Source organism: Cupriavidus sp. WGlv3 (assembly GCF_023952475.1).
Taxonomy (GTDB): Bacteria; Pseudomonadota; Gammaproteobacteria; order Burkholderiales; family Burkholderiaceae; genus Cupriavidus; species Cupriavidus phytorum.
This window is the reverse complement of sequence record NZ_JALHRX010000024.1, coordinates 1-57,671: the sequence shown is the minus strand read 5'-3', so window position 1 is coordinate 57,671 and position 57,671 is coordinate 1. Positions and strand designations below refer to the sequence as shown.

Annotated in this window: 47 protein-coding genes and 2 riboswitches (1 of these 49 running past the window's edge); of the genes, 10 read left to right on the top strand and 37 right to left on the bottom strand. The window is 67.1% G+C overall.

Annotated features, from left to right (window positions below; all coding sequences use genetic code 11):
- Positions 1-1,679, bottom strand: partial view of a UvrD-helicase domain-containing protein gene (locus tag MKD38_RS26905; protein WP_252681861.1) — the 5' portion only. Its footprint begins 424 nt before the window's first position; the window shows 1,679 of its 2,103 coding nt (coding positions 1-1,679); its start codon is at positions 1,677-1,679; its stop codon lies off the left edge, out of view.
- Between the two features lie 274 nt (positions 1,680-1,953).
- On the opposite strand from MKD38_RS26905, the gene MKD38_RS26900 reads away from it, so the two are divergent.
- The 9 genes from MKD38_RS26900 to MKD38_RS26860 all read left to right on the top strand — a co-directional run bounded on the left by MKD38_RS26900 (position 1,954) and on the right by MKD38_RS26860 (position 11,499).
- Positions 1,954-2,181, top strand: coding sequence for a YMGG-like glycine zipper-containing protein (locus MKD38_RS26900; protein WP_012354259.1), 228 nt, complete (start codon positions 1,954-1,956; stop codon positions 2,179-2,181).
- Positions 2,182-2,255: 74 nt separating this feature from the next.
- A riboswitch (glycine riboswitch) is annotated at positions 2,256-2,343 on the top strand.
- Between the two features lie 21 nt (positions 2,344-2,364).
- Positions 2,365-2,490: riboswitch (glycine riboswitch) on the top strand.
- A 94-nt stretch (positions 2,491-2,584) separates the two neighbouring features.
- A complete protein-coding gene (gcvT, locus tag MKD38_RS26895) occupies positions 2,585-3,712 on the top strand; it encodes a glycine cleavage system aminomethyltransferase GcvT (RefSeq protein WP_252681859.1) in 1,128 nt (375 codons plus the stop codon).
- A 100-nt stretch (positions 3,713-3,812) separates the two neighbouring features.
- Positions 3,813-4,193 carry a glycine cleavage system protein GcvH gene (gene gcvH, locus MKD38_RS26890; RefSeq protein WP_010812169.1) on the top strand — a complete coding sequence of 127 codons (381 nt, stop codon included), beginning with the start codon at positions 3,813-3,815 and terminating at the stop codon, positions 4,191-4,193.
- Positions 4,194-4,291: 98 nt separating this feature from the next.
- Positions 4,292-7,222 carry an aminomethyl-transferring glycine dehydrogenase gene (gene gcvP / locus MKD38_RS26885; RefSeq protein WP_252681857.1) on the top strand — a complete coding sequence of 977 codons (2,931 nt, stop codon included), beginning with the start codon at positions 4,292-4,294 and terminating at the stop codon, positions 7,220-7,222.
- A gap of 93 nt (positions 7,223-7,315) precedes the next feature.
- Positions 7,316-8,692 carry an L-serine ammonia-lyase gene (locus tag MKD38_RS26880; protein WP_252681855.1) on the top strand — a complete coding sequence of 459 codons (1,377 nt, stop codon included), beginning with the start codon at positions 7,316-7,318 and terminating at the stop codon, positions 8,690-8,692.
- A gap of 55 nt (positions 8,693-8,747) precedes the next feature.
- Positions 8,748-9,485 (top strand): MBL fold metallo-hydrolase, encoded by a 738-nt coding sequence (locus tag MKD38_RS26875; RefSeq protein ID WP_252681853.1) that lies wholly within the window; start codon positions 8,748-8,750, stop codon positions 9,483-9,485.
- Positions 9,486-9,514: 29 nt separating this feature from the next.
- A complete protein-coding gene (locus MKD38_RS26870; RefSeq protein WP_252681851.1) occupies positions 9,515-9,988 on the top strand; it encodes an OsmC family protein in 474 nt (157 codons plus the stop codon).
- Between the two features lie 19 nt (positions 9,989-10,007).
- Positions 10,008-10,865, top strand: a complete 858-nt coding sequence (locus MKD38_RS26865) for an alpha/beta hydrolase (protein ID WP_371925752.1) — start codon at positions 10,008-10,010, stop codon at positions 10,863-10,865.
- Positions 10,866-11,007: 142 nt separating this feature from the next.
- Positions 11,008-11,499, top strand: a complete 492-nt coding sequence (locus MKD38_RS26860) for a glycine zipper family protein (RefSeq protein WP_252681849.1) — start codon at positions 11,008-11,010, stop codon at positions 11,497-11,499.
- 36 nt (positions 11,500-11,535) lie between these two features.
- Here the strand turns inward: MKD38_RS26860 and MKD38_RS26855 are convergent, their stop codons facing one another.
- From MKD38_RS26855 to MKD38_RS26740, 24 genes are all read right to left on the bottom strand, one after another.
- Positions 11,536-12,651: a YbdK family carboxylate-amine ligase gene (locus MKD38_RS26855; RefSeq protein WP_252681847.1), complete on the bottom strand. Its 1,116-nt coding sequence runs from the start codon at positions 12,649-12,651 to the stop codon at positions 11,536-11,538.
- Positions 12,651-13,877 carry a cation:proton antiporter gene (locus tag MKD38_RS26850; RefSeq protein WP_252681845.1) on the bottom strand — a complete coding sequence of 409 codons (1,227 nt, stop codon included), beginning with the start codon at positions 13,875-13,877 and terminating at the stop codon, positions 12,651-12,653. The genes MKD38_RS26855 and MKD38_RS26850 overlap by 1 nt, the downstream gene beginning before the upstream one ends.
- Before the next feature lie 166 nt (positions 13,878-14,043).
- Entirely contained in the window at positions 14,044-16,026 is a 1,983-nt protein-coding gene (locus MKD38_RS26845; protein WP_252681842.1) for a tetratricopeptide repeat protein, read from the bottom strand.
- Between the two features lie 145 nt (positions 16,027-16,171).
- Positions 16,172-17,323, bottom strand: coding sequence for a branched-chain amino acid ABC transporter substrate-binding protein (locus tag MKD38_RS26840; protein ID WP_115705390.1), 1,152 nt, complete (start codon positions 17,321-17,323; stop codon positions 16,172-16,174).
- Between the two features lie 169 nt (positions 17,324-17,492).
- Positions 17,493-21,476, bottom strand: coding sequence for a trifunctional transcriptional regulator/proline dehydrogenase/L-glutamate gamma-semialdehyde dehydrogenase (gene putA, locus MKD38_RS26835; RefSeq protein WP_252681840.1), 3,984 nt, complete (start codon positions 21,474-21,476; stop codon positions 17,493-17,495).
- A gap of 194 nt (positions 21,477-21,670) precedes the next feature.
- Positions 21,671-23,986 (bottom strand): primosomal protein N', encoded by a 2,316-nt coding sequence (locus MKD38_RS26830; RefSeq protein WP_371925751.1) that lies wholly within the window; start codon positions 23,984-23,986, stop codon positions 21,671-21,673.
- Between the two features lie 523 nt (positions 23,987-24,509).
- Positions 24,510-25,601 carry a uroporphyrinogen decarboxylase gene (gene hemE, locus MKD38_RS26825; RefSeq protein WP_252681838.1) on the bottom strand — a complete coding sequence of 364 codons (1,092 nt, stop codon included), beginning with the start codon at positions 25,599-25,601 and terminating at the stop codon, positions 24,510-24,512.
- A gap of 52 nt (positions 25,602-25,653) precedes the next feature.
- Positions 25,654-26,604, bottom strand: a complete 951-nt coding sequence (locus MKD38_RS26820; RefSeq protein ID WP_252681836.1) for an alpha/beta hydrolase — start codon at positions 26,602-26,604, stop codon at positions 25,654-25,656.
- A 47-nt stretch (positions 26,605-26,651) separates the two neighbouring features.
- Positions 26,652-27,092, bottom strand: coding sequence for a CoA-binding protein (locus MKD38_RS26815; RefSeq protein WP_252681834.1), 441 nt, complete (start codon positions 27,090-27,092; stop codon positions 26,652-26,654).
- A 714-nt stretch (positions 27,093-27,806) separates the two neighbouring features.
- Positions 27,807-28,223 (bottom strand): F0F1 ATP synthase subunit epsilon, encoded by a 417-nt coding sequence (locus tag MKD38_RS26810; protein ID WP_010811262.1) that lies wholly within the window; start codon positions 28,221-28,223, stop codon positions 27,807-27,809.
- A gap of 96 nt (positions 28,224-28,319) precedes the next feature.
- Complete coding sequence (atpD, locus tag MKD38_RS26805; RefSeq protein WP_252681832.1) at positions 28,320-29,723, bottom strand: F0F1 ATP synthase subunit beta; 1,404 nt, start codon at positions 29,721-29,723, stop codon at positions 28,320-28,322.
- A 33-nt stretch (positions 29,724-29,756) separates the two neighbouring features.
- Complete coding sequence (atpG, locus tag MKD38_RS26800; RefSeq protein ID WP_111521287.1) at positions 29,757-30,632, bottom strand: F0F1 ATP synthase subunit gamma; 876 nt, start codon at positions 30,630-30,632, stop codon at positions 29,757-29,759.
- Positions 30,633-30,706: 74 nt separating this feature from the next.
- A complete protein-coding gene (gene atpA / locus MKD38_RS26795; RefSeq protein WP_018006200.1) occupies positions 30,707-32,248 on the bottom strand; it encodes a F0F1 ATP synthase subunit alpha in 1,542 nt (513 codons plus the stop codon).
- 38 nt (positions 32,249-32,286) lie between these two features.
- Positions 32,287-32,832, bottom strand: a complete 546-nt coding sequence (locus tag MKD38_RS26790) for a F0F1 ATP synthase subunit delta (RefSeq protein WP_252681829.1) — start codon at positions 32,830-32,832, stop codon at positions 32,287-32,289.
- Between the two features lie 2 nt (positions 32,833-32,834).
- The gene (locus tag MKD38_RS26785) at positions 32,835-33,305 is read right to left on the bottom strand and encodes a F0F1 ATP synthase subunit B (RefSeq protein ID WP_062795846.1); all 471 of its coding nucleotides are present in this window, start codon (positions 33,303-33,305) and stop codon (positions 32,835-32,837) included.
- Positions 33,306-33,404: 99 nt separating this feature from the next.
- A complete protein-coding gene (atpE, locus tag MKD38_RS26780) occupies positions 33,405-33,671 on the bottom strand; it encodes a F0F1 ATP synthase subunit C (RefSeq protein WP_011299478.1) in 267 nt (88 codons plus the stop codon).
- A 71-nt stretch (positions 33,672-33,742) separates the two neighbouring features.
- Positions 33,743-34,609 (bottom strand): F0F1 ATP synthase subunit A, encoded by an 867-nt coding sequence (gene atpB / locus MKD38_RS26775; protein WP_035848827.1) that lies wholly within the window; start codon positions 34,607-34,609, stop codon positions 33,743-33,745.
- A 242-nt stretch (positions 34,610-34,851) separates the two neighbouring features.
- The gene (locus tag MKD38_RS26770) at positions 34,852-35,358 is read right to left on the bottom strand and encodes an ATP synthase subunit I (RefSeq protein WP_012354284.1); all 507 of its coding nucleotides are present in this window, start codon (positions 35,356-35,358) and stop codon (positions 34,852-34,854) included.
- 317 nt (positions 35,359-35,675) lie between these two features.
- Positions 35,676-36,578, bottom strand: a complete 903-nt coding sequence (locus MKD38_RS26765; protein WP_252681826.1) for a ParB/RepB/Spo0J family partition protein — start codon at positions 36,576-36,578, stop codon at positions 35,676-35,678.
- A 16-nt stretch (positions 36,579-36,594) separates the two neighbouring features.
- Positions 36,595-37,368 (bottom strand): ParA family protein, encoded by a 774-nt coding sequence (locus MKD38_RS26760; RefSeq protein WP_062795850.1) that lies wholly within the window; start codon positions 37,366-37,368, stop codon positions 36,595-36,597.
- A gap of 85 nt (positions 37,369-37,453) precedes the next feature.
- Positions 37,454-38,155 (bottom strand): 16S rRNA (guanine(527)-N(7))-methyltransferase RsmG, encoded by a 702-nt coding sequence (gene rsmG / locus MKD38_RS26755; RefSeq protein WP_252681823.1) that lies wholly within the window; start codon positions 38,153-38,155, stop codon positions 37,454-37,456.
- 21 nt (positions 38,156-38,176) lie between these two features.
- Complete coding sequence (gene mnmG / locus MKD38_RS26750; RefSeq protein WP_252681820.1) at positions 38,177-40,135, bottom strand: tRNA uridine-5-carboxymethylaminomethyl(34) synthesis enzyme MnmG; 1,959 nt, start codon at positions 40,133-40,135, stop codon at positions 38,177-38,179.
- 211 nt (positions 40,136-40,346) lie between these two features.
- The gene (locus MKD38_RS26745; protein WP_252681818.1) at positions 40,347-41,219 is read right to left on the bottom strand and encodes an N-formylglutamate amidohydrolase; all 873 of its coding nucleotides are present in this window, start codon (positions 41,217-41,219) and stop codon (positions 40,347-40,349) included.
- A gap of 3 nt (positions 41,220-41,222) precedes the next feature.
- The gene (locus tag MKD38_RS26740) at positions 41,223-42,218 is read right to left on the bottom strand and encodes a Bug family tripartite tricarboxylate transporter substrate binding protein (RefSeq protein WP_252681816.1); all 996 of its coding nucleotides are present in this window, start codon (positions 42,216-42,218) and stop codon (positions 41,223-41,225) included.
- Positions 42,219-42,377: 159 nt separating this feature from the next.
- Between MKD38_RS26740 and MKD38_RS26735 the strand changes: the two genes are divergently transcribed.
- Entirely contained in the window at positions 42,378-43,313 is a 936-nt protein-coding gene (locus tag MKD38_RS26735; RefSeq protein WP_252681869.1) for a LysR substrate-binding domain-containing protein, read from the top strand.
- A gap of 260 nt (positions 43,314-43,573) precedes the next feature.
- Here MKD38_RS26735 and MKD38_RS26730 read toward each other — a convergent pair whose 3' ends face one another.
- From MKD38_RS26730 to MKD38_RS26675, 12 genes are all read right to left on the bottom strand, one after another.
- Entirely contained in the window at positions 43,574-44,317 is a 744-nt protein-coding gene (locus MKD38_RS26730; protein WP_252681814.1) for an ABC transporter ATP-binding protein, read from the bottom strand.
- 20 nt (positions 44,318-44,337) lie between these two features.
- Complete coding sequence (locus tag MKD38_RS26725; RefSeq protein WP_252681812.1) at positions 44,338-46,179, bottom strand: branched-chain amino acid ABC transporter ATP-binding protein/permease; 1,842 nt, start codon at positions 46,177-46,179, stop codon at positions 44,338-44,340.
- Positions 46,180-46,182: 3 nt separating this feature from the next.
- On the bottom strand, positions 46,183-47,235 hold the full coding sequence (locus tag MKD38_RS26720; RefSeq protein ID WP_252681810.1) for a branched-chain amino acid ABC transporter permease: 1,053 nt from the start codon (positions 47,233-47,235) through the stop codon (positions 46,183-46,185).
- A gap of 257 nt (positions 47,236-47,492) precedes the next feature.
- Positions 47,493-48,641 carry an ABC transporter substrate-binding protein gene (locus tag MKD38_RS26715; RefSeq protein ID WP_252681808.1) on the bottom strand — a complete coding sequence of 383 codons (1,149 nt, stop codon included), beginning with the start codon at positions 48,639-48,641 and terminating at the stop codon, positions 47,493-47,495.
- Between the two features lie 290 nt (positions 48,642-48,931).
- Complete coding sequence (locus tag MKD38_RS26710; protein ID WP_062795871.1) at positions 48,932-49,693, bottom strand: sulfite exporter TauE/SafE family protein; 762 nt, start codon at positions 49,691-49,693, stop codon at positions 48,932-48,934.
- A gap of 89 nt (positions 49,694-49,782) precedes the next feature.
- Positions 49,783-50,319, bottom strand: coding sequence for a hypothetical protein (locus MKD38_RS26705; RefSeq protein WP_252681807.1), 537 nt, complete (start codon positions 50,317-50,319; stop codon positions 49,783-49,785).
- A 317-nt stretch (positions 50,320-50,636) separates the two neighbouring features.
- On the bottom strand, positions 50,637-51,692 hold the full coding sequence (locus MKD38_RS26700) for a branched-chain amino acid ABC transporter permease (protein ID WP_252681804.1): 1,056 nt from the start codon (positions 51,690-51,692) through the stop codon (positions 50,637-50,639).
- Positions 51,692-52,576, bottom strand: coding sequence for a branched-chain amino acid ABC transporter permease (locus MKD38_RS26695; RefSeq protein WP_252681801.1), 885 nt, complete (start codon positions 52,574-52,576; stop codon positions 51,692-51,694). Before MKD38_RS26695 ends, MKD38_RS26700 begins: the two co-directional genes overlap by 1 nt.
- A gap of 221 nt (positions 52,577-52,797) precedes the next feature.
- Positions 52,798-54,006 carry an ABC transporter substrate-binding protein gene (locus MKD38_RS26690; RefSeq protein ID WP_115663541.1) on the bottom strand — a complete coding sequence of 403 codons (1,209 nt, stop codon included), beginning with the start codon at positions 54,004-54,006 and terminating at the stop codon, positions 52,798-52,800.
- Between the two features lie 79 nt (positions 54,007-54,085).
- Positions 54,086-54,805, bottom strand: a complete 720-nt coding sequence (locus tag MKD38_RS26685; protein ID WP_252681798.1) for an ABC transporter ATP-binding protein — start codon at positions 54,803-54,805, stop codon at positions 54,086-54,088.
- A 16-nt stretch (positions 54,806-54,821) separates the two neighbouring features.
- Entirely contained in the window at positions 54,822-55,598 is a 777-nt protein-coding gene (locus tag MKD38_RS26680) for an ABC transporter ATP-binding protein (protein ID WP_062795877.1), read from the bottom strand.
- A 351-nt stretch (positions 55,599-55,949) separates the two neighbouring features.
- Entirely contained in the window at positions 55,950-57,632 is a 1,683-nt protein-coding gene (locus tag MKD38_RS26675; RefSeq protein ID WP_252681867.1) for a GMC family oxidoreductase, read from the bottom strand.
- Positions 57,633-57,671: the final 39 nt, after the last annotated feature.

Genomic DNA, 57,671 nt, shown 5'->3' with positions numbered 1-57,671 from the left:
GTCTGGGTCAGTTCGAGCAGGTTCTTGCCATCGCCGCCGAAGCCGTCGGCGGTGTCGAAGCCGGTCGCTTCGTCGCCGTCCGCGCCTTCGGGCTTGGTGCCCTTGCGCTTGAGCCAGTCGAGGAATTCCAGGGTATTGGTCCAGCGCGACTGCGCCTGCCGCTCGTCGAAGCTGTCGTACAGGTAGGCCTCGTAGTGGATGCCTGCCATCAGGTCGTCGAGCACCACGGTGGCCGGGTCCTTCGCCGCGCGGTCGGCCAGCCGCACCATCGATTCGCAGAACACCCGCAGCGGCTCCAGCTGGCGCGGCTGCAGCTTGCCCTCGATGCCGCCCATCATCGCCGCCTCGAACAGCGACACCTTGGCCTGGCCGGCGAAGGTGCCCAGCACTTCGAGCGTGGTGTTGCCCACCCCGCGCCGCGGCGTGGTGATGGCGCGGATAAAGGCGGGATCGTCGTCGGGGTTGGCGATCAGGCGCAGGTAGGCGCAGATGTCCTTGATCTCGGCCTTGTCGAAGAAGCTCTGGCCGCCCGACAGCACGTACGGGATGCGCTCGCGCCGCAGGATCTGCTCGAACAGCCGGGCCTGGTGGTTGCCGCGGTACAGGATGGCGTAGTCGCGGAACTGCGCGCGGCGCTCGAACTTGTGCGCCGACAGGCGAAACACCACCGACTCGGCCTCGTGCTCCTCGTCGTTCATCGGGTGGATGGCAATGGGGTCGCCCATGCCGTGCTCGCTCCACAGCTTCTTGTCGAACAGCTTGGGATTGTTGGCGATGACGGCGTTGGCGGCTTCCAGGATGCGCACGGTGGAGCGGTAGTTCTGCTCCAGCTTGATCACCTTCAGGTCGGGGAAATCGGTCTGCAGCCCGCGCAGGTTGTCCAGCGTGGCGCCGCGCCAGCCGTAGATGGCCTGGTCGTCGTCGCCCACCGCGGTGAAGGCCGGCGCGCGCAGGTGCGAGCCACCCGCCAGCAGCTTGAGCAGCTGGTACTGGCAGGCGTTGGTGTCCTGGTATTCGTCGACCAGGAAGTAACGCAGGCGGTTCTGCCACTTCAGCTGCACCGCTTCATTGCGCGCGAACAGTTCCGCCGGCAGGCGGATCAGGTCGTCGAAATCCACCGCCTGGTAGGCGTTCAGCGTGGCAACGTAGTTGCGGTAGACCAGCGCGGCCTGCTGCTCGTCGGCATTGGCGGCCTGCGCGATCGCGGCCTCGGGGTCGACCATGCCGTTCTTCCACAGCGAGATCGTGCCCTGCACGCCGCGGATCAGCTTTTTGTCGGTGGTGCCGAGCTGCTCCTGGATCAGGCCGAAGCAGTCGTCCGAATCCATGATCGAGAACTGCGGCTTCAGGCCGACATGCTCGGCTTCCATGCGCAGGATCTGCACGCCCAGCGAGTGGAAGGTACAGACCGTCAGCTGCTTGAGCGGAATCCGCTTGCCCTCGCGCGTGGTCTTGCCCTCCATCAGCTTGGCGATGCGCTCCTGCATTTCCTTGGCCGCCTTGTTGGTGAAGGTGACGGCGGCGATATGGCGCGGCTCGAAGCCCTTGTCCTCGATCAGATGCGCGATCTTCTGCGTGATCACGCGGGTCTTGCCGGAGCCCGCGCCGGCCAGCACCAGGCAAGGCCCGTCCAGGTAGCGGACGGCTTCGGATTGGGCGGGGTTCAGGCCATGGGTCATGCGGGGGCAGGCGTTGGGGGCAGCGGCGGAATCGAGGGAATACGGCGGGAATTGCCGGCATCCCGTCACCCGGGCCTGCGGCAAAGCTGCCGATGTTAACACGCGCGCCGCGGCGGGTCAGTCAGCGCAAGCCGCGCGCAAGGGCCCGGCTGTGTCACCGGCGTAACACTTCGTAAAGCGCGGAGCCAATGACATAACGCGACACTCTAAACAGTGTGTCCCCCGATCCGCCGGATCGCTTGGGCATGCACAAATCATCACATCGGAGCCAACAATGAAAACCCTGCAAACTTTGACCAAGGTGACCCTGATCGGCATGACGGTCGCGGCCTTTGCCGGTTGCGCGGACATGACCCCGAAACAACGTAATACCGCCATCGGCGCCGGTGCCGGCGCGGTGGGCGGCGCCGTCCTGACCGACGGCAGCGCGCTGGGTACGCTGGGCGGGGCGGCAGTGGGCGGCGTCATCGGTAACGTCGTCACCGACGACAAGAAGAAGTAAGCGCTGCAGTGCAGCGGCGGGTACGGCGGCCTCTGCCTTGGTTTGACAAAGGCGGGGGCCTCCCGTACATTGCGCGCATCCGACCGGGAGAGCGCGCATCGCTTGCGCCGCCGAAGGGGTATCACCCGAAAACTCTCAGGCACCACGGACCGGTCGGATCGGCATGCAACATGCACACGATGCATGCCGCACTCTGGAGAGCGGCACCCGCCATTCGTGGCGAGCGTGCCCACCGAAGGGGCGCGCGAGGATTGGGGTCCATGGGATCCGCCTCGTAATCTCTCAGGTATCGAGGACAGAGGGGTCATCCGCCGCAGCGGATTGCTCGCCATATCGGCGAGCGATGGTTGCGGCGGATGGCCCTTTTTTGTTTTCGCCAACCGAGACTGCCCCCGAGGATTCCATGACGCTCCAGGCCACGCCCCTCAACGCTATCCACCGCGCCCTCGGCGCCCGCATGGTCGACTTCGGCGGCTGGGACATGCCGGTCAACTATGGCTCGCAGATCGAAGAGCACCATGCGGTGCGCAATGATGCGGGCATGTTCGACGTCTCGCACATGTGCGTGGTCGATCTCACCGGCCCGAATACCCGCAGCTTCCTGCGCGGCCTGCTGGCCAACAACGTCGACAAGCTGCAGTCCCCCGGCAAGGCGCTCTACTCCTGCATGCTCGACGAGAACGGCGGCGTCATCGACGACCTGATCGTCTATTTCTTCGCCGAGGACCGTTTCCGCCTGGTGGTCAACGCCGGCACCGCGGTGGGCGATATCGACTGGATCCGCGCCCGCAACGACGCCACCGGCAGCGGCGTGGCCATCACGCCGCGCCGCGAGGATGTTGCGCCCGCGGGCGTGGAGCCGCTGGCGATCGTCGCGGTGCAGGGCCCCAACGCCCGCGCCAAGGTGTGGAGCACCTTCCCGTCGACCCAGCCTTCCGATGCGCTCAAGCCGTTCAACGCCGTGGTGGTGCAGGACCCCGCCCTCGGCGAAGTGATGGTGGCGCGCACTGGCTACACCGGCGAAGACGGCTTCGAGCTGGTGGTGCCGGCCGCCAGCGTCGCCGGCCTGTGGGAAAAACTGAATGCCGCGGGCGCGCGCCCGGCCGGCCTGGGCGCGCGCGACACGCTGCGCCTGGAAGCCGGCATGAACCTGTACGGCCAGGACATGGATATCAAGGTCTCGCCGCTGGACGCGGGCCTGGCGTGGACCGTGGACCTGCAGAGCGAGCGCGATTTCACCGGCAAGTCGGCGCTGACCGCGGCCGGTTCGCGCCAGCAGTTCCTCGGCCTGATCCTGCGGGACAAAGGCGGCGTGCTGCGCGCCCACCAGAAAGTCATCACCCCCGCCGGTGACGGCGAAATCACCAGCGGCACCTTCAGCCCCTCGCTGTCGCAATCGATCGCCTTCGCGCGCCTGCCCCAGGGGGTGAAGGTGGGCGACACCGTGCAGGTGGAGATCCGCGACCGCAAACTCAACGCGACTGTGGTTAAACTGCCGTTTGTGCGTCATGGCAAGGCACTCGTGAGCTAAGGGGAAAGTCCCGCTCACCCAACGGTCGCCCTCGCCTGCCGGCAGCGTTGCCGGGCAGGTATCACCCTACAAGAAACAGATCTGAATCCGGAGAACCTTCATGAATTTCCCCGCTGACCTCAAGTACACCGAGTCGCATGAGTGGGTGCGCGTCGAAGCCGACGGCACGCTCACCATCGGCATTACCGACCACGCACAGGACGCGCTGGGCGACATCGTTTTCCTGGAGCTGCCCGAAGTGGGCAAGTCGGTCGGTGCCGGCGACGCGCTGGCCGTGGTGGAATCGGTGAAGGCCGCTTCCGACATCTACGCACCCGTGGCCGGCGAAGTGATTGCGGTCAACGAGGCCGCCACCGCGGCGCCGGAAAGCGTCAACGCCGACGCCTTCGACGCGTGGCTGTTCAAGCTCAAGCCGGCCAACGGCGACGACGTCAACGGCCTGATGTCGGCCGACGCCTACAAGGCCAGCGTCGGCGCCTGATCGCCCCCGGTCCCGCACCAGGGACCGGCACACCGCATTCGCGGCGCCGCGGCACGGCTGACCACCTGCCGCCGCGCCCCCCACGAGAGTTCTTGCCCATGAACGCCCCGCTGCCCATGAAAGCCGCCCAAGCAACCCGGCCCACGCTGGCCGAACTGGAGGCGCGCGACGCCTTCGCCGCCCGCCATATCGGCCCCGATACCCCCGAGCAGCAGCACATGCTGAAGGCGCTTGGCTATGACAGCCGCGCCGCGCTGATCGACGCCGTCATCCCCGCCGCCATCCGCCGCCGCGACGGCATGCCGATGGGCGAGTTCACCGAGCCGCTGAGCGAAGAGGCCGCGCTGGCAAAGCTGCGCGCGCTGGCCGGCAAGAACAAGGTGCTGAAGAGCTTTATCGGCCAGGGCTACTTCAACACCATCACGCCCGGCGTCATCCTGCGCAATATCTTCGAGAACCCGGCCTGGTACACCGCCTACACGCCCTACCAGCCCGAGATCTCGCAGGGCCGGCTGGAAGCCATGCTGAATTTCCAGCAGATGGTCACCGACCTGACCGGACTCGACATCGCCAATGCCTCGATGCTCGATGAAGGCACCGCCGCGGCCGAGGCGATGACGCTGCTGCAGCGGGTGAACAAGCACGACTCGACTATCTTCTTCGTCGCCGACGACGTACTGCCGCAGACGCTGGAAGTGGTACGCACGCGCGCGCTTCCGCTGGGCATCGAGGTCAAGGTCGGCCCCGCTGCCGAGGCTGCCGCCGCGGGCGCCTTCGGCGTGCTGCTGCAGTACCCGGGCGTCAACGGCGACATCAATGACTACCGCGCCATCGCCGACGCCGTGCACGCCGCCGGCGGCCTGGTGGTGGCCGCCGCCGACCTGCTGGCGCTGACGCTGATCGCCGCGCCGGGCGAATGGGGTGCCGACGTCGCGGTGGGCAACTCGCAGCGCTTCGGCGTGCCGCTGGGCTTTGGCGGCCCGCACGCGGGCTACATGGCGGTGAAGGATGCGTTCAAGCGCTCGATGCCGGGCCGCCTGGTCGGCGTGACCATCGACGCGCAGGGCAACCAGGCCTACCGCCTAGCGCTGCAGACGCGCGAACAGCATATCCGCCGCGAGAAGGCCACCTCCAATATCTGCACCGCGCAGGTGCTGCTGGCGGTGATGGCGTCGATGTACGCGGTCTACCATGGCCCGCAGGGCCTGAAGCGCATCGCGCAGCGGGTGCATCGCCTGACCGCGACACTGGCCGCGGGCCTTCAGGCGCTCGGCTTCGCGCGTACCAACGACAACTTCTTCGACACACTGACGCTGGAAACCGGCTTCAACACCGATGCGATCCACGCCGCCGCCACCGCGCGCGGCATCAACCTGCGCCATGCCGGCGCCACGCGCGTCGGCATCTCGCTGGACGAGACCGCCACCCGCGCCGACGTAATCGCGCTGTGGGAGATCTTTACGCAAGGCAAGCCGCTGCCGGCCGAGGTTGATTTCGACCAGCTCGAGGCCGCCGCGCAGGACGCCTTCCCGCCCGCGCTGGCGCGCACCAGCGACTACCTGACCCACCCGGTGTTCAATACGCACCACGCCGAGCACGAGATGCTGCGCTACCTGCGCATGCTGGCCGACAAGGACCTGGCGCTGGACCGCACCATGATCCCGCTGGGCTCGTGCACGATGAAGCTGAACGCCACCAGCGAAATGATCCCGGTGACCTGGCCCGAGTTCAGCCAGATCCACCCGTTCGCGCCGCTGGACCAGACCGTCGGCTACCGCGAGATGATCGACCAGCTCGAGGCCATGCTGTGCGCCGCCACCGGCTATGCCGCGGTCAGCCTGCAGCCCAACGCCGGCTCGCAGGGCGAGTACGCCGGCCTGCTGATCATCCACGCCTACCACGCCAGCCGCGGTGAAAGCCATCGCGACATCTGCCTGATCCCGTCGTCGGCGCACGGCACCAACCCGGCGTCGGCGCAGATGGCCGGCATGAAGGTGGTGGTGGTGGCCTGCGACGAGAATGGCAACGTCGACCTGGAAGACCTGGCGCAGAAGGCCGAGCAGCACAGCAACAACCTGGCGGCGATCATGATCACCTACCCGTCCACGCACGGCGTGTTCGAGCAGGGTGTGCAGCAGATCTGCGAAATCGTGCACAGGCACGGCGGCCAGGTCTACGTCGACGGCGCCAACATGAACGCGATGGTCGGCACCGCCGCGCCGGGGCAGTTCGGCGGCGACGTGTCGCACCTGAACCTGCACAAGACCTTCTGCATCCCGCACGGCGGCGGCGGCCCGGGCGTGGGCCCGGTTGCGGTCGGTGCACACCTGGCCGACTTCCTGCCCAACCAGGACAGCGTCGGCTATCGCCGCGACGAGCGCGGCATCGGCGGCGTGTCGGCGGCACCGTTCGGTTCCGCCAGCATCCTGCCGATCTCGTGGATGTATATCGCGATGATGGGTTCGGCCGGCCTGACCGCCGCCACCGAGAACGCGATCCTGGCCGCCAACTACGTGGCCAAGCGCCTGGCACCGTATTACCCGGTGCTGTACACCGGCCAGCACGACCTGGTCGCGCACGAATGCATCCTGGACCTGCGCCCGCTGCAGAAGGAAACCGGCATCAGCAACGAAGACGTGGCCAAGCGCCTGATGGACTACGGCTTCCACGCGCCGACCATGAGCTTCCCGGTGCCGGGCACGCTGATGATCGAGCCGACCGAGTCCGAAGCGCTGCATGAGCTGGACCGCTTCGTCGACGCCATGATCGCGATCCGCCAGGAAATCGGCCGCGTTGCCGACGGCACTTTCGACCGCGACGACAACCCGCTCAAGCACGCCCCTCACACCGCCGCGGTGGTCACCGCCAACGAGTGGACCCACCAGTACACGCGCGAGGAAGCCGCGTATCCGGTCGCCTCGCTGCGCACGCAGAAGTACTGGCCGCCGGTCGGCCGCGCCGACAACGTGTACGGTGACCGCAACCTGTTCTGCGCCTGCGTGCCGGTCAGCGACTACGTGGTGGACTGAGCCGGCACCCCGGCCACAAGCTAAGCTGTACTCAAGGGCGCCGCGCAACGCGGCGCCCGCCGGCCTGGTCCGGCGTCAATCTGGAGGCCGTCCGTGGCAGTCAGCGTATTCGATCTGTTCAAGGTGGGCATCGGCCCGTCGAGCTCGCACACCGTGGGGCCGATGCGTGCGGCGCTGATGTTCGCGCAGGCGCTGGAGCGCGACGGGCTGCTGCCGCAAGTCGCCAGCGTGCGGGTGGAGCTGTACGGCTCGCTCGGCGCCACCGGCAAGGGCCACGGCACCGACAAGGGCGTCATCCTGGGCCTGATGGGCGAGGCCCCCGACACCATCGATCCCGATTCCATCGAGACGCGCCTGGCAACCCTGCGCCAGACCCGCGAGCTGTCGCTGCTGGGCCGCCACATGGTGCCCTTCGTCGAGAAGGAGCACATCGCCTTCTACCGCCGCGAGGCCATGGCCGAGCATCCCAACGGCATGAAGTTCCACGCCTTCGATGGCACCGGCGCCACGCTGCGCGAGGCCCGCTACCTGTCGGTCGGCGGCGGCTTCGTGGTCACCGCCGGCGCGCCCAATACGCAGGTGCTCAACGCCGCGCAGCAGCTGCCGCACCCGTTCCGCAGCGGCAAGGAACTGCTCGGGATGGCCAGCGCCAGCGGCAAGAGCATTGCCCGGCTGATGCTCGAAAACGAGCTGACCTGGCGCAGCGAGGCCGACATCGTCAACGGCCTGCTGCATATCTGGGACGTGATGCAGGCCTGCGTGGCGCGCGGTTGCCGCACCGACGGCGAACTGCCGGGTCCGTTCAAGGTGAAGCGCCGCGCGCCCGAGCTGTACCGCAGCCTGACCGAGCGCGCCGAGCGCACGCTGTCCGATCCGCTTTCGGTGATGGACTGGGTCAACCTGTACGCCATTGCCGTCAATGAAGAGAACGCCGCCGGCGGGCGCGTGGTCACGGCGCCGACCAACGGCGCGGCCGGCATCATCCCGGCGGTGCTGCACTACTACGATCGCTTCGTGCCCGGCGCCAACCGCGAGGGCGTGGTCGATTTCCTGTTGACCGCGGGTGCGATCGGGCTGCTGTACAAGCTCAACGCGTCGATCTCCGGCGCCGAGGTCGGCTGCCAGGGCGAAGTCGGCGTGGCCTGCTCGATGGCGGCCGGCGCACTCGCCGCGGTCACCGGCGGCAGCCCGGCGCAGGTGGAGAACGCCGCCGAGATCGGCATGGAGCACAACCTCGGCCTGACCTGCGACCCGGTCGGCGGGCTGGTGCAGATCCCGTGCATCGAGCGCAACGCGATGGCGTCGGTCAAGGCGGTCAACGCGGCGCGCATGGCGCTGCGCGGCGACGGCACGCACTACGTATCGCTCGATTCGGTGATCAAGACCATGCGCGAAACCGGCGCCGACATGAAGACCAAGTACAAGGAAACCGCGCGCGGCGGCCTGGCGGTGAATATCGTGGAGTGCTAGCGCCGGTGCGGCGTATCATGGCGGCGTTCCCCGGCCAAACAACAAGAGGACGGCCATGCAGACCTTCCACCAGCTGTTCGACGAGACCTCGTCCACCTTCACCTACCTGCTGATCGACGCCGCCACCGGGGATGCGCTGCTGATCGATCCGGTCGACCACCAGCTCGAGCGCGACCTGAAGCTGCTGCACGAAACCGGCGCGCGCCTGGCCTGGGTGATCGAGACCCACGCCCATGCCGACCACATCACCTCGGCCGGCCACCTGGCCCTGCAGACCGGCGCGCATACCGCGGCGCCGTCCGGCTGCGACATCAAGCCCGCACAGAAGCAGCTGATCGACGGCGATACCGTCGCCTTCGGCAAGCAGGTGCTGCGGGCCATCCATACGCCCGGGCACACCGCCGGCAGCATGAGCTACCTGTGGGAAGAAGCCAGCACCGACGGCATCGTGCGCCGCGTCTTCACTGGCGATGCGCTGCTGATCGACGGCTGCGGCCGCACCGATTTCCAGTCCGGCGACGCCGGCACGCTGTACGACAGCCTGACCCGCAAGCTGTTCGCGCTGCCCGACGAGACGCTGGTCTATCCGGCCCATGACTACAAGGGCCGCACCGTGTCCACCATTGGCCATGAACGCGCGCACAACAGCCGCGTCGCCGGCCGCACGCGCGAGCAGTTCGTCGAGATGATGCGCAACCTGAATCTTCCGCGCCCCAGGCTGATCGATGTCGCCGTGCCGGCCAACCAGCGCCTGGGCCTGCGCGATGGCGAGAGCGTGCCGCACGGCGCCTGAGTTCTTTCCCCAACCCCAGGAGTCCCTGCATGTCCACCTACACCGCTGAAGTCCTGTGGCAACGCGACGGACAGGATTTCGCCGGCAACCGCTACAGCCGCCGGCATCTGCTGCGCTTCGATGGCGGCGCCGAAGTACCGGGCTCGTCATCACCCCATGTGGTGCCGCTGCCGATGTCCGACGCCAGCGCGGTCGACCCGGAAGAGATGTTCATCGCCTCGCTGTCGAGCTGCCACATGCTGTGGTTCCTGTCGCTCGCGGCCAAGCAGCGCCTGGTGGTCGACCGCTACCTGGACGCGGCCACCGGTGTGATGGAAAAGAACGCCGACGGGCGCATGGCGATGACGGTGGTGACGCTGCGCCCGCAAGTCACGTTCGGCGGCGAGCGCGAGCCGACGCGTGAACAGCTCGGCGCCCTGCACCACGCCGCGCACGAGGCCTGCTTTATCGCCAACTCGGTCAGGACCGAGGTGCGCTGCGAACCGGTGTTTGCCGGCGCGTAGCCGCCCCCGGCACACGGCCATGCCTGCCAGCGTGCTGCCCCGCGCAACGGCACCGTCGGTGCCGCCACGGACGGCGCGGGCGCGCCGGTGGCGCTGGGTGGCCGCAGCCCTGGTGGGGCTTGCCGCCATTGCCATGCTGCAGGACCACTTCCTTTATTTCCCCGAACGCGCGTCGGTCGACGACATGGTCTCGCCCGGGCTGCGCGCGTGGCCGGGTCCGGACGACTTCCGCGGACTGGTGGCCGAGCCGCGCGGGCCGGTGCGCGCCACCGCGATGGTGTTCCACGGCAACGCCGGGCATGCCGGGCATCGCGACTACTACGCCAGTGCGCTGGCGCCGCTGGGCGTGCGCGTGATCCTGGCCGAGTACCCGGGATACGGGCCGCGCCCGGGCACGCTGGGCGAGCGCAGCTTCGTCGCCGACGCGGAACAGTCGATTGCGCTGGCGCGGCGCCAGTTCGACGGCCCGCTGCTGCTGATCGGCGAATCGCTGGGAGCGGGCGTAGCGGCGGCCGCGGCCGCGCGCCAGCGCGACAGCGTTGCCGGCGTGCTGCTGATCACGCCGTGGGACAAGCTGGCGCATCTGGCCTCGCATCACTATCCCTGGCTGCCGGCCGGCTGGGTGCTGCGCGACCGCTACGACAGCGTGGCCAATCTGGCCGGCTTCGGCCGCCCGGTGATGGTGGCGGTGGCCGAACGCGACACCATCGTGCCGGCGCGCTTCGGCAAGGCGCTCTATGCGTCGCTGGGCAAACCGCGACGGCTGGCGGTGATCGACGGCGCCGGCCACAACGACTGGACCGGGCACGTCGACCTGGCCTGGTGGCAGGAGGCCACCGCGTTCCTGCTGGCGCCTCCGCCCACCACAAACAAATAACATCACGCCGCCAAAACACTGATTTGACTTAGCCCTGCCGGCGGCAAATACTGGCCTTCACAGAACACGGAGCGGCTTGCCGCTCGCGCACCGGGCGGCGCGTCCAGCATGGCGTAGCCGACAACTGCGGGGGAACACGATCATGAAGCAACGCCAGCATCGCAAGCCGTATCTCGCCCTCGGCGCGCTGGCCGCGGCCCTCGCGCTGGCGCCGCTCCCGGCCACTGCGCAGAACAAGCCCATCGCCTATCCGGCCAAGGGCCAGAGCCAGCAGCAGCAGGCCAGCGACGACGGCGCGTGCTACAGCTGGGCCAAGCAGCAGACCGGCGTTGATCCGGCCCAGGCCGCCAACGCGCCGCCGCCGGCCCAGGCGCAAAGCGGCCAGCGCGTGCGGGGTGCGGCAGGCGGCGCTGCCGCGGGAGCCGTGGCGGGCGCGATTGCGGGCGACGCCGGCAAGGGCGCGGCAATCGGCGCTGCAACGGGTACGGTCGCCGGCGGCATGGCGCACCGCCAGTCACGCCGCCAGGCGAATGCGGCCAACCAGCAGGCGGCAGCCAACACCAGCCAGGCGATGGGCTCGTACTACCAGGCCTGGGGCGCCTGCATGCAGGGGCGCGGCTACAGCGTCCAGTAAGTCAACGGCGCGTTCAACGCGCGCTCAGGCAGCCCCTCAGGCAGCCCACTGGTCACACGCCTTGCGCACCGTCTCGCGCTGGCTGCGCGCGTCCGCGTCGACCTGGCGCAGCCAATGCGCGTCGCCGTCGCGGCGCTCGGCCAGGGCGCGGATATTGGCCAGCGCCTCGAGCGAGCCGAGCGCCTCGGCATGCGGCACCAGCGCGTCGCAGATCGACAGGATATGGTCCGCGATCGGCATGCGGGTCAGTTCGTTGGGGTGCACGTATTCGCCCTCCAGCCCGAAGCGGCAGGCCTGGAAGCGGTTGAAGGTGTACACCAGGTAGTCGTCTTCCTGCGGCATGAACGGGCGCGACAGCAGCAGGTAGCGCGCCAGCATCTGGATATACGCGGCGATATCGCAGGCGCGCTGCACCGTCAGCGGCGTGTCCATCACGCGGACCTCGATGGTGCCGAACTCCGGCTTGGGGCGGATATCCCAGTAGAAGTCCTTCATGCTTTCGATCACGCCGGTGTTGCGCATCTTCTCGAAGTAGGCGGTGAAGGCATCCCATGTCAGCAGGAACGGCGCGCGCCCGCTCATCGGAAACGCCGCGACCGAATTCAGCCGCGCCGAGGCAAAGCCGGTATCGACGCCCTGCACATAGGGCGAGGACGCCGCCAGCGCGACGAAGTGCGGCACATAGCGGCCGATGGCGTGCAGCAGGAACAGCGATTCGTCGGCGCTGGGGCAGCCGATATGCACGTGCTGGCCGAATACGGTGAACTGCTTGGCCAGGTAGCCGTACAGCTCGGAGATGTACTGGTAGCGCGGCGAATCGGAGATGGTGCGGTCGGACCACTGCTGGAACGGATGCGTGCCGCCGCCGGCAATGCCCAGGTTCAGCGAACGCGAGGCCGCCACCATCAGGTCGCGCATGACCGTCAGCTCCTGCAGCGCCTGCTGGTAGCTGTGGCAGATGCCGGTGCTGATCTCGATCATCGACGGGCTGATCTCGGGCTTGATGTCGCCCGCATGCTCCGCGCCCTTGAGCGCGCGCAGCAGGTCGGGCGCGAACGGCGCCAGGTCATAGTCATGCCGGTTGACCAGCTGCAGTTCCAGCTCGACGCCGAAGGTCAGCGCCTCGGATTGCTTGAACGGTTCGAGCGACATCAGCGCCCTCCTCCATTGGCCCGGATATCGACGCGGACTTCGCCTGCGTAGCGCAGCGCCCAGGCCGCGATCACGGGACCGAAAAGTTGTTCGATGGCCAGCGCGCACAGGATGATGGCAGCCAGCGGCTGCCCGGTGCCCGGGTACAGGCGCGCGACGTCATGCATCAGCAGGTAGGCCAGGCCCGACATCGGCGCCAGCGCCAGCCCCAGCGCCATGCACTGGCGCAGGCTCAGGCCCGAGAACGAACCCAGCGACACCACCCCGGCCAGCTTGGCAACGTGGCGCAGCACCACCAGCGCGATGGCGTAGACGCCGCCCACGGCCCAGTCCTGCGCCGTCAGCGGCAGGCCCAGCGACACCACCATGACGATGATCAGCAGGCTGCCGGCGCTGCCGAAATGCGGCGGCCACACGTGCGGCTGGTTGTCCTGGTGCTTGAACACCACGCCAGCCAGCATCAAGGTCAGCGGCATCGACAATTTTAGTACCCGGGTCAGCGCCAGCGTGAACAGCACCAGGCCCACCAGCACCAGGAAGCTGTAGTGGTCGTCGGCCGACATGCGGTCGTAGATGGCATGGCCGAGCTTGCCCACCACCCAGGCCAGCAGGCACGAGCCCAGCAGCAGGTACAGCGGATGCAGCAGCGCGGCGCCCAGGTTGCCGTATTCCGAATGCAGCCAGCCGGTGGCGACCTGCACGATGGCGGCGGCATAGATGCTGTTGAGCGCGGCCATGGCCAGCAGCCGCTCGGTGACCTGCCCGTCGGCGCGCAGCTCGTTCTTGAGCTGCAGCACGATGGTGGGCGAGGTGCTGACCGCGATGCCCCCGGCGAGGATGGCCACCCCGGGCGAGGCGCCGATCCACTGCAGCACCGCCGCCACCAGCCCCCACGTCAGCAGGCTTTCAAAGGCACTGGTCAGCAGCAGCCAGCGGTTGGCGCGCAGCCAGGTCAGGGAGAGTCGATGCCCGAGTTCGAACAGGGCCAGCGCCAGCGCCATATCGATCAGGATACGGGTCTGGTTGATCATGTTCTCGTCGACGATGCCGCGGCCCAGCATGCCGGCGCACAGCCCCGCCGCGGCGTAGCCGACGATGCGCGGGCAGCGCAGCCAGCGCCGGCTCAACTCGCCCGCCAGGCCGGCGCCGACCAGGGCCAGCCCGACCCAGAAGAGGCCGCCGGGCGCGAGCGGGAGGCTAGGAAAAAGTTGGCTCAGTCCATTCATGGCGACATGGTAATGTAAGCACTTCACAATCCATGTCAGTGATTGTCCGACACCGCACCAAACGCGCGCCTTATTTCGGTCATCTTCACGCAAAAAACGCCATCTACGGATGGCGTTTTTTACATTCCTTACAACTTCAGCTGATTCGCGGCTCGCGAGAGACGTTTCAGACGCCCCACATCTTCCACACCGGGCGGGTGGCCTTCAATGCCGTCTCGACCTGCCCGTACAGCGTGCGCGTGGCGCCCTGCGCGGCCCCGCGGGCACGCGCCTGGTCGAAGTAGCCGAGCGCGGCTTCACGCTGGCCCTGTCCGAGTGCGGACTGCACCGCGCGCAGGTACACCTCGGCGTCCCAGTCGTCACGCGCGGCGAAGGCCGCGACGAAGTCTGCCAGCGCGGCGTCGTGGCGGCGTGCGGCGTTGTGCACCAGGCCGCGTTGCACGCGCGGGCCCGCCTGGTCCTGCGGATCGCCCTCGGTCAGCGCCACCGCCTGCTCGAACAGCGGCAGCGCGCGCTCGGGCTCGCCCAGATCGCGCCAGACCTGGCCGAAACGGTTGTACAGCCAGGCATCTTCCACCAGCAGCGCACGCCGCTGCTGGGTCTCGATCTCGGCCAGCGCATCGGTGCGATCGTGCTCGTCCATGCCGGCCATGCGGGCCTGCAGCAGCGCGGCATAGTAGGCACGCGCATGCGCCATCGGGTGCGCGGCCTCGCTGCGGGCTTCCACCGGCAGCGCGTCCAGCCGCGCATCCATGTGCGCCATGGCGGCACGCGCGGCCTCGGTCGGCTCGGCGCCGCCGAGCGCCTTCCAGGCGGCGATCATGCGGCTGAAGGCCCAGGTCACGTCGGCCGGGTTGCGCTCGAGCGGGTAGCGGTTGAGCACCTCGCCCGCCAGTTCCGCCACCTTCTGGTGCTGGCCCGCATCGGCGTGGCAGTCGAGCAGGTCGATCCAGTGCTCGATGAACTCGCTCGCGGCCATGCCCTGGCGGTGCAGCGCAATGCGCTCGTCGGCATGCGCGGCGTCGGCCGGCAGGCTGCGCCCCAGCAGCCGGCACAGCAGCGAATAGATATGGGGGTCGGCATTGCCGCCATGGCCGGCGGCATCGCCCTGGCCCGTGGTGAAATACTGGTCGAAGCGCGCCACGCCCGCGCGCCCGGCCTGCACCAGCAGCGGACGCAGCGCGGCCTCGGCGGCGGGCACGTCGTCGATGAACTCGCCCAGCGCCATCGCGGCGCGGTAGTAGCCCGCGCCGTCGTCGCACTGGTCGGTCAGCGCGAAGCGCAGCCACGGCTCGCGCTCGGCGGGGGCGGCGCCGACGGTGCCACCGGTACTGATCGCGCGCTGCGCCAGCTGGTAGCGCCAGGCCAGCTCGCGTACCTGGCTCTGCGGGTCGGGCACCTGGCGCAGGTAGACGCCGAGGTCGTCGAGCGCGCCTTGCAGGTCGCCGACGCCATGGCGCAGCGGCGCCCGCAGCCGGCGCGCCTCGGGGTGGTCGGGGTGCTCGGCCAGCACGCGCATGGCCTGGTCGGCGGCGACGGCATCGCCGGCCGCGGCATCGAGCTCCAGCAGATGCGGGTTGTCCAGCGCGACCCGGCCCAGGCAGACCCGCATCAGCGGCTCCGCCGGCACGCCGGCGGCTTCGGTGCGGGCGATGTAGTCCGACACCAGCGGCGCGATATCGTCAGCGCCCAGGTCGGGGTTGCGCACCATCAGGTCGTACCAGTAGCGCGCGGCGCCGGCGATGTCGCCCTGCCGCAGCGCCGCCAGGCCGGCGTGGAAATGCGCGGCCCATTCGCCCGTCAGCAGCCCGCTGCGCTGCGCCGCCTCATGCAGCCACGGGCGGGCCTCGGCATCGCGGCCCAGGCTCATCAGCATGGCGCCGTAGCGGTGCGCGATCACCCCGCGCGAGACCCAGCGGTGCGGCGGCTGCAGCGGCAGCGTGTCGAGCCGCGCCAGGGCCTCGTCCAGCACCGCCAGCGCGGCGTTGGCATCGCCGTTGTCAAAGTGCAGCCGCGCCCGCAGCGTGACGAAATCCACCACCTCGGGGCGCGCCAGCGACAGCTGGCCGGCAATCTGCAGCGCTTCGGCGAAGCGCCCCTGGTTGGCTAGCCCGATGGCGTGGTCGTAGCTGGCTTCCTGCTCGGACACGTACTGCTCCTAAAGATTGTGCGAGTGCGGGATTATGCGCCAATGGCGGCAATCGGGATCTGGTCTGGCCCGGCGCAGGCATCCGGAAAAGAAAAACGCCGCCCGCAGGCGGCGTTCTTCCGATGCGCCAGGCGCGGCCGGGAGCTTACTTCCCGCCCACCGTCTCCAGCACCGTCCACTTGCCGCCCACGACCTTGTAGACCGTGATGCCGCCGTCCTTCAGGTCGCCACGCGCGTCGTACGCCAGGGTCTTGGTGGTCACGCCCTGCATGTTGGTCGCGGCCAGCACCGGCAGGTAGCGCGCCGGGTCGGTCGAGCCGGCCTTGACCATGGCCGTCATCATCGCGGTAGCGCCGTCATAGGCGTACGGCGAGTAGGTCTGGACCTTCGAGCCGAAGCGCTTCTCGTACTTCTTCTCGTATGCGGCGCCGCCGGGCATCTGGTCCAGCGGCAGGCCGGCCAGCGACACCACGGTGCCTTCGGCGGCCGGGCCGGCGAGCTTGAGGAAGTTGTCGGTCTTGGACATTTCGCCCGACACCAGCGGGGCCTTCATGCCCAGTTCCTTGACCTGCTTGGCCATCGGCGCGGACTGGGTCTCGGCGCCGCCGTAGAAGATGATGTCCGGGTTGCTGCGCTTGATGTTGGTCAGCACGGCCTTGAAGTCCACCGCCTTGTCGTTGGTGAACTCGCGGCGCACGATCTTGCCGCCGGCGGCCTTGGCGGCCTTTTCAAATTCGTCGGCCAGGCCCTGGCCGTAGGCGGTGCGGTCATCGACGATGGCGATGTTCTTCGCGCCCAGCTTCTTCACCACGAAGGCGCCGATCACCGAACCCTGCTGGGTGTCGGAGGTCATCATGCGGAAGGTGGTCTTGAAGCCCTGCTTGGTGTATTCCGGCGCGGTCGCCATGGCGATCTGCGGAATGCCGGCGCGGTTGTAGACCATCGACGCCGGGATGGTGGTGCCCGAGTTGAAGTGGCCCAGCATGCCTTGGATGCCGTTGTCCACCAGCTTCTGCGCGACCACCGAGCCGGTCTTGGGATCGGCCTGGTCGTCTTCGGAAACCAGCACGAACTTGACTTCCTTGCCGCCGATCTTGGGCTTGGTGGCGTTCATGTCCTCGATCGCGAGGACGATGCCGTTCTGCATGTCCTTGCCGTACTGGGCCTGGCCGCCGGTCATCGGGCCGGCGTAGCCCAGCTTGATTTCCTGCGCCTGCGCGAACGCGGCGGAGGCGGCGGTCAGGCCAGCCAGGGTCAGGGCAACGGTCATTGCCGTCTTGTGGAAGGTCGAGCTCATCAGATCTCCTTGGGTCCCAAATGGTGCCGATGTGGTGCCGATGTGGTGTTGTTACCGGCAGTTGTATTGCGGCGCGGCCTGGCAGTGCCGCGCCGTGCTTTTTCTGCGCGGCGGGGCGGGATCACCGCCATCGCCGCGCGCTTCGACATGACGCCGTCCGAGGGTTGCCTCAGCCGATCGTCATCAAACTGGCATTGCCGCCTGCCGCCGCGGTGTTGACCGAGAGCGAGCGCTCGATCAGCAGGCGGTCGAGCGCAATGTTCCGTTCGCCCTGCGCCAGGCCCTGCACGCCGATGATCGGACCAGGGCGCGCCGCGACCTGCTCGCACACCGTGCGCAGCTGATCCGAATCGCCGTGGTGCAGCACCGCATCGATTGCCGTGTCCGCCGCGGTCCAGTCGGCCACCATGCGGACGCGCGATTGTACGCCCTTAGGCAGGCGCGCAAACAGCCCCTGGCCGACAGGGTTTTCCAGCCATACCGCCTCGGCGCCGACCGTCAGCACGGCGCCCAGTTGCAGCGCCAGGTCGGCCTCCTGGGCGGCCAGGCACAGTACCCGCTCGCGCCCCAGCAGCGTGTAGGTGTTGCGCTCGCCGGTGGGGCCCGCCAGCGTCACCGCCAGGCCCGAGGCCGAGGCCTCGGCGAAGCGCTCGCACGCAGCCGCCACCTCGGGCAGCTCGCGGCGTGCCCACTCGCGGAAGGCCTCGGTGGCGCGCACGGCTTCGTCGTCGGGCCCCACCGTCTGGGCGCCGCCGGCGCCGGCATTGACGTCGGCCGCGCGCACGCTGCGCGCCACCGCGTCCTGCGGACAGACCGACAGCAGCCGGTGCAGGTAGAGCGGGCCGCCCGCCTTGGGACCGGTGCCCGACAGCGCCTCGCCGCCGAACGGCTGCACCCCCACCACCGCGCCGACGATATTGCGGTTCACGTACAGGTTGCCCACCTGGGCCCGGCTGACGATAAACGAGATGGTCTCGTCGATGCGGGTATGGATGCCCAGCGTCAGGCCATAGCCGGTGCCGTTGATCTGGCTGACCATGGTATCCAGCGCCGCGCGCGGGAACCGCACCACGTGCAGCACCGGGCCGAAAACTTCGCGCTTGAGCTCCTCGATGCTGTCCAGCTCGATCAGCGTCGGCGGCACGAAGGTGCCATGGCGGCAGCTGGCGCCCTGCGCGGCGTTGGGGTCGGCCTGGTGGACGCGGCGGCCCTTGGCGCGTATCGCATCGATATGGCGCACGATGCCGGCGCGCGCTTCTTCGTCGATCACCGGGCCGACGTCGGTCGACAGGCGGTCCGGGTTGCCCATGCTCAGTTCCTGCATCGCGCCCTTGAGCATTTCCAGCACGCGGTCGGCCACGTCCTCCTGCAGGCACAGCACGCGCAGCGCCGAACAGCGCTGGCCGGCCGAGTCGAAGGCGGAGTTGACCACGTCGCCGACCACCTGCTCGGCCAGCGCCGACGAGTCGACGATCATCGCGTTCTGGCCGCCGGTTTCCGCGATCAGCGGGATCGGACGACCGGCGGCGTCCAGGCGGCCGGCGACATTGCGCTGCAGGATGCGCGCGACCTCGGTCGAGCCGGTGAACATCACGCCCTTGACGCGGGCGTCGCCCACCAGCGCGGCGCCGACGGTTTCGCCGCGGCCCGGCAGCAGTTGCACCGCGCCGGCCGGCACGCCGGCCTCGCGCAGCAGCCTCACCGCGGCGGCGGCGATCAGCGGGGTCTGCTCGGCGGGCTTGGCCAGCACCGGGTTGCCGGCCGCCAGCGCGGCGGCGACCTGGCCGGTGAAGATTGCCAACGGGAAGTTCCACGGGCTGATGCAGACCACCGGGCCCAGCGGGCGGTGGGTCTCGTTGTCGAAGCCGCGGCGCACCTCGGCGGCGTAGTAGCGCAGGAAGTCCACCGCCTCGCGCACTTCGGCGATGGCATTGGAGAAGGTCTTGCCGGCTTCGCGCATGATGATGCCCATCAGCGACTGCATTTGGGCTTCCATCAGGTCGGCGGCGCGCTCCAGCGCGGCGGCGCGCACGTCCGGCGGCGTCGCCTGCCAGATCGGCGCGGCATTGACCGCGGCCTGCAGCGCGGCGTCGACGTCGGCCTTGCCGGCTTCGGTGACATGGCCGACCACGTCGCGGTGATCAGCCGGATTCTGTACCGGCGTGGTGATGGCATCGGCGGCGCGCGCCACTTCGGCGCCCAGCATCGGCTCGGCAATCAGGCGCTCGCCGGTGCCGGCCAGCAATGCCGACGACAGCGAGGCCAGCCGATGCTCGTTGGCCAGGTCGATGCCGGCCGAGTTGGGCCGGCTCTTGCCATACAGCGTGCGCGGCGACGGGATGCGTGGGTGCGGCAGGCCGAGCACGCCTTCATCGCGATGCATGGCCTCGACCACGGCCACCGGATCGGCAACCAGTTCATCCAGCGAGATGGTGTCGTCGGCAATGCGGTTCACGAACGAGGTGTTGGCGCCGTTCTCCAGCAGCCGGCGCACCAGGTAGGCCAGCAGCGTTTCATGGGTGCCGACCGGCGCGTAGATGCGGCACGGACGGTTGAACTTGCCGTCGGCGGTGGGGCCCACCACCTGGTCGTACAGCGGCTCGCCCATGCCGTGCAGGCACTGGAACTCGTACTGGCCGGGGTAGTAGCTGTGGCCGGCGATCTGGTAGATGGCCGACAGCGTGTGCGCGTTGTGCGTGGCGAACTGCGGGTAGATCGCGTCCGGCACCGACAGCAGCTTGCGCGCGCAGGCGATGTACGACACATCGGTGTAGACCTTGCGCGTATAGACCGGATAGCCTTCCAGCCCTTCCACCTGGGCGCGCTTGATCTCGCTGTCCCAGTAGGCGCCCTTGACCAGGCGGATCATCAGGCGGTGGCGGCTGCGGCGGGCCAGGTCGATCAGGTAGTCGATCACGAACGGGCAGCGCTTCTGGTAGCCCTGCACCACGAAGCCGATGCCGTTCCAGCCGGCCAGCTCGGGCTCGAAGCACAGGCGCTCGAGCAGGTCCAGCGAGATCTCGAGCCGGTCGGCTTCCTCGGCGTCGATATTGATGCCGATGTCGTACTGGCGCGCCAGCAGCGTCAGCGACTTCAGGCGCTCGTACAGTTCGCCCACCACGCGCTCGTGCTGCGCACGGCTGTAGCGCGGGTGCAGCGCCGACAGCTTGATCGAGATGCCCGGGCCTTCATAGATGCCGCGGCCGCGCGAAGCCTGGCCGATGGCGTGGATGGCCTGCTCGTACGACGCCAGGTAGCGCGCGGCATCGGCCTCGGTCATGGCCGCCTCGCCCAGCATGTCGTAGGAGTAGCGGAAGCCCTCGGCCTCGTAGCGGCGCGCGTTGGCGAGCGCCTCGGAAATGGTCTCGCCGGTGACGAACTGCTCGCCCATCAGGCGCATCGCCATGTCCACGCCCTTGCGGATCAACGGCTCGCCGCCCTTGCCGATGATGCGCGTAAGCGCCTTGGTCAGGCCCGATTCGGTATGGGTGGCGACCAGCTTGCCGGTCAGCAGCAGGCCCCAGGTGGCGGCGTTGACGAACAGCGACGGGCTCTGGCCCAGGTGCGACTGCCAGTTGGCGCCGCTGATCTTGTCGCGGATCAGCGCGTCGCGCGTGGCCTTGTCGGGAATGCGCAGCAGCGCCTCGGCCAGGCACATCAGCGCCACGCCCTCCTGCGACGACAGCGAGAATTCCTGGATCAGTCCCTGCACCAGGCCTTCGCGCCCGGTGCCCACCTTTTGCTCGCGCAAGCGCGTGGCCAGTGCCTTGGCCATCTTGATCGCGGCCTCGGCCTGCTGTTGCGGCAGCCGCGCCTGCTCCAGCAGCACCGGCACGCAATCGGTTTCAGGACGGCGATAGGCCGAAGTGATGGCGGCGCGCAGCACCGACTGCGGCTGGATGCTCTGGGCAAATTCCAGGAAGGGCTGCGGCGCGCCGTCGCCATGGAGCGCTTCGGCGCCGTCGCTGCCCTCGCCCTCGGCACCTGCCGCGCCGGCTTCGTACGGCAGGTGGCCCCGCTCGATCTGCTCGAGGTAGCAGAAGATCGCCTGCTTGATCAGCCAGTGCGGGGTGCGGTCGATGGATTGGGCAACGCGCTTGAGGCGGTCGCGCGAGGCGTCATCGAGCTTGACGCCAAGGGTGGTGGTGGCCATTGCGGGCAATTCTCCGAAAGACTGGAGCCGCCGCCGGTGCTACCTCGTCCGTGCCGACAGGCAGGGGCGCGCGACCGGCCGCAGCCTGTGAGCTGGCGCGATCTTACTCCCGAAAATCACCAAGGTGCAACCTTGTGCAACCCTATCGAAAACCCTAACCCAAGGGTTGCACTTTTCATCCACATCGCCGGCCGCTAGATCCGCAACGGGTCGATCTCCAGTTGCCAGCGCACCCCCTTCACCTCCGTGCCAACCTCTGCGAAAGTCTGTACCCACTCGGCCACAAACCGTTGCAGTACAGGGCGTGCGCTGGCTTCGACCAGCATCTGTGCACGCTCGCGGTTGAACACCCGCACCATCGACATCGGCACCGGATCATGCAGTTGCACCTCCTGCGCCAGAGTGCAGCGTTCAGCATGCCGACGCGCGGCCTCCAGGAACTGCAGTGCGCGCTCCAGCTGCCCGTGTTCCGCCGTGACCAGCACCTGGAAGCAGAACGGGGGCAACCCGGCCTGGCGCCGCTCGCGCAACTGGCTGGCCGCGAATCCATCATAGTCATGGCGCGTCAGCGCCTGCAATGCCGGGGTATCGGGATAGCGGGTCTGGATCAGCACCTCGCCCGGCAAGCCCGCCCGCCCGGCCCGCCCCGCCACCTGCATCAGCGACGCAAACAGGTGTTCGGCGGCGCGGAAGTCGTGGCTGAACATGGCCGCGTCCGGATGGACGATGCCAACCAGCGTCACGCGCTGGAAGTCATGCCCCTTGGCCACCATCTGGGTGCCCACCAGGATATCGACCTCGCCCGCATGGACTTCGTCGAACATGGCCTGGGCACTGCCCTTGCGACGCGTGGAATCGGCGTCGATACGGGCAATGCGGGCCTGGGGAAAGCGCGCCGCCAGCGCTTCTTCGATGCGCTGGGTGCCGCGCCCCAGCGGCGCGATATCCAAATTGCCACAGTCCGGACAGTGGTGCGGCACCGGCGCCTCGAGGCCGCAGTGGTGGCAGCGCAGGCGCCGCTCGGGCCGGTGCAGCACCAGGTACGCCGAGCAGCGCGGGCAGCCCGACAGCCAGCCGCAGCTGTCGCAGGCGATCACCGGCGCATAGCCGCGCCGGTTCAGGAACAGCAGGCTCTGCTCGCCGCGCGCCAGGCGCGTGTCGATGGCCTCCAGCAACGGCACCGACAAGCCCTCGAACAGGGCGCGCTGGCGCTGGCGCTCATGGTTCAGGTCGACCAGCCGCACCGCCGGCAGCGCCGCATCGGCCTGGGCGCGCTCGCGCAGCACCAGCTTGCGATAGGTGCCCTGCCCGGCCCGCCACCAGGTTTCCATCGACGGCGTGGCCGAACCCAGCACCACCGCGATGCCGCGCTGCTTGGCGCGCCACACGGCCAGGTCGCGCGCGGAGTAGCGCAGCCCTTCCTGCTGCTTGTAGGAGGTATCGTGCTCCTCATCGACCACGATCAGCGCCAGCGCCGGCAGCGACGCCATCACCGCCATGCGCGTACCCAGCACGATGCGGGCCTCGCCGCGGTGCGCCGCCAGCCACTGCAGGCTGCGCTCCTGGTCGGCCAGGCCGCTGTGCAGCACCGCCAGCGGCAACTGCGGGAAGCGCGCGGCAATGCGGCTTTGCAGCTGCGGGGTCAGGTTGATTTCCGGCACCAGCATCAGCACCTGGGCCTGCGGGTCGCGCGCCAGCACCGCCTCCATCGCATGCAGGTAGACCTCGGTCTTGCCGCTGCCGGTCACGCCGTGCAGCAGGAACGGGGCAAAGCCCTCGGCGTCGGCGATGGCCTGCACCGCGGCGCGCTGCTCGTCATGCAGCGGCGGCGCGGCCGATGGCGGCTGCGCGGGGTCGGTCGGCAACAAGGTGCGCGCGGTGCGGCTGGCCTCGACCCAGCCCGCGGCCTGCCATTCGGCCAGCCGCGACGGTGCCGCGGCACAGAGGGCACGCGCCTGCGCCAGGGACAGCCACTCGCCCGTGGCGGCGCGCTCGGCCAGCGCCTGGGCCAGGGCCCGCACGCTGCGGGCGCGGGGCGGCACGGCCGCCAGCAAGGCCTCGGCCTGGTCCGGCAACACGCGATATTCATCGGTGCGGGCACGCTGCGCCAGGTTCGGCCAGCTTTCGGCCTCGCGCAGGGCGGGCGGCAAGGCCGGCAGCATCACTTCGCCGAGCCGGCGCTGATAGTAGCGTGCGGCAAAGGCTGCCAGCTCGATCCAGTCCGGCTGCAGCGGCGGCAGCCAGTCGAGCCGGTGCGCCACGGGGCGCAACTTGTCCACAGGTACGTCCGAGTCTTGCGCGAATTCGACCGCGACACCGACCATGCTGCGGCGGCCGAACGGCACCACTACCAGGTCCCCGGGAGCGACGTCGGCAATGGCGAGGTAGTCGAAGCAGTCGTCGGCAGGCGTGTCGAGGGCAACCCGGATCATCGGCGGCGCCGACAGCGTCGCCCCTGCGGCGGCTGGCGCCGCGGACTCGGGAAGGAGCGCGTCGCTATCGGGCAGCATGCACGACTTGAAGGTGTATCGCCGTGGGGCAGGTGCCGGACCACTGAGGGCCTGCCAGGGCATGGCGAAGGGTTGGTGTGCGGCGCAGCATCAACTTAAAGTAAAACTTCAAATGTGGCCCTAAGTCGATGATAGATGACTGGTTTTCCACTAATTCCACCGCCCCTGTGGATAACTTTGTTGAAAAGTCGCTTGGCCCGGCCCGGAAGGCCCGAGAAACAAGGGATCCACTGGCATCGACCCCTGCTTTGCAAATCTTCCAAAGCCTTAAAAATCAAGGGCTTGCAAACATCCCCCAGATAGGTTAGGGAATAACCCTGTCCCGCACTGCGGCAAACCTATCGGTGTGCATAAGTCAAGGGCCGCCAATCAACTCCGTGCACCTTTTTGGCGGTTCCTGGCGAAAAAGTTAACTTGACACGGTACGGCCGCGCGGCTCGCGCAGCACTGGGTACGGGCGCGGCCGGGACGCTGCAGCGCGGGGCGGCGCCGAACCGGCCCCCCGGCCTGCATACCGCGCCCGTCACTTCCCGGCTGCGCGCAGTTGGCGGCTGTGCCGGTGCACTTCGTCGACCAGTACCGAAACGCTCTCCGGCGGCGTGAACTGAGAAATGCCGTGGCCGAGGTTGAAGACATGGCCGTCGCTGCCACCGCCAGCGGCAAAGCTGCCCAGCACGCCCCGCACCTGCTCGCGGATCGCGGCCTCGGGCGCAAACAGGACGGTCGGGTCGATATTGCCCTGCAGTGCCACGCGGCCGCCGGTGCGCCGGCGCGCTTCGGCCAGGTTGACGGTCCAGTCCAGCCCGATGGCATCGGCGCCGGTGTCGGCCAGCGCTTCCAGCCACAGGCCGCCGCCCTTGGTGAAGACGATCGCCGGCACTTGCTGCCCGCCGTGCTCGCGCTTCAGGCCGGCCAGCACGCGGCGCATGTAGGCCAGCGAGAACGCCTGGTACATGCCGTCGGCGAGCGCCCCGCCCCATGTGTCGAAAATCATCACCGCCTGCGCGCCCGCCTCGACCTGCGCGTTCAGGTACCGCGTGACCGCCTGCGCATTGATGTCCAGGATGCGGTGCATCAGGTCGGGCCGGCCGTACATCATCGCCTTGACCGTGCGGAAGTCGTCCGAGCCGCCGCCCTCCACCATGTAGCAGGCCAGCGTCCAGGGGCTGCCCGAGAAGCCGATCAACGGCACGCGCTGGCGGCCGTCCTGAACCAGCGCGCGGCGGATCTCGCGCACGGCGTCAAACACGTACTGCAGCGATGCCATGTCGGGCACGGCCAGCTTCTGCACGTCGGCCTCGGTGCGCAGCGGATGGGCAAAGCGCGGGCCTTCTCCCTGGGCGAACGACAGGCCCAGGCCCATCGCATCCGGCACCGTCAGGATGTCCGAGAACAGGATGGCCGCGTCGAGCGGATAGCGGTCCAGCGGCTGCAGTGTCACTTCGGTGGCGTAGGCCGGGTTCTTGGCCAGCCCGAGGAAGCTGCCGGCGCGCGCGCGCGTGGCGTTGTACTCGGGCAGGTAGCGGCCTGCCTGGCGCATCAGCCACAGCGGCGTGTAGTCGGTCGGCTGGCGGCGCAGCGCGCGCAGGAAGGTATCGTTCTGCAGTGCGGTCATGGTCATCCTCGTAAGACCGCCATTCTAAGGGATGGCCGCGCGCGGATGCCGCTCAGACGTCGTCGATCATCCCCGCGAACGCCGACGCGGCGCGGCGCATCCATTCCCGTGCGCGCTCCGCCTCGGGCTGCAGCCGCGCGAAGCCGTGGGTCATGCCGCTGGCCTCGATGGTGATGACCGGGGCATCGTGGCGCACCAGGAAGTCGGCATAGGCCAGGCCGTCGTCGCGCAGCACATCATGCGCCGCCACCATCAGCACGGTCGCCGGCGGCCGCACCGGCGCCGCGGCCATCAGGTGCACGCGCGGATCGCTGTGGGCGGCGCCCTGCGCCAGCGCCTCGGCGCCGATGAACTGGGTCCAGAACCAGGCCATCTCGTCACGCGTGAGGCCCGGCCCATCGGCGAAGGCGCGATAGCTTTCGGTGCTGAGCACCGGCGCCGCGACCGGATAGATCAGCAGCTGGGCATCGACCCGCACCGTGTCGCCGGCATTGAGCCGCTGCGCGGCCTGCGCCGCGAGGTGGCCGCCGGCGCTGTCGCCGGCCACCGCCAGGGAATCGGACGCCAGGCCCAGGGCCTGGCGCTGGCCGGCAAGCCACAGCACGGCTTCGGCGGCATCGTCGCAAGGCGCCGGAAAGGCGTGCTCGGGCGCCAGCCGGTAATCGACGCTGGCCACGGCACACCCGGTATCGGCCGCGAGCAAGGCCGCGACGGTGTGGTGCGTCTGCGTCGAGCCAATCACCCAGCCGCCGCCGTGGAAGTACACCAGCAGCCGCGGCGTGGCCACGCCGGCAGGGCGGAACAACCGTGCGCCCAGTGTGCGGCCGGCCAGCGCCACTTCGAGCTGCTGCACCACAACGCCCTCCGGATCCGGCCGCAACGAGGCGGCGGCAATCTCGGCGAAACGGGCGCGCTGCGCCGGGACGTCGGCCGGCACCGGCTCGGTGGCATAGCGTTCGGCCAGGCGGCGGTAGTAGGCGAGCAGTTGCGGATCGATGGCCATGGTCGGCGGCGGATGGGGAATCGGAAGGGAAAAAGAAACGGCGGGGATCAGGCCCCGCCAAGCTGGCGCGTCAGCTCGATCTTGCTGCAACAGTCCTGCACCGCCAGCAACCCGGCATCGGTGGCGCGACGCACCGCCTGGTCGTTGACGATGCCAAGCTGCAGCCAGACCCCGCGCGCCCCGATGGCGATGGCTTCGTCGACCACACCGGGAGTTTCCTCGGCGCGGCGGAAGATATCGACCCATTCGATCGGGGCGCCGGCCGCCGCGGCAGCGTCGGCGGCCTCGCGCAGCGTGGCGTGGCAGGTCTCGCCCAGGATGCGTTCGCCGGCATGGCGCGGATTGACCGGCACGATGCGGAAGCCGTGGCCTTGCAGGAATTCGGCGACCTCATGGCTGGGCCGCGCCGGACGGTCGGACAGGCCGACCACGGCTACGGTCTTCATCGCCAGCATGGCTTGTATGGCTTGCTGCATCTCGGGCGGCATTGCGTCTCCGGGCTGTGGAGGTGAGTGACCAGGTGACCGCCGGGGCTGCATCGAACGGGGGAGGCAACTCCGGCGGCCAGTGAATCGTAACCGCAATTGTCACGCAGGATTTGGTGCGGAAACGAACACTGAAATCACGGATATAAAGATAATCCCGCAACACATGGCGGCGCAAAACGTGACGGCAAGGCGCGAAAATATGCCGATCACGCCGGATTTTAAGCGCTCCGGCTTTCAACTTCTTTCAAACCGATACATTTTGTTACTGCCATGCCCGGGAGTTTCCCCCACAATGCATTGACACACCCGCGGGGCGGGCGTGGCGCCCCGGTGAAAATGGCCGTGCAGACTAAAGGGGCGTGCTGAAGAAAGCCTTTTTGTAGCGTTTCCGGCAGTAACCCGATTTTCCGATCCAGCGTAAAGCTTGCTGGACCGGAGCACCAGGAAGAGCGTGCAGCGCGTGGCCTTTGCGGCCTGTGTGCGGATATTTGGATATCCGGTGCGCTTGCTTGTCGACCTGGACCGAACCCGTTCCTTCGAATTGACCCCTCGAAGGGATTTTCCCGTCCGCGCGGAGCCTCCCCGGCCCGCGCGCTTTTTTTTGTCCAGGCGCGGCAAAAGCATATCGCTGCGCTTACAAAAAAGGCAGCCTCGCGGCTGCCTTTTTTAAATGTCGCAACGAAAAAACAACAATGCGACAGTCCCGCTCGATGCTTACTTCTTCCGACGCAGACGGGCAATCGCTGCCAGTTGCGCCGCGGCCACGGCCAGTTCGCTCTGGGCGCGGGCCAGGTCGAGGTCGCTGCTCTGGTTCTGCATCAGCTCCTCGGCGGCACGCTTGGCTTCCTGGGCCTTGGCTTCGTCCAGGTCGCCACCGCGGATCGCGGTGTCGGCCAGCACGGTGACGTGCTTGGGCTGCACTTCGAGAATGCCGCCGGCAACGAACACGAACTCTTCGCTGCCGTCTTCCTTCTCGATGCGCACCGCACCCGGCTGGATGCGCGTGATCAGCGGCGTGTGGCCCGGCAGGATGCCGAGCTCACCCGACTCGCCCGGCAGCGCCACGAACTTCGCCTGGCCGGAGAAGATCGACGCTTCCGCGCTGACGACGTCTACAAGAATGGTTGCCATATCTGATCCTTTCTCCAATCGCTTCGCTCAAGCGGCAGGCCCGGACCGAACCGGGCCCGCCTTCGCTCCCGCTGGCGCGGGAACGACAAGCAAGGCTTACTGGAGCTTCTTGGCCTTCTCGAAGGCTTCGTCGATCGAGCCGACCATGTAGAACGCCTGCTCGGGCAGGTGATCGCACTCGCCGTCGACCAGCATCTTGAAGCCGCGGATGGTTTCCTTCAGCGGCACGTACTTGCCCGGCGAGCCCGTGAACACTTCGGCCACGTGGAACGGCTGCGACAGGAAACGCTGGATCTTGCGGGCGCGGTTCACGGCCAGCTTGTCTTCCGGCGACAGTTCGTCCATGCCCAGAATCGCGATGATGTCGCGCAGTTCCTTGTAGCGCTGCAGGGTCTGCTGCACGCGGCGGGCGACTTCGTAGTGCTCGGTGCCGACCACTTGCGGGTCCAGCTGGCGCGAGGTCGAGTCGAGCGGATCGACGGCGGGGTAGATACCCAGCGCGGCGATGTCACGCGACAGCACCACGGTCGAGTCCAGGTGCAGGAAGGTCGTGGCCGGCGACGGGTCGGTCAAGTCATCCGCAGGCACGTACACGGCCTGGATCGAGGTGATCGAGCCGGTCTTGGTCGACGTAATACGCTCCTGCAGCTTGCCCATTTCTTCAGCCAGCGTCGGCTGGTAGCCCACGGCGGAGGGCATACGGCCCAGCAGTGCCGACACTTCGGTACCGGCCAGGGTGTAGCGGTAGATGTTGTCGACGAAGAACAGGATGTCACGGCCTTCGTCGCGGAAGCGCTCGGCCATGGTCAGGCCGGTCAGCGCCACGCGCAGACGGTTGCCCGGCGGCTCGTTCATCTGGCCAAACACCATGGCCACCTTGTCGAGCACGTTGGAGTCCTTCATTTCGTGGTAGAAGTCGTTCCCTTCACGGGTACGCTCGCCCACGCCGGCAAACACCGACAGACCGCTGTGCTGCTTGGCGATGTTGTTGATGAGCTCCATCATGTTGACGGTCTTGCCCACGCCGGCGCCACCGAACAGGCCCACCTTGCCGCCCTTGGCGAACGGGCAGACCAGGTCGATCACCTTGATGCCGGTTTCGAGCAGGTCAACCGAAGGCGACAGTTCGTCGAACTTCGGTGCCTTCTGGTGAATCGCACGCAGTTCGTCCGAGGCGATCGGGCCGGCTTCGTCGATCGGGCGACCCAGCACGTCCATGATGCGGCCCAGGGTGCCGTGGCCAACCGGCACCGAAATCGGGGCGCCGGTGCTCTTCACTGCCATGCCGCGGCGCAGGCCGTCCGACGAGCCCAGGGCAATGGTACGCACCACGCCGTCGCCCAGCTGTTGCTGGACTTCGAAGGTCAGGCCCTTCTCGGCGAACGAGGCATCGCTGGATTCTTCCAGCACGAGCGCGTCGTACACCTTCGGCATTGCGTCGCGGGGGAACTCGATGTCCACCACGGCGCCAATACACTGCACAATATTTCCGATACTCATTTCGTATCTCCGATAGCTTGAATTCGTGACGCCTTAGACCGCAGCTGCACCGCTGACGATTTCCGACAGTTCCTTGGTGATCGCGGCCTGACGGGTCTTGTTGTAGACCAGTTGCAGTTCGCCGATCACGTTCTTGGCGTTGTCGGACGCAGCCTTCATGGCCACCATGCGCGCCGATTGCTCGGACGCCATGTTCTCGGCCACGGCCTGGTACACCAGCGCCTCGACGTAGCGGACCAGCAGCTCTTCCACGACGGTCTGGGCGTCAGGCTCGTAGATGTAGTCCCACGAGTAGGCGCGCTTCTCTTCTTCGGTCTGCGACAGCTTGTCGGCGGCGAGCGGCAGCAGCTGCTCAACCATCGGTTCCTGCTTCATCGTGTTGATGAACTTGGTGTACGCCACGTACACCGCGTCGACTTCACCATTGGTGAAGGCGTCGAGCTGGACCTTGATCGCGCCGATCAGCTTTTCCAGATGCGGGGTGTCACCGAGATGCACCACGTGCGAAACCACCTTGGCGCCGATACGGCCCAGGAACTGCATGCCCTTGGTGCCGATGGCGGTGGCTTGCACATCCACGCCACGGCCTTGCAGGGCCTTCAGCTCATTGGTCACCGAGCGCAACACGTTCGTGTTCAGGCCGCCGCACAGCCCCTTGTCGGTCGTGACCACGATCATGCCGACGCGCTTGACGTCGCGCTCCTGCATGAACGGGTGCTTGAACTCGGGGTTGGCCGTAGCCAGGTGCGCCGCAATGTTGCGCACCTTCTCGGCGTAAGGACGGGCGTTGCGCATCCGCTCCTGCGCCTTGCGCATCTTGGACGCGGCGACCATCTCCATCGCCTTGGTGATCTTGCGCGTGTTCTGCACGCTCTTGATCTTGGTTCGAATCTCTTTCGTTCCGGCCATATCTTCCTCTCCATCCGAACCATCGCCGCGCCGGCGTGAGCCAGGCGCGGCGACGATGTCGTGGAATTACGCGGTTAGAACGCGGCGGACTTCTTGAAATCCTCGACAGCGGCACGCAGGGCGGCTTCATCTTCCTTCGAGAGCTGCTTGGTCTCTTCGATGCGGTTGATGAGGTCGGCGTACTTGGTCTTCAGGTGGTCGTGCAGGCCCTTCTCGAACGGCAGGATGTCCTTCACTTCCACGTTGTCGAGGAAGCCGTTGTTGGCGGCGAACAGCGAAGCCGACAGCTGCCACACCTGCAGCGGCTGGTATTGCGGCTGCTTCAGCAGTTCGGTCACGCGGCGGCCGCGCTCCAGCTGCTTGCGGGTGGCATCGTCCAGGTCCGAGGCGAACTGCGCGAACGCAGCCAGTTCACGGTACTGGGCCAGGTCGGTACGGATACCGCCGGACAGGTTCTTCACCACCTTGGTCTGCGCAGCACCACCGACGCGCGACACCGAGATACCGGCGTTGATGGCGGGGCGGATACCGGCGTTGAACAGGTCGGTTTCCAGGAAGATCTGGCCGTCCGTGATCGAGATCACGTTGGTCGGCACGAACGCGGACACGTCGCCGGCCTGGGTTTCGATCACCGGCAGCGCGGTCAGCGAACCGGTCTTGCCCTTGACGGCGCCGTTGGTGAACTTCTCGACGTAGTCGGCGTTCACGCGGGCGGCACGCTCGAGCAGGCGCGAGTGCAGGTAGAACACGTCGCCCGGGTAGGCTTCGCGGCCCGGCGGGCGGCGCAGCAGCAGCGACACCTGGCGGTAGGCCCAGGCTTGCTTGGTCAGGTCGTCATAGACGATCAGCGCGTCTTCGCCGCGGTCGCGGAAGTACTCGCCCATGGTGCAGCCGGCGTAGGCGGCCAGGTACTGCATGGCGGCCGAGTCCGAAGCGGCGGCGGCCACGACGACGGTGTATTCCATCGCGCCGTGCTCTTCCAGCTTGCGCACCACGTTGGCAATGGTCGAAGCCTTCTGGCCGATTGCCACGTACACGCAGAAGACGCCCTTGCCCTTCTGGTTGATGATGGCGTCGACCGCGACGGCGGTCTTGCCGGTCTGGCGGTCGCCGATGATCAGCTCGCGCTGGCCACGGCCGATCGGCACCATCGCGTCGATCGACTTCAGCCCGGTCTGCACCGGCTGGCTCACCGACTGACGCGCGATCACGCCCGGGGCCACCTTCTCGATCACGTCCGTTTCCTTGGCGTTGATCGGGCCCTTGCCGTCGATCGGCTGGCCCAGCGTGTTGACCACGCGGCCCAGCAGTTCCTTGCCCACCGGCACTTCCAGAATGCGGCCGGTGCACTTGACCGTGTCGCCTTCGGAAATGTGTTCGTACTCACCCAGCACCACGGCGCCGACCGAGTCGCGCTCGAGGTTCAGCGCGAGGCCGAAGGTGTTGCCGGGGAATTCCAGCATCTCGCCCTGCATCACGCCAGACAGGCCATGCACGCGGCAGATACCATCGGTCACGGAGATCACCGTGCCGGTGTTGCGCACTTCAGCTTCGGCGCCAAGGCCCGAGATGCGGGTCTTGATCAGCTCGCTGATTTCTGAGGGGTTCAGTTGCATCACAATGCTCCTAATTCTTCAATCCGCCGGACGGCCGCTCAGGCGGCGGTCAGCGCGGTTTGCATGGCTGCCAGGCGCGCACGCACGGAGGTGTCGAGCACTTCGTCGCCAACCTTGACGCTGACGCCGCCGATCAGGGACGGGTCCACCGCCACCTGCGCGTACAGCTTGCGGCCGAACTTGCGTTCGAGTGCGGCGACGAGGTCGTTCAGCTGACCATCTTCCAGCGGGAAGGCGCTGGTGATTTCAACGTCGGACGAGCCTTCGCGGGCGTTCTTGAGCGCATGGAACTGTTCGGCGATGTCGGGCATCACCGACAGGCGGCCGTTATCCACCAGCAGCTGCACGAAGCGGCGCGCTTCGTCGCTGACCGGGGACTTCAGCACCGACAGGAACAGTTCGGCCAGCTTGACGCCGGGAACGTTCGGATCGTCGGCGACCGCCTTCATGTCGGGATTGGCGGCAACCTGCCCCATTTCCGACACCAGCTCGGACCATGCACCCAGGTTGCCTGCGCTCGATTCGCTGGCGACGCGGAACAGCGCCTCAGCGTAGGGACGGGCAATGGTTGCGGTTTCAGCCATGATTAGAGCTCAGCCTTGAGTTGATTGAGCAGGTCGTTGTGGACCTGCGCGTTCACTTCACGCTTGAGGATCTGCTCGGCACCCTTGACGGCCAGCACGGCGACCTGGTCGCGCAGTTCTTCGCGCGCGCGGGTAACCTGCTGTTCGGCTTCGGCCTTGGCCTGGGCAATGATGCGTGCGGCTTCTGCCTGGGCGTTCTGCTTGATCTCGTCGGCCGTCAGCTGGGCGCGCTTCTCGGCGTCAGCGACACGTTGAGCGCCTTCGGTGCGGGCTTCGGCCATGGCCTGGTCCACACGCTTGTTGGCGAGTTCGAGCTCGGCCTTGCCCTTCTCGGCAGCGGCGAGGCCATCGGCGATCTTCTTTGCGCGTTCGTCGAGCGCCTTCACCAGCGGCGGCCAAATGAATTTGGCAACAACCCACCACAGGATGAAGAACACGACCATCTGCGCAAAAAACGTTGCGTTCAGATTCATGGTGTGTTCCTTTCGGTAATCAAACTACAGATAAATGCACAAAAGGCGGCCAGGCTGGTGGCCCGCGCCGCCCGTCAGCATCATGCAGACCGAAAAGAATTACTGGATGACAGCCAGCAGCGGGTTGGCAAACGCGAACAGCATTGCAACACCCACGCCGATCAGGAATGCCGCGTCGATCAGGCCGGCCAGCAGGAACATCTTGGTTTGCAGCGGGTTCATCAGCTCGGGCTGACGTGCGCAGGCTTCGATGTACTTGCCACCCATCAGGGCGATGCCCAGGCAGGCGCCGATAGCGCCCAGGCCGATGATGATGCCGATACCGATGGCGGTCAGACCCTGGATGTTGGCGAGAAATGCTTGCATGATGACTCCTTTAATTTAGAGAGACTTAGAACCAAAAAACCAAAAAACCAAAAACCTGAAACTTGCAGTGATCAGTGGTGATCGTGAGCCTGGCCGATATACACCAGCGTCAGCATCATGAAAATGAAGGCCTGGAGCAGGACGATCAGGATGTGGAAGATCGCCCAGACCGCGCCGGCCACGACATGGCCGACAAAGCCCAGCGCCGACAGATCCGCGCCGAACGTCCAGATCGAACCCAGCAGCGCGATCAGCAGGAACACCAGTTCGCCGGCGTACATGTTGCCGAACAACCGCATGCCCAGCGACACGGCCTTGGCCAGGAATTCGATGATGTTCAGGACCAGGTTGAACGGGGCCAGGTACCACTTGGCGCCGAACGGGGCCGAGAACAGCTCGTGCATGAAGCCGCCCGCGCCCTTGATCTTGAAGCTGTAGTAGATCATCAGCACCAGCACGGCGCACGACATGCCCAGCGTGCCGTTCAGGTCGGCCGTGGCCACCGCGCGGTGGTGGGGGATATGGATGTGGAAGATCTCGAGGACCTTGTTCAGGCCGGTGACCCAGTCGACCGGGATCAGGTCGATCGCGTTCATCATGGTGATCCAGCAGAACACCATCAGCGCCAGCGGGGCGATCCACGAGCGATCGCCATGGATGATGCCCTTGGCCTGGTCGTCGACCATCTCGACGATCATTTCGACGAAGGCCTGGAAGCGGCCCGGCACGCCCGCGGTGACGCGGCGCGCGGCGGCATACAGGAACAGCACGGCGATGGCGCCGCACAGTACCGACCAGAACACCGTGTCATAGTTGATCACGGAGAAATCGACCACCGACGCCTGCTTGCCGCCGACCGAGTTCAAGTTCTGCAAGTGTTCGGCGATATAGCCGGAGGGTGTCAGCACGTGTTCCGCGCTTTGGGTAGCTTCTGCCATTGTCGAATCGAACGGTATATTGCGAAATCTTCGGGCCGCGCGCCGCTGTTCTGTGCAGCGCCCGGTACGCGTCTTGCATTGCCTTCGGCGGATTCGCCGGTCACCGCGATGCAAGCGGGTTTCCAACCTTGGCCGTGCCCGGTGTCAGCGCCATGAAATACGCCGCAGCCGTCACGGAAACTCTTGATATTCCGTCTTGGTGCCACCACTTGCAAAGGAAGCACCGTTTTCAAGCAGCGGTCCTAGCGCAAGGCCAGGGCCACCACCCAGTATGTCTTCAGCGCCAGCAGGAACGTGACCAGCATCGGCACCCAGCGCAGATCGCGGTACAGCACCACGACCAGCACCAGCAGTGCCACCGTGGCAAAGACCTTGATCGCCTCGCCCAACACCAGTCCGCCCACCGAAGCGCGATCGCGTGCCAGCCACAGGCGGAACGCGAAGAACCCGCTCGGCACGAAGCACACCATGCCGCCGAACAGCGCCGACCATCCATATGGCCCCGGCTCTTTCGCAAACAGCGCCCAGCACAGTGCCGACAGCAGGGAAACCGCCACCTGCGCCAGGACAACCTTGCCCGGGGTCATGCGCGAAGGACGCAGCGCGCGCTCGCCAAACAGCGTCACCGCCTCGGCATGCGACAGCGGATCGACAGCCTCTTCCTCACGGTCCGCGCCCTCTTTCCAGTCGTCCCAGTCATCTTCCTGACGGGACCCGGCGCCTCGTTGCTGACGATCTCGAACCACCACCTGCCTGCCTTATCCGGGCCGGAACTTTTCGGCCCGACCAGAATTCAAACCGCACGATTTTAAGGGGAACTACTGATTCGCGTCAATCTGCTTACATTTACCTTGCAGTGCGTTGCGCACAACGGTTGCCATCACGATTGCATGATGGCTGCGCGAAAATTGCGCGGCAATGATGTTTGACGTAATTGGATTGCGCAGTGACCCCTGCGCATGATGGGGGATTACCGGTCGGGCGCATGGTATACCGCGGATCGTCCCGGCCAGTGCTGCGTACGCGCAACAGTCGCCGCAGCAATGGCCGTTAATCGCGCAGTAAATCAGGCAGCCTGCTGCCCTTCGCGCGATTCGCGCAGGCGCGTCAGCACCCCTTCGAGCGCATCGTTGTTGCTGAAGTGGATCGTCAGCTGGCCCTTGCCGCGTGGCGAGAGCTTGATCTGCACCGCCAGCCCGAGCGCATCCGACAACTCCTCTTCCAGCCGCGCGACATCGCGCACATTGTTACCGCCCTTTTGCTTGAGCGACTTCAGGTCGAACGGCTTGAGCGTCGAGGCCACCAGCTTCTCGGTCTCGCGCACCGAGAGCCGCTTGTTGACGATCTGGTTGGCCAGCGTGATCTGGTTGGCACCGTCCACCGCCAGCAGGGCGCGCGCGTGGCCCATGTCGAGGTCACCGGCCATCAGCATGGTCTGCACCGGCGCGGCCAGGTTCAGCAGGCGCAGCAGGTTGGACACCGCGCTGCGCGAGCGGCCGACCGACTCGGCCGCCTGCTCGTGCGTGAAACTGAACTCGCGGATCAGCCGCATGATGCCCTGCGCTTCTTCCAGCGGATTCAGGTCTTCACGCTGGATGTTCTCGATCAGCGCCATCGCCGCCGCGGCTTCGTCGGCCACGTCCTTGACCAGCACCGGCACCTTGTCCAGTCCGGCCAGCCTGGAAGCGCGGAAACGCCGCTCGCCGGCAATGATCTCGTAGCGGTCGGGCTCGGCCACGCGCCGCACCAGGATCGGCTGCATCAGCCCCTGGGCACGAATGCTCGCGGCCAGTTCCTGCAGCGCGCCCTCGTCCATGCGCGTGCGCGGCTGGTACTTGCCGGGCTGCAGCTGGTTCAGGTTCAGCACGGTGGGCGCGCCCTCCTGCTTGACCGACTCGACGATTTCGGCGGGCCCGCCCAACAGCGCTTCGAGGCCGCGGCCCAGGCCCTTCTTCTTTGCAGTGCTCATGCTCTTGCCCTCTCCTTCAGCCCAGCTGCCGGACCCGCGCGATCATCTCGGCGCCGAAATCCAGGTACGCCTTGGCGCCCTTCGATGACGGATCAAACGCCACGCCCGGCATGCCATAGGACGGTGCCTCGGCCAGCCGCACATTGCGCGGAATCAGCGTCTTGAAAACCTTCTCACCGAAGTGCGATTCCAGTTGCGCCGACACCTGCTGCTGCAGCGTCACGCGCGGATCGAACATCACGCGCAGCAGGCCGATCACCTGCAGGTCGCGGTTCAGGTTGGCGTGCACCTGCTTGATGGTGTTGACCAGGTCCGACAGCCCTTCCAGCGCAAAGTACTCGCACTGCATCGGCACGATCACGCCGTGCGCCGCGCACAGGCCGTTCAGCGTCAACAGCGACAGCGACGGCGGGCAATCGATCAGCACGAAGTCATAGTCACCGTCGACCTCCGCGATGGCCTGGCGCAGCCGGCGCTCGCGCTGGTCCAGCTCGACCAGTTCCACTTCCGCACCGGCCAGTTCGCGGTTGGCCGGCAGCACGTCGTACTTGCCGGTTTCGGAGCGCTGGCGCGCCTGGGCGATGCCGGCCAGGCCGACCAGCACCTGGTACACGCTGGTTTCCAGCGCCTGCTTGTCGATGCCGGAGCCCATCGAGGCATTGCCTTGCGGGTCCAGGTCGACCAGCAGCACGCGCTGGCCCTGCGCCGCCAGGCCAGCGGCAAGGTTCACCGTGGTGGTGGTCTTGCCTACCCCGCCCTTCTGGTTTGCGATCACGAATACCTTGGCCATAAGCTCCTGCGGCTCCTGCTTCAAATCATCCGGCCAGCACGCGGCTGGCAGTTCGCGGCCCGCTCGCGCGGCGCCGCGGCGTAGGTCATGCGGGGGCGCCCGCGCGGCGCGACAGCACCACCAGGTGGCGCTCCGCCTCCAGCCCAGGCACGGTCAGCCGCGGCACGGCGTCGACCTGCCATTGCGCCATCAGTCCGGCGGCTTCCATGCGGTCCAGCTCGGCCTGCGGATACACCCCCTTCATCGCGATCAGCTTGCCGCGCGGCGCGAGCAGCTGGCCGGACAGGCTGACGAAATCAGTCAGTTCGGCAAACGCGCGCGAGGTGATCACGGCAAAGCCGTCGGCATCTTCCAGTTTTTCCACCGGCCCCCAATGCGCGGCGGCATTGGACAAGCCCAGTTGGGCGCGGCACTGCGTCAGGAAAGCGGTCTTCTTCTGCACGATGTCGACCATCAGCACCGATACCTCCGGACAGGCGATGGCCAGCGGCAGGCCCGGCATGCCGCCACCCGAGCCCACATCGAGCACCCTGCCCCGCGCCGGCGTATCGACTTCGGCGGCACGGGCGGCTTCGGCCAGCGCCGGGACCGCGGCGAGCGAATCCAGCAGGTGATGCGTAAGCATCTCGTCGGGATGGCGAATGGCGGTCAGGTTGTAGACGCCATTCCATTTGCGCAGCAGCGCCAGGTAGGCGAACAGCGTGTCGATCCGGGCCGGCGCCAGGGCCAGCCCGATCTCGGCCAGGCCCGCTTCAAGGCGACGACGCTGCGTGGCGTCGTCGGTCATGGTGGGTCGCGGAGCGGGCACTCAGGCGGCCTCTTCACCGTTGCCGGACGATGCACCGGCGTCTGCACGGCCGCGGCCCAGTCCCTTCTTCTTCAGGTGTACCAACAGCAGCGAGACCGCCGCGGGCGTCACACCCGAGATACGCGATGCCTGGCCCAGCGTTTCCGGGCGATGCTGATTCAGCTTCTGGCTGACCTCAAAACCAAGCCCGCGCACTTCGGTGTAATCCAGCCCTTCCGGGAGCCGCGTCGATTCGTTGGCTTCCAGCTTGTCGACTTCGGCCGCCTGGCGGGCGATATAGCCGTGGTACTTGATGCCAATCTCGATCTGCTCGCGGATCTGTTCCGCCAGCATCGGCTCCGCGTCCAGCGGGGCTTCGGGCGCGTGGCGGCCGCCTTGCAGCGCCATAAGGGCTTCATAGCTGACTTCCGGGCGACGCAGCAGGTCGGCCAGGCTGTACTCGCGCTCGATCGGCTTGCCCAGCAGCGGCACTGCCTCTTCGGCCGGCAGCATCGCCGGGTTCACCCAGGTGCTCTTCAGGCGTTCTGTTTCACGTGAAACAGCGTCGCGCTTGCGGTTGAACGCGTCCCAGCGCGTGTCGTCGACCACGCCCAGTTCACGGCCAACTTCGGTCAGCCGCATGTCGGCGTTGTCTTCCCGCAGGCTCAGGCGGAACTCCGCCCGGCTGGTGAACATGCGATACGGCTCGGTCACGCCACGCGTGATCAGGTCGTCGACCAGCACCCCCAGGTAAGCCTGGTCGCGGCGCGGCGTCCACGCATCGCGCTCGCGCACATAGCAACCGGCGTTGATACCGGCCAGCAGGCCCTGCGCCGCGGCTTCTTCATAACCCGTCGTGCCATTGATCTGGCCGGCGAAGAACAAGCCCCGGATCGCCTTGCTCTCCAGCGATGCCTTCAGGCCGCGCGGATCGAAGTAGTCGTATTCGATCGCATAGCCAGGGCGCAGGATATGGGCGTTCTCCAGGCCGCGGATCGAATGGACCAGCTCCAGCTGCACGTCGAAAGGCAGGCTGGTCGAGATCCCGTTGGGATAGAACTCGTTGGTGGTCAGGCCTTCCGGCTCCAGGAAGATCTGATGGCTTTCCTTGCTGGCAAAGCGATGGATCTTGTCCTCGATGCTGGGGCAGTAACGCGGCCCTACCCCCTCGATCACGCCGGTGTACATCGGTGAGCGGTCCAGCCCGCCACGAATGATGTCGTGGGTACGGCTGTTGGTATGGGTGATCCAGCACGGCAGTTGCTGCGGGTGCTGTTCGGGCCGGCCCAGGAAGGAGAACACCGGCACGGGATCCAGGTCACCAGGCTGCTCTTCCATCACCGAAAAATCGATGGTGCGCCCGTCGATACGCGGCGGCGTACCCGTCTTCAGGCGCCCCTGCGGCAGCTTCAGGTCCTTCAGGCGTGCCGATAGCGACACCGCGGCCGGGTCGCCGGCGCGGCCGCCCGTGTAGTTGTCCAGCCCCACGTGGATCTTGCCGTCCAGGAAGGTGCCAGCGGTCAGCACCACCGCGCGCGCGCGGAAGGCGATGCCAACCTGCGTCATGGCGCCGACGACGCGGTCGCCCTCCACCATCAGGTCGTCCACGGCCTGCTGGAACAGCATCAGGTTCGGCTGATTCTCCAGCCGGGTGCGGATTGCCTTGCGGTACAACACCCGATCCGCCTGGGCGCGCGTGGCACGCACGGCCGGTCCCTTGCTGGAATTCAGGATGCGGAACTGGATGCCCGCCTCGTCCGTGGCGGCGGCCATGGCGCCGCCCATGGCGTCCACCTCCTTGACCAGGTGCCCCTTGCCAATGCCCCCGATCGACGGGTTGCAGCTCATCTGCCCAAGCGTCTCGATGTTATGGGTGAGCAGCAACGTCTGGCAGCCCATGCGGGCCGCGGCAAGTGCGGCTTCAGTGCCGGCATGGCCACCGCCTACGACGATGACATCGAATTCTTTCGGGTAAAGCATGGGACACCTCCTCCGGGAGGCTGGCGGGAAAATACGGGAATGCGAAATTATAGCGGCATTCGAGTTATCGCTTTCCGACGGACACCATGTTTCACGTGAAACATGGTGCTTTCGGTACACCGCCAGTCGCCCGGAAACGACGTTATGTTTCACGTGAAACAAAAAGGCCGGGCACAAGGCCCGGCCAAATGTTTCACGTGGAACAAGCGCCTCAGAGCTGTGAACGGATATAGGCCGCCACTTGCTCGGTCAGCTTGCCCAGATCGCGCTGCAGCGAAGCGAAGCCGGCATTGCGCTCGCGAGTCGTCTCATCCATGTATAGCGGCCGCCGGATCTCGATCTGCAGGCTGTTGCGCCGCTCCGCCGGCCGCCCGATCTGCGCGATCAACTGCACGCCCTTGTATGGGTCGTTGCGCGCGACGGTGTAGCCCATGCCGCGCAGCTTCCGCTCGACCAGATCCACCAGCCCCGGCTCGCAGGTCGTGCCATCGCGATCGCCCAGCACAAAGTCCGCCAGCGGATGCGGGCTGGCGATTTTCAGGCGCTCGTAGGCGTTGTTCGGCATGGAGTGCAGGTTCAGGTGCCAGAGCGCGCCAAAGCGCGCGTATGCGCCCTCCACGGCCTCGGCCAGCGCCGCATGGTATGGGCGATAGTAGCGCTCGATGCGGGCCTGCACTTCCGCGACCGACAGCCGGCGGTCGTAGATCGGCGTGGCCGCGTCGATCCGGCTCCAGATCAGGCCGTAGCCCAACTGCGTCTTCGGACCTGGCGCCAGCGGCACCGGCCAGGCACCATCCAGCTGGGCCGGGTCGATGTCATCGGCCATCCGGTTCGGATCGATATAGACGCGCGGGAAGGTCGCCGCCACCAGCGTGCCTCCGGCCGCGGGCACGGCCTGCCACAGCGCGTCCACATGCGTATCCTCGCCGCCGCGCAGGCGTGCTGCCGGCACCGCGGCACCAAAGTCCGCCGGGTAGGCGGTCCCGCTATGCGGCGAGTCGCACACCAGCGGCAGCGCCTCCCCTTCCGGCAGGCGCACGATCACCGGCGGCAGCGCGGCCGCCTGCTTGCTTGCTTCTGCCATGCCTTAGTCCAGCTTGATCTCGGCAGCCTTGGCGACGCGGGCGTAGCGCGCCATGGCCTGCTGGATCTGTGCCTTGAATTGCTCCGGCGTGGTCGGCACCAGGGTGCCGCCGGACTCCTCCACCTTGCGCTTGAACTCGGGGTTCTGCATGGCCTTGTGGATCGCCTGGTTCAGCTTGGCGACGATGGCGGGCGGCGTATTGGCGGGCGCGACAATGCCGAACCAGCCGCCCTCACCCATGTCCTTGAAGCCCAGTTCGGCGTAGGTCGGCACGTTGGGCAACTGTGCGGAGCGGGCAGCGCCCAGCACCGCCAGCGCGCGCAGCCGGCCGGCCTTCACGTGCGGCAGCGTCGACGACAGGTTGTCGGTGATGGCGTTCACCTGCCCTGCCACCGCATCGTTCAGCGCCAGCCCGGCGCCCTTGTAGGGCACGTGCAGCAGGTCGATCTTGGCCAGCATCATGAAGTTCTCGATGTTGACGTGGCCGAGCGAGCCGGCACCCGGCGAGGCGAAGCTGTACTTGCCAGGATTGGCCCTGGCGAGCGCGATGAACTCTTGCATGGTCTTGGCCGGCACGCTCGGGTGCACCGCGAACACGCTGGGGATCGCCACCACGTTGGTGACCGGGGCAAAGTCCTTGATCGGGTCGTACTTGAGCTTGGGGTACACGGCCGGATTGGAGCCATGCGTGCTGACCGTGGCCATGCCGATGGTGTAGCCATCCGGCGTGGCACTGGCGACCTGCTCCATGCCCAGCGAACCACCGGCGCCGCCCTTGTTTTCCACGACGATCGACTGCCCCAGCTCGCGGCCGGCAAACTCGGCCACCAGGCGCGCCGACAGGTCGGTGGAGCCACCGGCGGCAAACGGCACGACCAGACGGATCGGGCGGGTCGGGTAGTTGGCCTGCGCCAGTGCACTGCCGGCAAAGACCAGCGTGGCAGTGGCGGCAGTGCCGGTCAGCAGCAGCTGGCGGCGGGACATCCGGGCTCGGATCATGGGGTTTTCTCCTGTTGGTGTTTTGTGCATGAACCGAGCGAGTGTCAGCCGTTTACCGGCCGGGCGCAAACGACTATATTGCACCTTTGCATTACCAAAGATCATCTTTGCGCCGGGCGCGGCAAAGCGCCCTCCCCGCCCTCCGCCCCTCCCTTCGCCATGCGGTTGCATTCCCCTTCGATGTCCGAGTTGCATGCCTTTGCCACCGCGGCGCGGCTGGGCAGCTTTACGCGCGCGGCGGAGGAACTGTGCGTGACGCAGGGAGCGATCAGCCGCGCCATCGCCCGGCTGGAAGCGCATTTCGGCCAGCCGCTGCTGCAACGCAATGCCCATCGGCTGGGACTAACCCGCGCCGGCCGGCAGCTGCTCGACGCCGTGGCCGAGCCGCTCGCCGCGATCGAACATGCCAGCGCCGCCTTGCGCGCTGGCGACCGCCGGCACCACCTGACCTTGTCGGTGGTGCCCACGCTGGCCAGCGTCTGGCTGGTGCCGCGCCTGCCCGATTTCCACCGCCGCCATCCGGAAATCCGACTGGACTTCGTCCCCTACCAGCGCGATGAAGACTTGTCCGGCCCCTCCCCCGATGCCGCCATCCTGGCCGGTGAGGCCGGCAAGTGGCCCGGCCTGCAGGCCGACTACGTGGTGGGTCGGGAAATGGTGCCGGTTTGCCACCCGGACCGCGCGCGCGCCCGCCGCGAGGCTGGCCGCTGGCAGTCTCCCGCGGAGCTGCTGGACGAGCCCCTGCTCTACCACACCACCGCGCCGGCGAACTGGCAAAACTGGCTGCAGGCGGCCGGCGTACCCAACGCTGCGCCCCGGTTATCCACAGCGTTCGACCAGGTCTCGATCCTGATCCAGGCGGTGCGCGCCGACATGGGCGTCGCCGTGCTGCAGCGCTGCCTGGTGCGCGAGGAAATTGCGGCCGGACGCGTGGCAGCGCCGTTTGACCTGCCGATTACGCTGCAACGCGGCTATTTTCTGTGTGCGCCGAAGGAGCGGCGCGACCATCCGGCACTGCATTGCTTCCGCACGTGGCTGCTGGAAACGGCGGCTGAGGACACCGCCCGGGAAAACGCCGTCTTATTCGGCGGATGACTTTCCTTCATAGATTTCTACGCCCAACCATCCATACGGTGAATCATTCGCGTGCGATTCATCAAAGCGGCGGATGTAAGGATCAAATTCACACGCCAAAACATCCATCATACGAATAGCAGCGCACCTCAGGGCAGTAGCGCGGCCGGATCCAAGGCTAATCAGCCGGAAAAGCAGGTTATCCCCAAAGTTATTCACACCACCAATAACAAAGGGCCCGCTTGCGCGGGCCCTCATTCCTCAGGCGAAATCGATCCCGGCTACGCCGCTTTTTTTGCCAGCCCAAGATAGGTTTCGATCACCTTCGGATTGGCCGCCAGTTCATCGGCCGGCCCCTCCATCGCCATGTCGCCGGTCTCGATCACATAGCCGTAGTCCGCCACCTGCAGCGCCGCGCGGGCGTTCTGCTCGATCAGCAGCGTGGCGACGCCGGTCTGGCGCAAGTTGCTGATGATGTGGAAGATCTCCCTGACGATCAGCGGGGCCAGGCCGAGGCTGGGCTCGTCCAGCATCAGCAGCTGCGGCTTGGCCATCAGCGCGCGGCCCACTGCCAGCATCTGGCGCTCGCCGCCGGAGAGCGTGCCGGCGTCCTGGCGCGCGCGCTCGCGCAGGCGCGGGAACAGGTCGTAGACCACGTCCATCTGGTCCAGGTAGTTCTTCTCGCCGGCGCGCTTGCGGCGGAAGGCGCCCAGCTGCAGATTGTCCTCCACCGTCATCGACGCAAACAGTTCGCGCTTTTCCGGCACCAGGCACATGCCGCGCGCGACCCGTCCTTCCACCGGGATCCCGGCCATGTCATGGCCGAGGTAGCTGACCGCGCCGCTGGACGACCCCGTCACCGGCAGCGCGCCCATGATCGCATTGAGCATGGTCGACTTGCCGGCGCCATTCGGTCCGATCACGGTGACGATGCGGCCGGCCTCGACCTTCAGGTTGGCGCCATGCACCGCCTCGACCTTGCCGTAGCGCACGTGCAGGTCCTTCACTTCCAGAATCAGGCTCATGTCGGGTCCGTGCTCCACATTTACTCCACGCCGCCAAGGTAGGCTTCCAGCACCGCCGGGTTCTTCTGCACCTCTTCAGGTACGCCCTCGGCGATGCGCGTGCCAAATTCCATCACCACCAGCCGGTCGGTCAGGTTCATCACGAAGTCCATGTCGTGCTCGACCAGCAGCACGCTCATGCCTTCGCCGCGCAGCTTGCGCAGCAGTTCGGCCAGCGCCTGCTTTTCCTTGTAGCGCAGGCCGGCGGCAGGCTCGTCGAGCAGCAGCAGGGCCGGATCGCAGCACAGTGCGCGCGCGATCTCCAGGATGCGCTGCTGCCCCAGCGCCAGGCTGCCGGCTTCCATGTACATGCAGTCGGCCAGGCCGACGCGCTCCAGCTGGCGCTTCGCCTCGAACAGCAGCTTTTCTTCCTCGACCTTGTTCATGCGCAGGATCGCGGCGCAGACGCCCCCCTGCGCGCGGAAGTCGCCGCGCAGGTGGGCGCCGATGGCGACGTTCTCGAGCACCGTCATGGTCGGCAGCAGGTGCACGTGCTGGAAGGTGCGGCCGATGCCGCGCTTGACGATCTCGCGCGACGGCAGGCCCGAGATCACCTCGCCGCGGTAGCGCACCTCGCCGCCCGACACCGGCAGCACGCCTGTGACCAGGTTGAAGGTGGTGGACTTGCCCGCGCCATTGGGGCCGATCAGGCCGATGATTTCGCCGGCGCGCACCTGGAAGCTGACATCGTTGACCGCGACCAGACCGCCGAACTGCTTGCGCGCGGCGCGCACGTCCAGGATCAGCTCGCCCGCCTCGGGTTTCTGCCGCACCGCCAGCCCCGCGGCCTGCCCCGGCGCCAGCACCGGCGGCCCGGAAGGCACCAGGCGCCGCAGGAACGGCCAGATGCCATCGCGCGCGTACTGCAGCAGCAGCACCAGCAGCACGCCGAAGACGATGATCTCGAAGTTGCCGTCGGCACCGAGCAGCTTGGGCAGCACGCCTTGCAGCACGTCCTTCAGGATGGTCAGGATGCCCGCACCCAATACTGCGCCCCACACGTGGCCGACGCCACCGACCACCGCCATGAAGAGATATTCGATGCCGTAGTTCAGCCCGAACGGCGTCGGGTTCACCGCGCGCTGCAGGTGCGCGTACAGGAAGCCCGACACGCACGCCAGGATCGCCGCGACCACGAAGATCACCACCTTCATCCACGCGGTGTTCACGCCCATGGCCTCGGCCATCACGCCGCCGCCCTTGAGCGCGCGGATCGCGCGGCCGGGGCGCGAGTTCAGCAGGTTCTGCATCGCCAGCACTGCCAGCAGCACCACTGCCCAGATCAGGTAGAACATCGCGCGGCCCGACTGCAGCTCGATGCCGAACAGCGACAGCACCGGGATGCCGCTGATGCCGTCGTACTTGCCCAGGAACTCCAGGTTGCCGAACACGAAGAACAACGACAGGCCCCAGGCGATGGTCGCCAGCGGCAGGTAGTGCCCGGACATGCGCATCGTGATCAGCCCGATCACATAGGCCGACGCCATCGTGATCACAAGCCCCACCAGCAGCCCGAACCACGGCGACAGCCCGAACTGCGTGGTCAGGTACGCGGTGCTGTACGCGCCCAGGCCCACGAACGCCGCCTGCCCGAACGAGGTCATGCCGCCCACGCCGGTCAGCAGCACCAGCCCGATCGCGACGATGCTGTAGAGCCCGATGTAGTTGCCCAGCGTGATCCAGAACTCCGGCGTCGGCAGCACCGGCAGCAGCGCCAGCACCACGATCAGCGCCAGCACCAGCATCCGGTTGCGGTTCAGTCGCGCGCGGCTGCCGGCTTCGGCGCCGGCCACGCCGGCCTGCTTGTCGGTCAGCATGGTCATGGCTTATTCCTCCTCCTCGACATGCTTGCTCGTCAGCGAGCGCCACAGCAGCACCGGAATGATCAGTGTGAAGACGATGACCTCCTTGAACGCGCTGGCCCAGAAGGACGAATACGATTCCAGCAGCCCCACCAGCAGCGCGCCCAGCGCCGCCACCGGATAGCTCACCAGCCCGCCGACGATGGCGCCGACAAAGCCCTTCAGCCCCACCAGGAAGCCCGACTCGTAATACACCGTGGTCAGCGGCGCGATCAGGATGCCGCACAGCGCCCCCATCGCCGCCGCCAGCGTGAACGACAGGCGCCCCGCCTGCGTGGTGCCGATGCCGACCAGGCGCGCGCCCAGCCGGTTCACCGCGGTCGCGCGCAGCGCCTTGCCCTGCAGCGTGCGCTCAAAATAAAAATACAGCGCACCGATCAGCAATGCCGACACCGCCACCACCCACAGGCTCTGCCCCGAGATGCTGAGCGCGCCGACCTCGAAGCGCGCATCCGAGAACGGATTGGTGCGCGAGCCCTCGGCGCCGAACATCACCAGCCCAAGCCCCACCAGCGCGAAGTGCACGCCCACCGAGACGATCAGCAGCACCAGCGTGCTGGCCTCGGCCAGCGGCTGGTAGGCCAGCCGGTACAGCATCGGCCCCAGCGGGATGATGACCAGCAGCGTCAGCGCGACCTGCGCCAGCATCGGCAGCGGCTGCGCGCCATATTGCTGCACCACCCAGTGCACCGCCAGCGGGAACACCAGGTACTTGCCGGCCAGCACCGCCAGCCGCTGGCCCAGCGTGCGCCGCAGCTCGGCGCTGCGCAGCACGGTGACGGTCTCGTAGAGAAAGGTCAGCACGCCCATCGCCAGCAGCAGCCAGCTGGTCTGCGGCGCGTGCCCGGCCTGCATCGCCGCCAGCGTCAGCGCACCATAGGCAACGAATTCGCCCTGCGGAATGAAGATGACGCGGGTCACCGAGAACACCAGCACCAGCGCCAGTGCCAGCAACGCGTAGATCGCGCCCGAGGTGATGCCGTCCTGCGCCAGGATGGCGGCGATAGATAGGTCCATTGTCTCCCCGTCTTGTTGGAAAACCTGCCTGCATCGAACGGGGTCAGCGGGGCGCCGACGGGCCGACAGGGTGGTGCGCTTCGGGTTACGAAATAGTAAACGGGTTGCGCATTGCGGAAATACAGAGCAACCCTAATTTGGCGCGGCCCTCGCTCGGCCGGCGCGCCAGAAAAAAGGGCGCATGGTCAGCCATGCGCCCTGCTTCACTACGAATCCGGCATGCCTAGCCTGCCGCTCCAGACGCTTGGGTCAGCCGCTTATTTCAGCAGCTTCCACTTGCCGTCGACGATCTGCACCATCACGCGCGCGCGCTGGTCGAAGCCGAGGTGGTCGGTGGCGCTCATGTTCATGATGCCGTGCGACACCGGCAGGTTCCTGGTCTGCTCCATGGCGTCGCGCAGTGCCTTGCGGAACTCCTTGGTGCCCGGCTGGCCCTTCTTCAGCGCTTCCGGGATGGCGTGCTGCAGGATCAGGCCCGCATCCCAGGCATGGCCGCCGAAGGTCGAGACCTGTCCGCCGAAGGCCTTTTCGTAGGCGGTCTTGTAGGTCAGCGCCGGCTTCTTCACCGGATTGCTGTCGGGCAGCTGCTCGGCCACCAGCAACGGGCCGGCGGGCAGGAAGGTGCCTTCGCAGTCCTTGCCGCACACGCGCAGGAAGTCGGCATTGGCAACGCCGTGGGTCTGGTAGATCTTGCCCTTGTAGCCGCGCTCCTTGAGCGTCTTGGCCGGCAGCGCCGCGGGCGTGCCCGAGCCGGCGATCAGCACGGCATCGGCGTTGGCGCCCATCATCTTCAGCACCTGGCCGGTGACCGAGGTATCAGTGCGAGCGAAGCGCTCGTTGGCGACCACCTTGATCTTGCGCAGCTCGGCGACCTTGGCGAATTCCTGCGCCCAGCTATCGCCATAGGCATCCGCGAAGCCGATGAACGCCACCGTCTTCACGTTGTTGTTGCTCATGTGCTCGACAATGGCGGTGGCCATGTGCGAGTCGTTTTGCGGGGTCTTGAAGACCCAGGCGCGCTTGGCGTCCATCGGCTCGATGATGCGGGCCGAGGCGGCCATGGTGATCATCGGGGTCTCGTTCTCGGCCACCACGTCGACCATCGCCAGCGAGTTGGGCGTGACGGTCGAACCGACCATCACGTCGACCTTGTCTTCGCTGATCAGCTTGCGCGTGTTCTTGACCGCCGTGGTCGTGTCCGAGGCATCGTCCAGCACGATGTACTCAATCTTCTTGCCCGCGATCTCCTTGGGCATCAGCGTGAAGGTGTTCTTTTCCGGAATGCCCAGCGATGCCGCCGGACCGGTGGCCGACACCGTCACCCCGACCTTGACCTGCGCCTGGGCGGCACCGGCAACCAGGCTGGCCGCAGCGATTGCCAGCAGGCTGGCGCGCTTGAAATCCATCTTGTCTCCTTCGGTTCCTGAAACGGAAAGGCATCCGTCCGGCGTCCGCCGGCGGATGCCCCATTTTTTTGGACGACCCCTCGGGTCAACGCAGGCACAGCGCCGGCGCCTGCGCTAATACCAGGAACGACACCAGGCCGCTCCCCATTTCCCGTCCACGCCACTCCCCCGGAAAGGCGCTTCGGCGATTCACCGACCGTGCGGTCGGGAATGCGGATCGAGTCTATCACAGGGCCCTGGCGCGAACAGCGAGGATTAACCCGCATCGCCCGCCCCGCCTGGCTTTGCCGTCAGCGCACGAAGGCGTCCCAGGCAGTCTTCAGGATCAGCGCGCTGACCACCACGATAAACACCTTGCGCACGAAGGCGCTGCCGTGGCGCAGCGCCAGCTTGCTGCCCACCTGGCTGCCGGCGACGTTGGCCACCGCCATCACCAGGCCCAGCTGCCACCAGATATGGCCCTTGCTGGCGAGCAGCAGCAGCGCCGCCAGGTTGGTGGCCAGGTTGACCAGCTTGGTCGACGCCGCCGCGTGCAGGAAGTCATAGCCGAACACCCGCACGAACACGATCATCAGGAAGCTGCCGGTGCCCGGCCCGAACACGCCGTCGTAGAAGCCGAGCACGGCGCCGGCAAGCAGCGCCGCGCCGCGTTCGCCCCAGCCGCTCAGCGTGGGCGCGTGCTCGGCGCCCAGGTCTTTCTTGGCGACGGTGTAGACCAGCAGCGCCACCAGCACGAACGGCAGCGCCTTGCGCAGCGGCTCGGCCGGGATCATGGTCAGCGCCCAGGCACCGGCCATCGAGCATGCAAAGGCCGCCACCACCGCCGGTGCGGTCGCGCCCCAGTAGATGCGCACGCTGCGGCCGTAGCGCAGCGCCGCGCTGGCGGTGCCGGCGATCGAACCGACCTTGTTGGTGCCGAGCAGCGTCGCCGGCGCCAGGTTGGGATAGGCCGAGAACAGCGCCGGGATCTGGACCAGCCCGCCGCCGCCGGCGACCGCGTCGATCAGGCCGGCAAGAAAGGCGGCAACCGCCAGGAATGCGAATTCCGTCATTGCAGAAAAGCGAAAAGGGGAAAAAGGAAAGGAGGAAAGGCCGGCCACAGCCGGTACCGCGGCGCCGGCGCACAACCGGCGCAAGCGGCTCAGCCCAGAACCTTGGCCGCCGGCACCAGGCTGCCGTGCCACATGCCATTGCCGTGCAGGCGGAAGCCGGGCGGCGCGCCGCCGTGGCCGGCCACCAGCCCCGGCGCCAGCAGCGCATGGCGGATGCCGTGCGCGCGGCCCCACTCGGCCAGCGTGGCGCAGCAGGCTTCGAGGCAGGCGCGGCGAGTGGCCGCGTCCAGTTCCGGCCGTACCCACCACTCGCTGGCGCAGGCCGCAAGGCCCGCCAGCTCGAGGCTGGGCAGCAAGACCACCGGCAGGCAGGCGAGCAGGCCGCCGCCGTCCTGCGCGTCGCTGGCCAGCAGGCAGATGCCGCGCCCGGACTGGGCCAGCAGTTCGCCCAGCATCAGCTGCCGCGCGCGCGCGTCGGGCACGGACAAGGGCTGGATCCGGCCCAGCCAGTCCGACACCAGCGCGGCATCGGCGCCCTGCCCCAGGCGTACCCGGACCTGCGGCGCGACCTGGCCGCCCGCGTGAGGGACAGTTGGGGATGGATCAGGGGAGTCGGTGGCGGACATGGGCGGGCAGCAAGGAGCACCCGCATTGTCGCATGCGTGAGGCCGCGAGGTGATGCCGATGCGGCATGAGTGCCCCAGAATGGGGCGAAAGCGTCACTGACGGGCGGAAAGCCCCAATGAAAAAAGCGTTGCCGAGGATCACCCGGCAACGCCCTTTATTTATAACGCTGCTACCCGACACCGGGTGCGCGCCTGTCGTCTCCTCGCTTCCGCCTCCATTTAACCTGCGAAAACCGTATATGGAATGTAACGAAGCGGTGCATCGAGGACAAGCTAGAAAAAACCCTAGCCCCAGAATCGGGCATGTCGACCCGCGGTCACTCCTTGCGCCCGGCGTGTCCGCCGAAGCGCGCCAGCAATTCGCCCATGATGCCACGGCGGAAGGTCAGCACGCAGATCACGAAGATCACGCCGGTCACCATCGTCACAGACTCGCCCAGCGTGCCGAACCAGGAGATGCCGGTCACCGACGCCAGGAAGTTGCCGATGTCGCCCAGCTTGTTCTCGAGCGCGACGATCACGAAGGCGCCGACGATCGGCCCCGACAACGTACCGAGGCCACCCACCAGCGTCATCAGGATCACCGAGCCCGACATCGACCAGTGCACGTCGGTCAGGGTCTCGAAGCCCAGCACCAGCGCCTTGATCGAGCCGGCCAGCCCCGACAGCGCCGCCGACAGCACGAACGCGGTCAGCTTGAAGCGGTCGACGTCATAACCCAGCGACACCGCGCGCGGCTCGTTCTCCTTGATCGCCTTCAGGATCTGGCCGAACGGCGAATGCACCGTGCGCACGATCAGCGCGAAGGCCGCGACGATGATGGCCAGCGCCACGTAGTACAGCGTCAGGTCATCCGACAACGGCAGCACCCCGAACAGCTTGCCGCGCGGAATGCCCTGCAGCCCGTCCTCGCCGCCGGTGAACGGCGCCTGCAGGCAGATGAAGAACAGCATCTGCGCCAGCGCCAGCGTGATCATCGAGAAATAGATGCCCTGGCGCCGGATTGCCAGCGAGCCCACCACGTAGCCGATCAGCGCGCCCGTGCCGGTGCCCAGGATCAGGCCGATCTCGGGTGTCACGCCCCACACCTTCATGGCGTGGCCGGCGGCGTAGCCGGCGCCGCCGAAGAAGGCCGCATGGCCGAACGACAGCAGCCCGGTGTAGCCGATCAGCAGGTTGAAGGCGCACGCAAACAGCGCGAAGCACAGCACCTTGAGCACGAACACCGGATACGCCCCGGCCAGCGGCGCCACCAGCAATGCCAGCAGCAGCAATCCGTACAACAGTGTCTTCTGCACGCCTTGTCCCTTTCCTGCCTTGCCTGCATTGGCCGCCACGGTGTCTGGCGTCGATGATGTGGACGGTGCGCTCATCATTTCTCCTTGCCGAACAGCCCGGCCGGGCGCAGCAGCAGCACGATCACCATGATGAAGAACACCACGGTCGCCGATGCTTCCGGATAGAACACTTTGGTCAGGCCTTCGATCACGCCCAGCCCGAGGCCGGTCAGGATCGAACCCATGATCGAACCCATGCCGCCGATCACCACCACCGCGAACACGACGATGATCAGGTTCTGCCCCATCAGCGGCGAGATCTGGATCACCGGCGCGGCCAGCACGCCGGCAAACGCCGCCAGCGCCACGCCGAAGCCGTAGGTCATCGTCACCATCAGCGGCACGTTGACGCCAAAGGCCTCGACCATCTTGGGGTTTTCGGTGCCGGCGCGCAGGTAGGCGCCCAGCTTGGTCTTCTCGATCACGTACCAGGTGGCGAAGCACACCACCAGCGATGCCACCACGACCCAGGCGCGGTAGTTGGGCAGGATCATGAAGCCCAGGTCCGTCGCGCCCTGCAGCACGTCCGGCGTCGAGTACGGCAGCCCCGACACGCCGTAGGCCGAGCGGAAGATGCCTTCGATGACCAGCGTGATCCCCAGCGTCAGCAGCAGGCCGTAGATATGGTCGAGCTTGTAGATCCAGCGCAGCATGGTCTTCTCGATCACCACGCCCAGCGCGGCAACGACCAGCGGCGACAGCAGCAGCATGATCCAGTAGTTCAGCCCGGCGTACTCCATGCCCATCCAGGCCAGCACCGCGCCCAGCATGAAGAGCGCGCCGTGCGCGAAGTTGATGACGTTGAGCAGGCCGAAGATCACCGCCAGGCCCAGGCTCAGCATCGCATAGAAGGCGCCGTTGACCAGCCCCAGCAAGAGCTGGGAAAGCATGGCCGGCAAGGGGATTCCGAAGATGTCCATGAGCGTCAATTGCGGATGATGTCTCCCCTCTCCCGCGAGCGGGAAAGGGTTGGGGGAGAGGGCCGGCGCGCAAGAGGCTGCCGGCTTTGAAACCGGCGCATGCGGGTCTCAGGTCCGCTGCCGGAAGTCTGGTGCCGCGCTCCTGGCAGCGCCTGCCCTCTCCCCCTGCCCCTCTCCCGCAGGCGGGAGAGGGGAGCAAACCGTCGCAGTGGCGACGGCTCTTACTTCTTCAACATGGCGCACTTCGACTCGGCCACCGTGGTGAAGGCCTGGTCGCCCGGGATGGTCGCGACCACCTTCAGGTAATCCCACGGCTTCTTCGATTCGGCCGCGGTCTTCACCTGCATCAGGTACATGTCGTGGATGCCACGGCCGTCCTGGCGGATATAGCCCTTGGTGTAGAAGTCGTTGATCTTCATCTTCTTCAGCTCGGCCATGACCTTGTCCGGATCGTCGGTCTTGGCGGCTTCGACGGCCTTCAGGTAGGTGCTGGCGGCCGAGTAGTCCGCGGCCTGCAAGCTGCTCGGCATCTTCTTCATCTTGCCGAAGAAGCGGTTGGCGAACTTGCGGGTGTCGTCGTTCATGTCCCAGTACCAGCTGTCGGTCATCAGCAGGCCTTCGGTGTTCTTCAGCCCGAGGCTGTGCACGTCGTTGATGAACATCAGCAGGCCGGCGATCTTCATCGACTTGGTGATGCCGAATTCCTTGGCCGCCTTGATCGAATTGATGGTGTCGCCGCCGGCGTTGGCCAGGCCCAGGATCTGCGCCTTGGACGCTTGCGCCTGCAGCAGGAACGACGAGAAGTCCGACGCCGACAGCGGATGGCGCACCTGCCCGGCCACCGTGCCGCCGTTGGCCTTGACCACCGCGGCGGTGTCGCTTTCGAGCGAGTGGCCGAAGGCGTAGTCGGCGGTCAGGAAGAACCACGACTTGCCGCCCTGCTTGACCACCGCGCTGCCGGTGCCCTTGGCCAGCGCCACCGTGTCATAGGCGTAGTGCACCGTGTAAGGGGAGCACTCTTCGTTGGTCAGGCGCGCGGTGCCGGCGCCGATGTTGATGTAGACGCGCTTCTTCTCGGAAGCCACCTTGTTCATCGCCAGCGCGGTGCCGGAGTTGGTGCCGCCCAGCAGCATGTCCAGGCCCTGCTGGTCCATCCATTCGCGCGCCTTCGAGGCAGCGATGTCGGCCTTGTTCTGGTGGTCGGCCGAGACGATCTCGATGGGCTTGCCCAGCACCTTGCCGCCGCGGTCCTCGATCGCCATCTTGATGGCTTCGAGGCCGCCGGGGCCGTCGATATCGGCATACAGGCCCGACATGTCGGTGATGTAGCCGATCTTGACGGTGTCGCCCGACACCTGTGCGGCAGCGCCGAAGGACACCGCACCCATGGCAATGGCCGCCATCGCGGCCGCGAGCCGAGTCTTTTTCATTTCCGTGTCTCCTGATTTGCGGCGGCGTGCGCGCCACCCGTTCCTGCCAACAAGCAACCATCGACCCGCATTGCGCGGATCAGACCCCGAGCAATTCATGCAGCACCGGCATCTTGGCCTGCAGCTCACTGGCCGCGAAGCGTTCGACGATGGTGCCGTGCTCCATCACGTAAAAGCGGTCCGCCAGCGGCGCGGCAAAGCGGAAGTTCTGCTCCACCATCACCACCGTGTACCCCTTCTGCTTGAGCATCCGGATCATGCGCGCGAGCGCCTGCACGATCACCGGTGCCAGCCCTTCCGAGATCTCGTCGAGCAGCAGCAGGTTGGCGCCGGTGCGCAGGATGCGCCCGACCGCCAGCATCTGCTGCTCGCCGCCCGACAGGCGCGTGCCCTGGCTCTGGCGGCGCTCCTTCAGGTTCGGAAACATCTCGTAGATGTCGGCCTCGCTCATGCCCGCGTCCTTGCCCTTCAGCTGCGGCGGCAGCAGCAGGTTCTCTTCGCATGAGAGGCTGGAGAAGATGGCGCGCTCTTCCGGGCAATAGCCGATGCCGTAGTGCGCGATCTTGTGCGTGGACAGGCCGATGGTCTCGTGGCCATTGACCCGGATCGAGCCCTTGCGCGCGCCGGTCAGCCCCATGATCGCGCGCAGCGTGGTGGTGCGCCCGGCGCCGTTGCGGCCCAGCAGCGTGACCACCTCGCCCGGGTTCACGGTCAGGTCGACCCCGTGCAGGATGTGCGATTCGCCGTACCAGGCGTGCAGGCCCTTGATTTCCAGGGCGGGAGTATTGGCTGTGCTCATGTGTCGTCCCCCGGCCTCAGTGCGCGCCCTGCAGTTCCGCGTCGGCGGTGCCCATGTAGGCCTCCATCACGCGCGGGTCCTTCGACACTTCCGCATACGGGCCTTCGGCCAGCACCGCGCCGCGCTGCAGCACCGTGATCTTGTCGGCGATCGACGAGACCACGCTCATGTTGTGCTCGACCATCAGGATGGTGCGGCCCGCCGAAACCTGCTTGATCAGCTGCGTGACGCGGTCGACGTCCTCGTGGCCCATGCCCTGCGTGGGTTCGTCGAGCAGCATCAGCTCGGGCTCCATCGCCAGCGTGGTGGCGATCTCCAGCGCGCGCTTGCGCCCGTAAGGCAGGTTCACCGTGAGCGTATGCGCGAACTCGGTCAGGCCGACCTGCTCGAGCAGCTCCATGGCGCGGTCGTTGAGCACGTCGAGCGAGCGCTCGCTGCGCCAGAACTGGTACGCGGTACCCAGTTGCCGCTGCAGCCCGATGCGCACGTTCTCCATCACCGTCAGGTGCGGGAACACCGCCGAGATCTGGAACGAGCGGATCACGCCGCGCCGCGCGATCTGCGCCGGCTTTTCCCGCGTGATGTCGATGCCGTTGAATAGGATGGTGCCGGTGGTCGGCTCCAGGAACTTGGTGAGCAGGTTGAAGCAAGTGGTCTTGCCCGCGCCGTTGGGGCCGATCAACGCATGGATCGAGCCGCGGCGCACCCGCAGGTTGACGTCGCTCACCGCCGTGAACCCCTTGAACTCCTTGGTGAGGTTCCGCGTTTCCAGGATGGTTTCCTGCTGGTTCATGTCTCCTGCCCGCCCTCTTGCTGAACTGCCGGGGTGATGCCCGGCACTGACAATGGTCCGAACCGGCCTTGTAGGCCCTTACTGCCGCTTGTTCCGTCAGGCTTGCCGTGGTTGCCGGCCATGCCCGCGGTTTTTATCTGTGCGGGGCGGCTCCCGCGCGGGTTGCGGCGGCGGCATGGTATGTGCGGCCGAAGCACCCTGTGAGGCGTCTATTGTGTGCGCCTGTTGCATGGCAAAACATCGGGGTTTGCACTATGAAACATGAACCAAGTGTCAGTTTTTTTGCGGCCGCACAAGCGTCGCAAAGGCCACATTATCACCGCCCCGCCGGTGGTCATGTGGCGTGGCGCTTCAAGCGCTTGTGGCCGGCACGGGACTGGCTTCGGCCGGCGGCTCTTCGGAGTTGGCCACTTCGGTCGGCATGGCGCGCTGCCTGCGGTCTTCGCGGATCATGTCGCTGGCGCGCTCGGCGATCATGATGGTCGGCGAGTTGGTGTTGCCCGACGTGATCAGCGGCATCACCGAGGCATCGACCACGCGCAGCCCCTGCACCCCCAGCACGCGCAGGCGATGGTCGACCACCGCCATGGGATCGTCGGCGCGGCCCATCTTGCAGGTGCCGACCGGATGGAAGATGGTGGTGCCGATATTGCCGGCGGCCTCGGCCAGTTCCTCGTCGCTCTGGAAGGCCGGCCCCGGCAGCCACTCCTCGGGCCGGTACGGCGCCAGCGCCGGCGACGCCACGATGCGGCGCGTAAGCCGGATCGAATCGGCGGCGACCTTGCGGTCCTCGTCGGTCGACAGGTAGTTGGGCGCGATCACTGGCGCCTGGCGGAAATCCGCGCTGCCGGCATGCACGCTGCCGCGCGAGCTCGGGCGCAGATTGCAGGCGCTGGCGGTAAAGGCGTTGAAGGCGTGGAGCGGATCGCCGAACTTGTCCAGCGACAGCGGCTGCACGTGGTACTCGATGTTCGGCCGCGCCTGCGACGGATCCGAGCGCGCGAACGCGCCCAGCTGCGATGGGGCCATGCTCATCGGCCCGCTCTGGTTGACGGCGTACTGCACGCCGATGCAGAACTTGCCCCACAGGCTGGCCGCGCGCGTATTCAGCGTGCGCACCCCGTTGACCTTGACCACGCTGCGCAGCTGCAGGTGGTCCTGCAGGTTCTCGCCCACGCCGGGCAGCGCGTGGCGCACCGGAATGCCCAGCGCCTGCAGCCGTTCGGCCTGCCCGATGCCCGACAGCTCGAGCAACTGCGGCGTGTTGACCGCGCCGGCGGCGAGGATCACCTCGAGCGTGGCCGCCGCCGCGTGCGCGCGGCCGCCGCCCAGATAGTTCACGCCGGTGCAGCGGCGCCCGTCGAAGCTCAGCCCGCTCACCTGCGCGCCGGTGACGATGGTCAGGTTGGGCCGCTCCGAGGCACGCCGCAGGAATGCCTTGGCGGTATTCCAGCGGATGCCGCGGCGCTGGTTCACTTCGAAGTAGCCGACGCCGAAATTGTCGCCGCGGTTGAAGTCGTCGGTGCGCGGAATGCCCGCTTGCTCGGCGGCGTCGGCAAAGCGTTCGAGGATGTCCCAGCGCAGCCGCTGCCCTTCGACCCGCCATTCGCCGCCGGCGCCGTGGAATTCGCTTGGCCCGCGGTGATGGTCTTCGCTGCGCTTGAACAGCGGCAGCACATTGTCCCAGCGCCAGCCGTCGTCGCCGGTCAACCGCGCCCACTCGTCATAGTCCTCGCGCTGGCCGCGCATGTAGATCATGCCGTTGATCGACGAACAGCCGCCCAGCACGCGACCGCGCGGATAGCCCAGCGAGCGCCCGTTCAGCCCCGCTTCGGCTTCGGTGCGATAGAGCCAGTCGGTGCGCGGGTTGCCGATGCAGTAGAGATAGCCCACCGGGATGTGGATCCAGTGGTAATCGTCCTTGCCGCCGGCTTCCAGCAGCAGCACGTTGACGTCCGGGTCCTGCGTCAGCCGGTTCGCCAGGACACAGCCGGCCGAACCGGCCCCCACGATGATGTAGTCGAATGTCTCCATGGCGCCTGTTGTGGTGATGGTCGGGTTTACTTCGCCACC

Bases quoted from the DNA above. Each gene is read 5' to 3' on its own strand.
- gcvT (WP_252681859.1), top strand. From the start codon at position 2,585: ATGACGCTCCAGGCCACGCCCCTCAACGCTATCCACCGCGCCCTCGGC.
- gcvP (WP_252681857.1), top strand. From the start codon at position 4,292: ATGAACGCCCCGCTGCCCATGAAAGCCGCCCAAGCAACCCGGCCCACG.
- MKD38_RS26725 (WP_252681812.1), bottom strand. From the start codon at position 46,179: ATGACCATGCTGACCGACAAGCAGGCCGGCGTGGCCGGCGCCGAAGCC.
- hemE (WP_252681838.1), bottom strand. From the start codon at position 25,601: ATGACCGCACTGCAGAACGATACCTTCCTGCGCGCGCTGCGCCGCCAG.
- rsmG (WP_252681823.1), bottom strand. From the start codon at position 38,155: ATGACCGACGACGCCACGCAGCGTCGTCGCCTTGAAGCGGGCCTGGCC.
- putA (WP_252681840.1), bottom strand. From the start codon at position 21,476: ATGGCCACCACCACCCTTGGCGTCAAGCTCGATGACGCCTCGCGCGAC.
- MKD38_RS26745 (WP_252681818.1), bottom strand. From the start codon at position 41,219: ATGGCAGAAGCAAGCAAGCAGGCGGCCGCGCTGCCGCCGGTGATCGTG.
- MKD38_RS26865 (WP_371925752.1), top strand. From the start codon at position 10,008: ATGCCTGCCAGCGTGCTGCCCCGCGCAACGGCACCGTCGGTGCCGCCA.
- MKD38_RS26740 (WP_252681816.1), bottom strand. From the start codon at position 42,218: ATGATCCGAGCCCGGATGTCCCGCCGCCAGCTGCTGCTGACCGGCACT.
- MKD38_RS26765 (WP_252681826.1), bottom strand. From the start codon at position 36,578: ATGAGCACTGCAAAGAAGAAGGGCCTGGGCCGCGGCCTCGAAGCGCTG.
- MKD38_RS26715 (WP_252681808.1), bottom strand. From the start codon at position 48,641: ATGGATTTCAAGCGCGCCAGCCTGCTGGCAATCGCTGCGGCCAGCCTG.
- MKD38_RS26870 (WP_252681851.1), top strand. From the start codon at position 9,515: ATGTCCACCTACACCGCTGAAGTCCTGTGGCAACGCGACGGACAGGAT.
- MKD38_RS26700 (WP_252681804.1), bottom strand. From the start codon at position 51,692: ATGAGCGCACCGTCCACATCATCGACGCCAGACACCGTGGCGGCCAAT.
- MKD38_RS26720 (WP_252681810.1), bottom strand. From the start codon at position 47,235: ATGGACCTATCTATCGCCGCCATCCTGGCGCAGGACGGCATCACCTCG.
- atpA (WP_018006200.1), bottom strand. From the start codon at position 32,248: ATGCAACTGAACCCCTCAGAAATCAGCGAGCTGATCAAGACCCGCATC.
- MKD38_RS26730 (WP_252681814.1), bottom strand. From the start codon at position 44,317: ATGAGCCTGATTCTGGAAGTGAAGGACCTGCACGTGCGCTACGGCAAG.
- MKD38_RS26690 (WP_115663541.1), bottom strand. From the start codon at position 54,006: ATGAAAAAGACTCGGCTCGCGGCCGCGATGGCGGCCATTGCCATGGGT.
- MKD38_RS26900 (WP_012354259.1), top strand. From the start codon at position 1,954: ATGAAAACCCTGCAAACTTTGACCAAGGTGACCCTGATCGGCATGACG.
- MKD38_RS26675 (WP_252681867.1), bottom strand. From the start codon at position 57,632: ATGGAGACATTCGACTACATCATCGTGGGGGCCGGTTCGGCCGGCTGT.
- MKD38_RS26850 (WP_252681845.1), bottom strand. From the start codon at position 13,877: ATGAATGGACTGAGCCAACTTTTTCCTAGCCTCCCGCTCGCGCCCGGC.
- MKD38_RS26810 (WP_010811262.1), bottom strand. From the start codon at position 28,223: ATGGCAACCATTCTTGTAGACGTCGTCAGCGCGGAAGCGTCGATCTTC.
- MKD38_RS26735 (WP_252681869.1), top strand. From the start codon at position 42,378: ATGCGGTTGCATTCCCCTTCGATGTCCGAGTTGCATGCCTTTGCCACC.
- atpB (WP_035848827.1), bottom strand. From the start codon at position 34,609: ATGGCAGAAGCTACCCAAAGCGCGGAACACGTGCTGACACCCTCCGGC.
- MKD38_RS26710 (WP_062795871.1), bottom strand. From the start codon at position 49,693: ATGACGGAATTCGCATTCCTGGCGGTTGCCGCCTTTCTTGCCGGCCTG.
- MKD38_RS26875 (WP_252681853.1), top strand. From the start codon at position 8,748: ATGCAGACCTTCCACCAGCTGTTCGACGAGACCTCGTCCACCTTCACC.
- MKD38_RS26820 (WP_252681836.1), bottom strand. From the start codon at position 26,604: ATGGCCATCGATCCGCAACTGCTCGCCTACTACCGCCGCCTGGCCGAA.
- MKD38_RS26705 (WP_252681807.1), bottom strand. From the start codon at position 50,319: ATGTCCGCCACCGACTCCCCTGATCCATCCCCAACTGTCCCTCACGCG.
- MKD38_RS26760 (WP_062795850.1), bottom strand. From the start codon at position 37,368: ATGGCCAAGGTATTCGTGATCGCAAACCAGAAGGGCGGGGTAGGCAAG.
- gcvH (WP_010812169.1), top strand. From the start codon at position 3,813: ATGAATTTCCCCGCTGACCTCAAGTACACCGAGTCGCATGAGTGGGTG.
- MKD38_RS26695 (WP_252681801.1), bottom strand. From the start codon at position 52,576: ATGGACATCTTCGGAATCCCCTTGCCGGCCATGCTTTCCCAGCTCTTG.
- MKD38_RS26855 (WP_252681847.1), bottom strand. From the start codon at position 12,651: ATGTCGCTCGAACCGTTCAAGCAATCCGAGGCGCTGACCTTCGGCGTC.
- MKD38_RS26830 (WP_371925751.1), bottom strand. From the start codon at position 23,986: ATGCTGCCCGATAGCGACGCGCTCCTTCCCGAGTCCGCGGCGCCAGCC.
- MKD38_RS26680 (WP_062795877.1), bottom strand. From the start codon at position 55,598: ATGAACCAGCAGGAAACCATCCTGGAAACGCGGAACCTCACCAAGGAG.
- MKD38_RS26785 (WP_062795846.1), bottom strand. From the start codon at position 33,305: ATGAATCTGAACGCAACGTTTTTTGCGCAGATGGTCGTGTTCTTCATC.
- atpG (WP_111521287.1), bottom strand. From the start codon at position 30,632: ATGGCCGGAACGAAAGAGATTCGAACCAAGATCAAGAGCGTGCAGAAC.
- atpE (WP_011299478.1), bottom strand. From the start codon at position 33,671: ATGCAAGCATTTCTCGCCAACATCCAGGGTCTGACCGCCATCGGTATC.
- MKD38_RS26685 (WP_252681798.1), bottom strand. From the start codon at position 54,805: ATGAGCACAGCCAATACTCCCGCCCTGGAAATCAAGGGCCTGCACGCC.
- MKD38_RS26860 (WP_252681849.1), top strand. From the start codon at position 11,008: ATGAAGCAACGCCAGCATCGCAAGCCGTATCTCGCCCTCGGCGCGCTG.
- MKD38_RS26815 (WP_252681834.1), bottom strand. From the start codon at position 27,092: ATGCCGCCCGAGATGCAGCAAGCCATACAAGCCATGCTGGCGATGAAG.
- atpD (WP_252681832.1), bottom strand. From the start codon at position 29,723: ATGAGTATCGGAAATATTGTGCAGTGTATTGGCGCCGTGGTGGACATC.
- mnmG (WP_252681820.1), bottom strand. From the start codon at position 40,135: ATGCTTTACCCGAAAGAATTCGATGTCATCGTCGTAGGCGGTGGCCAT.
- MKD38_RS26790 (WP_252681829.1), bottom strand. From the start codon at position 32,832: ATGGCTGAAACCGCAACCATTGCCCGTCCCTACGCTGAGGCGCTGTTC.
- MKD38_RS26840 (WP_115705390.1), bottom strand. From the start codon at position 17,323: ATGAGCTCGACCTTCCACAAGACGGCAATGACCGTTGCCCTGACCCTG.